The sequence below is a fragment of the Delftia tsuruhatensis NBRC 16741 genome (assembly GCF_001571325.1).
In the GTDB taxonomy this organism is placed as follows: domain Bacteria; phylum Pseudomonadota; class Gammaproteobacteria; order Burkholderiales; family Burkholderiaceae_C; genus Comamonas; species Comamonas tsuruhatensis.
This window is the reverse complement of sequence record NZ_BCTO01000040.1, coordinates 54595-101600: the sequence shown is the minus strand read 5'-3', so window position 1 is coordinate 101600 and position 47006 is coordinate 54595. Positions and strand designations below refer to the sequence as shown.

36 protein-coding genes (1 of these 36 running past the window's edge) are annotated in these 47006 nt (G+C 67.7%); 22 read left to right on the top strand and 14 right to left on the bottom strand.

The annotated features are described in order from the left end of the window. From DTS01S_RS29840 to DTS01S_RS30610, 3 genes are all read right to left on the bottom strand, one after another. Window positions 1-715 (bottom strand): response regulator (locus DTS01S_RS29840; protein WP_255247327.1); only part of this gene is annotated, 715 nt, incomplete at its 3' end. 73 nt (window positions 716-788) lie between these two features. After that, window positions 789-956: a hypothetical protein gene (locus DTS01S_RS30615; protein WP_156493777.1), complete on the bottom strand. Its 168-nt coding sequence runs from the start codon at window positions 954-956 to the stop codon at window positions 789-791. Window positions 957-1291: 335 nt separating this feature from the next. Then, on the bottom strand, window positions 1292-1513 hold the full coding sequence (locus DTS01S_RS30610; RefSeq protein WP_139223790.1) for a hypothetical protein: 222 nt from the start codon (window positions 1511-1513) through the stop codon (window positions 1292-1294). On the opposite strand from DTS01S_RS30610, the gene dusA reads away from it, so the two are divergent. The 3 genes from dusA (at window position 1512) to DTS01S_RS19765 (ending at window position 4770) form a co-directional block, all read left to right on the top strand. Continuing rightward, window positions 1512-2489, top strand: a complete 978-nt coding sequence (gene dusA, locus DTS01S_RS19775) for a tRNA dihydrouridine(20/20a) synthase DusA (RefSeq protein ID WP_016445948.1) — start codon at window positions 1512-1514, stop codon at window positions 2487-2489. The two genes, DTS01S_RS30610 and dusA, sit on opposite strands and share 2 nt — an antisense overlap. 167 nt (window positions 2490-2656) lie before the next feature. Further along, complete coding sequence (locus tag DTS01S_RS19770; protein ID WP_016445947.1) at window positions 2657-4030, top strand: polyhydroxyalkanoate depolymerase; 1374 nt, start codon at window positions 2657-2659, stop codon at window positions 4028-4030. Between the two features lie 23 nt (window positions 4031-4053). Next, window positions 4054-4770 (top strand): RnfABCDGE type electron transport complex subunit B, encoded by a 717-nt coding sequence (locus DTS01S_RS19765; RefSeq protein WP_017405044.1) that lies wholly within the window; start codon window positions 4054-4056, stop codon window positions 4768-4770. Window positions 4771-4806: 36 nt separating this feature from the next. Here the strand turns inward: DTS01S_RS19765 and DTS01S_RS19760 are convergent, their stop codons facing one another. After that, entirely contained in the window at window positions 4807-6345 is a 1539-nt protein-coding gene (locus tag DTS01S_RS19760) for a methyl-accepting chemotaxis protein (RefSeq protein WP_016445945.1), read from the bottom strand. Between the two features lie 188 nt (window positions 6346-6533). Here DTS01S_RS19760 and dapC point away from each other — a divergent pair, with 188 nt between their 5' ends. The 15 genes from dapC (at window position 6534) to DTS01S_RS19685 (ending at window position 24850) form a co-directional block, all read left to right on the top strand. Beyond that, on the top strand, window positions 6534-7739 hold the full coding sequence (gene dapC, locus DTS01S_RS19755) for a succinyldiaminopimelate transaminase (RefSeq protein WP_026062293.1): 1206 nt from the start codon (window positions 6534-6536) through the stop codon (window positions 7737-7739). A gap of 51 nt (window positions 7740-7790) precedes the next feature. After that, complete coding sequence (gene dapD / locus DTS01S_RS19750; protein ID WP_012205450.1) at window positions 7791-8615, top strand: 2,3,4,5-tetrahydropyridine-2,6-dicarboxylate N-succinyltransferase; 825 nt, start codon at window positions 7791-7793, stop codon at window positions 8613-8615. A 180-nt stretch (window positions 8616-8795) separates the two neighbouring features. After that, complete coding sequence (locus DTS01S_RS19745) at window positions 8796-9965, top strand: PilT/PilU family type 4a pilus ATPase (protein ID WP_016445943.1); 1170 nt, start codon at window positions 8796-8798, stop codon at window positions 9963-9965. Between the two features lie 86 nt (window positions 9966-10051). Continuing rightward, the gene (gene dapE / locus DTS01S_RS19740; RefSeq protein WP_016445942.1) at window positions 10052-11212 is read left to right on the top strand and encodes a succinyl-diaminopimelate desuccinylase; all 1161 of its coding nucleotides are present in this window, start codon (window positions 10052-10054) and stop codon (window positions 11210-11212) included. A gap of 22 nt (window positions 11213-11234) precedes the next feature. After that, entirely contained in the window at window positions 11235-12212 is a 978-nt protein-coding gene (prmB, locus tag DTS01S_RS19735) for a 50S ribosomal protein L3 N(5)-glutamine methyltransferase (protein ID WP_016453486.1), read from the top strand. A gap of 1 nt (window position 12213) precedes the next feature. Further along, window positions 12214-13221 carry a LysR family transcriptional regulator gene (locus tag DTS01S_RS19730; protein ID WP_017405041.1) on the top strand — a complete coding sequence of 336 codons (1008 nt, stop codon included), beginning with the start codon at window positions 12214-12216 and terminating at the stop codon, window positions 13219-13221. Between the two features lie 180 nt (window positions 13222-13401). After that, window positions 13402-14994, top strand: coding sequence for a class I adenylate-forming enzyme family protein (locus DTS01S_RS19725; protein ID WP_017405040.1), 1593 nt, complete (start codon window positions 13402-13404; stop codon window positions 14992-14994). A 1-nt stretch (window position 14995) separates the two neighbouring features. Beyond that, window positions 14996-16219, top strand: coding sequence for an acyl-CoA dehydrogenase family protein (locus tag DTS01S_RS19720; protein WP_016453489.1), 1224 nt, complete (start codon window positions 14996-14998; stop codon window positions 16217-16219). Between the two features lie 65 nt (window positions 16220-16284). Then, window positions 16285-17295: a tripartite tricarboxylate transporter substrate binding protein gene (locus DTS01S_RS19715; protein ID WP_016453490.1), complete on the top strand. Its 1011-nt coding sequence runs from the start codon at window positions 16285-16287 to the stop codon at window positions 17293-17295. Window positions 17296-17389: 94 nt separating this feature from the next. Then, the gene (locus DTS01S_RS19710) at window positions 17390-19462 is read left to right on the top strand and encodes an ABC-F family ATP-binding cassette domain-containing protein (protein ID WP_017405039.1); all 2073 of its coding nucleotides are present in this window, start codon (window positions 17390-17392) and stop codon (window positions 19460-19462) included. A 283-nt stretch (window positions 19463-19745) separates the two neighbouring features. Then, window positions 19746-20675 carry a MurR/RpiR family transcriptional regulator gene (locus DTS01S_RS19705; protein ID WP_017405038.1) on the top strand — a complete coding sequence of 310 codons (930 nt, stop codon included), beginning with the start codon at window positions 19746-19748 and terminating at the stop codon, window positions 20673-20675. Continuing rightward, a complete protein-coding gene (locus DTS01S_RS19700) occupies window positions 20672-21709 on the top strand; it encodes an amino acid ABC transporter substrate-binding protein (protein WP_061288562.1) in 1038 nt (345 codons plus the stop codon). Before DTS01S_RS19705 ends, DTS01S_RS19700 begins: the two co-directional genes overlap by 4 nt. 56 nt (window positions 21710-21765) lie before the next feature. Further along, window positions 21766-22779 carry an amino acid ABC transporter permease gene (locus DTS01S_RS19695; RefSeq protein ID WP_254787895.1) on the top strand — a complete coding sequence of 338 codons (1014 nt, stop codon included), beginning with the start codon at window positions 21766-21768 and terminating at the stop codon, window positions 22777-22779. Window positions 22780-22796: 17 nt separating this feature from the next. Continuing rightward, a complete protein-coding gene (locus DTS01S_RS19690; RefSeq protein WP_047218122.1) occupies window positions 22797-23879 on the top strand; it encodes an amino acid ABC transporter permease in 1083 nt (360 codons plus the stop codon). Further along, the gene (locus DTS01S_RS19685) at window positions 23876-24850 is read left to right on the top strand and encodes an isoaspartyl peptidase/L-asparaginase family protein (protein WP_017405034.1); all 975 of its coding nucleotides are present in this window, start codon (window positions 23876-23878) and stop codon (window positions 24848-24850) included. The genes DTS01S_RS19690 and DTS01S_RS19685 overlap by 4 nt, the downstream gene beginning before the upstream one ends. A gap of 712 nt (window positions 24851-25562) precedes the next feature. Here DTS01S_RS19685 and phbB read toward each other — a convergent pair. The 3 genes from phbB to DTS01S_RS19670 all read right to left on the bottom strand — a co-directional run bounded on the left by phbB (window position 25563) and on the right by DTS01S_RS19670 (window position 29707). Further along, complete coding sequence (phbB, locus tag DTS01S_RS19680) at window positions 25563-26300, bottom strand: acetoacetyl-CoA reductase (protein ID WP_026062290.1); 738 nt, start codon at window positions 26298-26300, stop codon at window positions 25563-25565. 212 nt (window positions 26301-26512) lie between these two features. After that, on the bottom strand, window positions 26513-27694 hold the full coding sequence (locus DTS01S_RS19675) for an acetyl-CoA C-acetyltransferase (protein WP_016445928.1): 1182 nt from the start codon (window positions 27692-27694) through the stop codon (window positions 26513-26515). Window positions 27695-27817: 123 nt separating this feature from the next. Beyond that, on the bottom strand, window positions 27818-29707 hold the full coding sequence (locus tag DTS01S_RS19670; protein WP_017405032.1) for a PHA/PHB synthase family protein: 1890 nt from the start codon (window positions 29705-29707) through the stop codon (window positions 27818-27820). 144 nt (window positions 29708-29851) lie between these two features. Here DTS01S_RS19670 and DTS01S_RS19665 point away from each other — a divergent pair, with 144 nt between their 5' ends. Then, entirely contained in the window at window positions 29852-30196 is a 345-nt protein-coding gene (locus DTS01S_RS19665; RefSeq protein WP_016445926.1) for a hypothetical protein, read from the top strand. Here the strand turns inward: DTS01S_RS19665 and DTS01S_RS19660 are convergent. Both DTS01S_RS19660 and maiA read right to left on the bottom strand, forming a co-directional pair. Further along, complete coding sequence (locus DTS01S_RS19660; protein ID WP_016445925.1) at window positions 30116-30997, bottom strand: polyphenol oxidase family protein; 882 nt, start codon at window positions 30995-30997, stop codon at window positions 30116-30118. The two genes, DTS01S_RS19665 and DTS01S_RS19660, sit on opposite strands and share 81 nt — an antisense overlap. Then, the gene (gene maiA / locus DTS01S_RS19655; RefSeq protein WP_016445924.1) at window positions 30994-31659 is read right to left on the bottom strand and encodes a maleylacetoacetate isomerase; all 666 of its coding nucleotides are present in this window, start codon (window positions 31657-31659) and stop codon (window positions 30994-30996) included. The genes DTS01S_RS19660 and maiA overlap by 4 nt, the downstream gene beginning before the upstream one ends. 87 nt (window positions 31660-31746) lie before the next feature. On the opposite strand from maiA, the gene DTS01S_RS19650 reads away from it, so the two are divergent. The 3 genes from DTS01S_RS19650 (at window position 31747) to DTS01S_RS19640 (ending at window position 36213) form a co-directional block, all read left to right on the top strand. Beyond that, window positions 31747-32442, top strand: coding sequence for a fumarylacetoacetate hydrolase family protein (locus DTS01S_RS19650; RefSeq protein WP_016445923.1), 696 nt, complete (start codon window positions 31747-31749; stop codon window positions 32440-32442). A 147-nt stretch (window positions 32443-32589) separates the two neighbouring features. Then, window positions 32590-33153 (top strand): NUDIX hydrolase, encoded by a 564-nt coding sequence (locus DTS01S_RS19645; RefSeq protein ID WP_017405029.1) that lies wholly within the window; start codon window positions 32590-32592, stop codon window positions 33151-33153. A 249-nt stretch (window positions 33154-33402) separates the two neighbouring features. Continuing rightward, window positions 33403-36213 carry a chemotaxis protein CheW gene (locus DTS01S_RS19640; RefSeq protein ID WP_017405028.1) on the top strand — a complete coding sequence of 937 codons (2811 nt, stop codon included), beginning with the start codon at window positions 33403-33405 and terminating at the stop codon, window positions 36211-36213. 19 nt (window positions 36214-36232) lie between these two features. On the opposite strand, the gene DTS01S_RS19635 is transcribed toward DTS01S_RS19640, so the two are convergent. The 5 genes from DTS01S_RS19635 to DTS01S_RS19615 form a co-directional block, all read right to left on the bottom strand. After that, window positions 36233-37240 carry a patatin-like phospholipase family protein gene (locus DTS01S_RS19635; RefSeq protein ID WP_016445920.1) on the bottom strand — a complete coding sequence of 336 codons (1008 nt, stop codon included), beginning with the start codon at window positions 37238-37240 and terminating at the stop codon, window positions 36233-36235. Next, complete coding sequence (ligA, locus tag DTS01S_RS19630; RefSeq protein WP_016453503.1) at window positions 37240-39375, bottom strand: NAD-dependent DNA ligase LigA; 2136 nt, start codon at window positions 39373-39375, stop codon at window positions 37240-37242. The genes DTS01S_RS19635 and ligA overlap by 1 nt, the downstream gene beginning before the upstream one ends. A gap of 47 nt (window positions 39376-39422) precedes the next feature. Next, a complete protein-coding gene (locus DTS01S_RS19625) occupies window positions 39423-40763 on the bottom strand; it encodes a cell division protein ZipA C-terminal FtsZ-binding domain-containing protein (RefSeq protein WP_016445918.1) in 1341 nt (446 codons plus the stop codon). 57 nt (window positions 40764-40820) lie between these two features. Beyond that, window positions 40821-44348 carry a chromosome segregation protein SMC gene (gene smc, locus DTS01S_RS19620; RefSeq protein ID WP_016453505.1) on the bottom strand — a complete coding sequence of 1176 codons (3528 nt, stop codon included), beginning with the start codon at window positions 44346-44348 and terminating at the stop codon, window positions 40821-40823. 133 nt (window positions 44349-44481) lie between these two features. Further along, on the bottom strand, window positions 44482-47006 hold the 3' portion of the coding sequence (locus tag DTS01S_RS19615; RefSeq protein WP_026062289.1) for a bifunctional diguanylate cyclase/phosphodiesterase. It continues 757 nt past the right edge of the window; 2525 of the gene's 3282 nt are visible here — the last part of the coding sequence; its start codon lies off the right edge, out of view — the gene reads right to left on this strand; the stop codon is at window positions 44482-44484.

Genomic DNA, 47006 nt, shown 5'->3' with positions numbered 1-47006 from the left:
TCCCCCCTCGCCACTCAAGCAGATTTGAAAACATTCGGATCGATGCGACGAAGCTTTTTTTAAGTTTCCTATGCGCCTCCAACAATTCGTCGTCATGCTCATGGGCAGTCAGCTCAACAGCTGCATTTAGTTCTGCCAACTCCTTCGTCAGCGCTCTATTTTTTTGCTCTAGCCGAATATTCTCATAGCGTGTAATTTTTTGATCATTCAGTTGCTCAATGACAGCCAAAAATTGCTCACTATTCCAAGGTTTGACTATATGGCGGTGCAAGCCCAGCAACCGACCAAGGCCTTTCGTAATTGCCACGGGACTGCATTCCGAAAGAAAAATCACGAACAGATCAGGGGACTGCCCAACGAGATTTTCCAGCCACTGCCCACCATCCTTGTCAATTACACGCGTATTGCATATCAACAAATCAATTCGTCCACCAGCAAACTCAGCCAACGCTTCCGGCGCACTTGCCGCCATTCGCGTATCATATCCAGCCTGACCGAGCAACAGGCCCAACCCTGAAAAATCTTCCACCTCGCAATCAACCATCAATGCTTGCAACCGCGATTGCGGCGCGAATGATTCTTGCCTCTCTTTAACATTCATTTGGCGTGCCTCCATTTGTCTTATTCGATGCATGGCCTCGCCAATATGCCATCGAAAAGCAATGTGCAGATAGAAATTCTTTAAGATCAAATTTATCCGCTTCTCGCCACTCACTTACATCTAGCTACCATTACCCCAGTTTCGCGCAATGGATGAAATTTGCTCCAGGGAGAGCTCTCACTTGGATTCAAGGCAGTCTTGTCGGCCACGCTTGAAGCCCGGCCGCGTAGGCGGGCACCCGCGTGCGCAGCAGCTTGAGCCTGGCGCGGTCCAGCACCTGCAGCGGCGCATCAATGCCGCGCGCGGCCGAAGCATGCAGGAAGACCTGGCGCAGCCACACCATGTCATTGAGCACGGCGGCGGGCCGGCCTCGTCTTCCGTGCGCCGCTTCTTGGTGTGGCCCATCAGATCCTGCACCGTGAGCTTGGCGGCCTGGAGGTCGGCCCGACCAGAGGCCTGCAGTCGCGCGATGCCGGCCTTTTTGCAACGGCCCCACTCAGTCACGTTTTTGACCGCACTGACATAATCCCGCAGTGGCTCCCCCACTGAAATTTTCTTGCGCACGGCCTGGCGCCTGGCCAGAAGCGTGCTCCTGGTCCATCTCGTGCTCGCGCCTGCGCAGCCACCCATTGGCCAGCACTTTCCGACGGTAGGCCTGGCTTTCGCGGTGGACAAACGTGCCGTTCTCCATCAGCCGGATCTGTGCGGTGCAGGCAAGCGGGCAAGCAAGCCATCCGTGCGCTTGCGTGAAGTGATGGTCCCATCTGTTTTGCGACAGGTGAAGGATGTGGCAAAGCCAGCGAGAAAATCAGCAAAAACGGGGTTGGATGGCGAAGAACCAGGCAACGACGCCAGAGCAAAAAACCCAATCAGATCAATGACAAACGTAGAAAATAAAGCATCTTCCAGCATGTGGCGCATGTCCGTGGCGCCCATGATGGACTGGACTGACAAGCACTGCCGCTACCTGCACCGACTGCTGAGCCGCCATACCCTGCTGTATACCGAGATGGTGACCACGGGCGCACTGCTGCACGGTGATGTGCCACGGCATCTGCGGTTCGAGGCCGAGGAGCATCCGGTGGCGTTGCAGCTCGGCGGCAGCGAGCCGTCGGATCTGGCGCAGGCTGCACGGTTGGGAGCGCAGTGGGGATATGACGAGATCAATCTGAACTGCGGCTGCCCCAGCGAGCGGGTGCAGCGCGGTGCATTTGGCGCCTGCCTGATGAATGAGGCGCCGCTGGTGGCCGATTGCGTGAAGGCCATGGTGGATGTGGTGGACGTGCCTGTCACGGTGAAGCACCGCATCGGCATCGACAAGGACGAGAGCTACGAATTCGTGCGCGACTTCGTGGGCACGGTGGCCGATGCGGGATGCCGCGTGTTCATCGTTCACGCACGCAATGCCTGGCTCAAAGGCTTGTCTCCCAAGGAAAACCGCGAGATCCCGCCGCTGCGCTACGAGATCGTGGCCCGGCTCAAGCAGGATTTTCCGCAGCTGACCATTGCCATCAATGGCGGCATCAAGGCCGACGCCACCGTGCAGGAGCTGCTGCAGCAGGTCGATGGCGTGATGGTGGGGCGTGAGGCCTATCACAACCCCTGGTGGCTGGCCTCGTGGGATGCGCTGTACTACGGCGATGCTGGCGTGGAGCACACGCGCGAGTCCATCGAGGAGCAGATGGTGGCCTACATGGAGCGAGAGGCGCGCACGCACGGCACGCACTGGTATTCGATAGCCCGCCATATGTTGGGGTTGCGCAACGGGCTGGCAGGTGCGCGGCGCTGGCGCCAGGTGTGGAGCAACCACCAGTTCAAGCAGTTGCCGCCTTCAGAGGTGATGCGGCTTGCGCGCACCAAACCGGCCGAAGCGGCGCTTGCCGCCTAGCGCGCCGCACTGCATTGCAGGAATGCCGGGGGCTGGGCGGCCGCCAGCTTACAACCATCAGTCAAGCTATCACTTAAGCGACAGCATTAGAGGGGTTTTACTACCAATTTTCTTAGCGTGCTGCTGATATATTGCACTGCAACAAATCCAAACAACCCCTTGTATCCATGCTCTATCAGCTCTACGAAATCCAGCGCGCCATGGTCGAGCCCTTTGCCGATTTCGCGCAGGCTGCAGCCAAGCTCTACAGCAACCCCCACTCGCTGCTGAGCCAGGGTCCGATGTCCCAGCGCATGGCCGCCGGGTTCGACCTGTTCTACCGCCTGGGCAAGGATTACGAAAAGCCCGAGTTCAACCTGCGCAGCGTCGATGTCGGCGGCGTGGACGTGACGATCCGCGAGCGGGTCGAAGTGGACAAGCCGTTTTGCGAGCTGCGCCGCTTCAAGCGCTTCTCCGACGACACCGAGACACTGCAGACCATGCTGAGCCAGCCCGTGGTGCTGATCGTCGCGCCGCTGTCGGGCCACTACGCCACGCTGCTGCGCGATACGGTGCAAAGCATGCTGGGCGACCACAAGGTCTACATCACCGACTGGAAGAACGCCCGCCTGGTGCCGCTGGCCGATGGCGAGTTCCACCTCGACGACTACGTGAACTATGTGCAGGAGTTCATCCGCTACCTGCAGGGCAAGTACGGCCAGTGCCATGTGGTCAGCGTCTGCCAGCCCACGGTGCCGGTGCTGGCGGCCGTGTCGCTGATGGCCAGCCGTGGCGAGACGCCTCCGCTGTCCATGACCATGATGGGCGGCCCCATCGATGCGCGCCGCTCGCCGACCTCGGTGAACAACCTGGCGCAGAACCGCAGCTTCGAGTGGTTCGAGAACAATGTGATCTACCGCGTGCCCGAAGGCTATCCGGGCGTGGGTCGCCGCGTCTACCCCGGCTTCCTGCAGTACTCGGGCTTCGTGGCCATGAACCCGGATCGCCACGCCAAGAGCCACTACGACTACTTCAAGGACCTGATCAAGGGTGACGACGCCAGCGCCGAGCACCACCGCAAGTTCTATGACGAGTACAACGCCGTGCTCGACATGGATGCCGACTACTACCTCGAGACCATCGCCACGGTGTTCCAGGACTACAAGCTGGTCCATGGCACCTGGGAAGTGCGTTCGCCCGAGGACAAGGTTGAACTGGTGCGCCCGCAGGACATCAAGGGCAGCGCCCTGCTGACCATCGAAGGCGAGCTGGACGACATCTCCGGCTCCGGCCAGACGCGGGCTGCGCACGATCTGTGCACGGGCATTGCCGCGGATCAGCGCAGGCACCTTGAAGTGCCGGGCGCGGGACACTATGGGATTTTCAGCGGCCGCCGCTGGCGAGAGATCGTCTATCCGCAGGTGCGCGAATTCATCAGCACCCACCAGCCCGAGAGCGCCACCGCCGCCAGCGCTGCAGGCCATGCCAGCAGCCTGAGCGATGACGCGCCAACGGCCGCCGAGCAGCCACGCAAGCGTGGCGCCAAGGTGCAGGCAGGCTGATTCCCGAGCAAGCCCGCCACGCCATGTCCTCCACCGCCATGCTCGCCCGCGACGATCTGGCAGCGCGCATAGACGCCGCGCTGCCGCAGACGCAGTGCACGCGTTGCGGCTTCCCTGACTGCGCCAGCTACGCCCAGGCCGTGGCCTCGGGCGAGGCTGGCATCAACCAGTGCCCACCGGGCGGCGCTGCGGGCGTGGAGCGGCTGGCCGCATTGACGGGTCGGCCCGTTGTTGCGCTGAGCGCCGAGCACGGCATGGAAGCCCCGCGCACCGTGGCGGTGATCGACGAGGCCTGGTGCATCGGTTGCACCCTGTGCATCAAGGCCTGCCCCACGGATGCCATCCTGGGGGCCAACAAGTTCATGCACACGGTGATCGCAGCCCACTGCACGGGATGCGAACTGTGCATTCCCGTGTGTCCGGTCGATTGCATCGAACTGCACAACGCCAGCGGCCCGGCCACAGGCTGGTCTGCCTGGAGCCCCCAGCAGGCCGAGCATGCGCGCCAGCGCTATGTGCTGCACCGCGAGCGTGAAGTGGAGCGTGAGCGTTTGAGTGCAAGCCGGGCACCGACGCCTCTTGCGCAGGCAGAGCAGGCAGCAGCCGACGACGCCAGCCCTCAAGCACCCTGCCCCGCACCTCCCGTGGCCGAGAGCAAGCAGGCCACCATCGCCGCCATCCTGGCCCGCGCACGTGCCCAGCGCGCGGGCGGCGGTCCATCGCCGAACGCGTGCCAGTGAAGCCCGCCAGGCGGCAGTCTGCCTTCCAGGCCAAGGCTAGGCCGCCAGCGCCAGACTCTTGTAGACGCCGCATCCCCAGTACAGCCCGCCATGCTTGCAGACGAAGGACATCTTGGTCTGTACCTGTTGCGTGGCAGGGTTTCTGAAGTCGTACTCCACCCAGCCTGGGCCGCGCTCGGCCTGGGCAATGATGTCGGCCAGCAGCTGCTCACCCCGCACGCCTGGCAGCTCCTGCACGCGCACGCCCACACGCGCAGGGTTGCCGCCAAAGGCGCGGTAGCTGCCGTCGGCGGCCAGGGCGAAAACGTACATATCGCGGTCATGGAAGGGCTGGCCGGGGTCGTTCACGGCGGCCAGCAGTGCCTCGGTGGCCACTCCGCGCCGCGCCAGGCCCAGGGCCGACTCGACCAGGGCCACGGCCTCCTCCGCCGTGCCCTGCTGCAGCCGAAAGCGCGACACCGCCCCTGACAGCATCTGCGCGCGCTGCTGCAGCGCGCGTGCCTGGTCCAGCGCGTGGCCCACCATCTGCGCGTTGTGCTGGGTGATCTCGTCGATCTGGTGCACGGCGCGGCTGATCTCGGCCAGGCCCGTGCTTTGGCTGCCGGTGGACTGCGACAGCTCTCCCATGTGCTCGGCCACCTGGCGAATGCCTTCGGTCACGCGCTCCATGCCACGTCCGGCCGTGCGGATCAGTTCGGTGCTGTGCTCCACCTGGGCCAGCGCATCGCCGATCAGGTGGCGGATCTCGCGCGCCGCCTCGGCCGAGCGGCCGGCCAGGGAGCGCACCTCGCTGGCCACCACGGCAAAGCCGCGGCCCTGCTCGCCCGCACGCGCCGCCTCCACGGCAGCGTTCAGCGCCAGGATGTTGGTCTGAAACGCTATGCCGTCGATCACGCCGATGATCTCGCGCATGCGGCCGGCGCTGCTTTCAATGGTCTCCACCGACTCCACGGCGCGGCCCATGGCCACCACGCCTTCATCGGCCGCGCCGCGCACCGCGCTGGCCTGGTGGTGGACCACGCCCACCACGTCGGCGTTGTGCTGCACGGCGCTGCTGAGCTGCTCCACGCTGACCACGGTCTGGGCCAGGTTGGTGGCCTGCAGTTCGGTGCGATCGGACAGTGCCTGGTGCTCGTTCACCAGTTGTTGCCCGGCCTGCGCCACCAGGGCCGCATTGCTGCGCACATCGGCCACCATGCCCGACAGCGAGGTCACCATGCCGCCCAGCAAGGCCTTGGGCGTCTGGACGGCGCCTGCGCCCTCCTGGGAGGCCGCAGCCTCCACGGCCACGCGCTGGCTCAGGTCTCCCTGGGCGATGCCCTGCATGGCCTGCTGCAGCAATTCGCGCTCGCCGATCACCCGCGACCAGAGCCTGTGCATGCCGCCCAGCAGCAACCCGGCCCACAGCAGCAAGGCTGCCCAAACCCAGGGCCCCAGGCCCAGCGAATCGGCCACCAACGCCAGCGCCGGTCCCGCCAATGCCCACACCGTGCATACGAGGAAGCCGGCACCTGGGCCGGATGTATGCTTACGATGCCTGCTTCCATCTTTTTCCATGCCAGCGCCTGCCTGCATAGCTGTCTGCCTCTCTTGTCATTGGTATCTGGAATTCACCGTTTGCGAGGCCCCGCCACACGAGTTGGCATGGCCCCAGTCGAGACCATGCCAGAATAGGTAACAGAATGCAAAAAAGCCAGCGTGCAGACCCGCAGTCCCCTGTGACAACGGCATGCCGAAAGCGCATCAATCCATAATGCGAGCCCATGAATCCCCTGCTCTCCCGACTCCAGCCCTACCCGTTTGAGCGTCTTCGCAAACTGTTCGCCGGGGTCCAGCCACCGGCGGGCGTGCGCCCCATCAGCCTTGGCATCGGAGAGCCCCGCCATGCCACGCCGCCCTTCATCGAACAGGCGCTGAGCGCCGACCTGGGCGGCCTGGCCAAGTACCCGGCCACCGCCGGCGAGCCCGCGCTGCGCGAAGCCTGCGCCCAGTGGGCGCGCCAGCGCTACGGCATTGCGCTGGACGCCGCCGCCCAGGTGCTGCCGGTCAACGGCTCGCGCGAGGCCCTGTTCTCCTTCACCCAGGTCGTGGTGGATGCCAGCCAGGACGGCGCGCGCGTGATCTGCCCCAACCCGTTCTATCAAATCTACGAAGGCGCCACCCTGCTGGCCGGCGCCCAGCCGTACTACGCCCCCAGCGATGCCGCGCGCAATTTCGCGGTGGACTGGGACAGCGTTCCCGCCGACGTGTGGGAAAAGACCCAGCTGATCTTCGTGTGCTCTCCCGGCAACCCCACAGGCGCGGTGATGCCGCTGGCCGAATGGGAAAAGCTGTTTGCGCTGTCCGACCGCCATGGCTTCGTGATTGCCAGCGACGAGTGCTATAGCGAGATCTACTTCGACGGCACGCCTCCACTGGGCGGACTGGAAGCCGCGCAGCGCCTGGGCCGCACGGACTACAAGAACCTGCTGATGTTCACCAGCCTGTCCAAGCGCAGCAATGTGCCTGGCCTGCGCAGCGGTTTCGTGGCGGGCGATGCGGCCCTGATCAAGGCCTTTTTGCTGTACCGCACCTACCACGGCGGCGCCATGAGCCCCGTGGTGCAGACGGCCAGCATCGCGGCCTGGGCCGACGAGGCCCATGTCGAGGAAAACCGCCGCCTGTACCGCGAAAAGTTCAACCAGGTCACCCCCGTGCTGGCGCGCGTGATGGATGTGCGCCTGCCCGACGCAAGCTTCTACCTGTGGGCCGGCATTCCCGAATCGCTGGGCCTTGACGACGCCGACTTTGCCCGCGAGCTGTATGCCGCCACCGGCGTGACCGTGCTGCCCGGCAGCTACCTGGCGCGCGAGGCCAATGGCCGCAATCCGGGCGCCGGGCGCGTGCGCATGGCCCTGGTGGCCGAGACCGCCGAATGCCTGGAGGCGGCCCAGCGCATTGCACAATTCATAGAATCACGCCAGCGCTGAGCCACGCCTGGCCACCCCTTTCCTCACAAACCCTTTGATCACCAAAGCCATATGACGCAACAGCTGCAATCCATCATCGACACCGCCTGGGACAACCGTGCCAGCCTCTCCCCCGCTGCCGCCCCCAAGGAAGTGACCGAGGCCGTGGACCACGTGATCGAAGCCCTGAACAACGGCCAGCTGCGCGTGGCCACGCGCGAAGGCGTGGGCCAGTGGACCGTGCACCAGTGGATCAAGAAGGCCGTGCTGCTGTCCTTCCGCCTCAAGGACAACGTGCTGATGCAGTCCGGCGACCTGAACTTCTTCGACAAGGTGCCCACCAAGTTCGCCGGCATGACCGAGGCCGAGATCGCCGCCACCGGCGTGCGCGTCGTGCCTCCGGCCGTGGCCCGCCGTGGCAGCTTCGTGGCCAAGGGCGCCATCCTGATGCCCTCCTACGTGAACATCGGCGCCTACGTGGACGAAGGCACCATGGTCGACACCTGGGCCACCGTGGGCTCCTGCGCCCAGGTCGGCAAGAACGTGCACCTGTCCGGCGGCGTGGGCCTGGGCGGCGTGCTGGAGCCGCTGCAGGCCAACCCGACCATCATCGAGGACAACTGCTTCATCGGCGCGCGTTCCGAAATCGTTGAAGGCGTGATCGTGGAAGAGAACTCGGTGATCTCCATGGGCGTGTACATCGGCCAGTCCACTCCCATCTATGACCGTGCGACCGGCGAGACCAGCTACGGCCGCGTGCCCGCCGGCTCGGTGGTGGTGTCGGGCAACCTGCCCAAGGACAACGGCCGCTACAGCATGTACGCCGCCATCATCGTCAAGAAGGTCGATGCCAAGACACGCTCCACCACGAGCCTGAACGACCTGCTGCGCGATTGACCTGCATCCGGACCGCGCCAAAGGCGTGGTTGCGGCGCCAAAACATCCCCTGTTCAGGGGATGGACCAAGGCATACTCTCGAGGGCGTCCCCGGCCACCAGGCAGCGGACGCCCGTTTCACGTCAAAAGCGCGTGACAACGATCCAAGAACAGCGACAGCACACGAATTTGGGGGAACACATGGGCACGATGGAGAGGATTTTGCGCCTGATGGGCGAGAAGCAGGCGTCCGACGTCTACCTGGCGGTCAACGCGCCGGCGCTGATCAAGATCAACGGCGAATGCGTCCCCATCAACAACCAGCTGCTGCCGCCCGATGCGCCGCGCAGCCTGCTGGCCGAGATCGTGCCGGCCGAGCGCCTGCAGGAGCTGGACGAGACGGGCGAGCTCAACATGGGCGTGCCGCTGCGCGGCGTGGGGCGTTTCCGCGTCAGCGCCATGCACCAGCGCGGCAGCTGCGCCGTGGTGATCCGCTTCATCGCCCAGCACATCCCGCCCATGGACACGCTGAACCTGCCGCCCGTGCTGGGCGAGCTGATCATGCAAAAGCGCGGCCTGCTGCTGGTCGTGGGCTCCACGGGCTCGGGCAAGAGCACGACGCTGGCCTCAATGATCGACGCGCGCAACGAAAAGCTCACGGGCCACATCCTCACCATCGAGGACCCCATCGAATACCAGTTCCGCAACAAGCGCTCCATCGTCAACCAGCGCGAAGTGGGATCCGACACGGCATCGCTGCAGGTTGCGCTCAAGAATGCGCTGCGCCAGGCGCCCGACGTGATCCTGATCGGCGAGATCCGCGACCGCGAGACCATGTCCTCGGCCATGGGCTTTGCGCAGTCGGGCCATTTGTGCCTGGCCACGCTGCACGCCAACAACAGCTACCACGCGCTCAACCGCATCCTGTCCTTCTTCCCCGAGGAAATCCGGCCGACCATGCTGGGCGAGCTGTCGGCAGCGCTCAAGGGCGTGATCTCCCAGCGCCTGGTGCGCACCGTGGATGGCGGCCGCATGCCGGCCGTCGAGGTGATGCTCAACACCAAGCTGATCGCCGACCTCATCGAGCGCGGCAACTTCTCGGGCGTCAAGGAGGCCATGGAGAAATCCATGGCCGAAGGCTCGCAGACCTTTGAAGAGGCGCTGGCCCAGCTGATCCGCTCGGGCCGCATCGACCGCGCCGAGGGACTGGCCTTTGCCGACTCGCCCACCAACCTGATGTGGCGCCTGGAAAACGACGTGGTCAAGGCCGGCCATGCCGCGCCGTCCAGCCAGTTCGCCGAACTGGCCACGCCCGGCGAGGACGACATGCCCTCGTTCACCGAAATCATGCTGGAAGTCAAGCCGAACTGAACGGCCGGGCCTGCAGCGTTCACAATGTCGGAGCACGCTGGCGCCAGCCAGCCCTCCGACTTTTTTGTTTTTTTGACCTTCCCACCATGTCCCGCACCTTGCAACTGACCGAGCAGCTGATCAGCCTGCCATCCGTGACCCCGGAAGACGCCGGCTGCCTTGAACTCCTGGCCGATGCCCTGCTGCCCATGGGCTTTGCCTGCGAGCGCATCGACAGCGGCCCCGACAGCTTTCGCGTGCGCAATCTCTGGGCCAGGCGCTCCGGCGCAGGCACCGACCGGCCCGTGCTGGTCTTTGCCGGTCATACCGACGTGGTGCCCACCGGCCCCCTGGAGCAGTGGAGCAGCCCTCCCTTCGTGCCCACGCACCGCGACGGCAAGCTCTACGGCCGCGGCGCCAGCGACATGAAGACCTCCATCGCCGCCTTTGTCGTGGCACTGGAGGAGTTCCTGGCCGAGACGCCAACTCCCTCCTTCGACATTGCCCTGCTGCTGACCAGCGACGAGGAAGGCCCTTCGGTGGACGGCACCAAGGTCGTGGTCGAGTTGCTGCGCGAGCGCGGCGAGCGCCTGGACTGGTGCATCGTGGGCGAGCCCACCTCCGTGGACCGCACGGGCGACATGATCAAGAACGGCCGCCGGGGCACCATGAGCGGACGCCTCACCGTCAAGGGCATCCAGGGCCACATCGCCTACCCGCAGCTGGCGCGCAACCCCATCCACCAGGCCCTGCCGGCCCTGGCCGAACTGGCCGCCACGCGATGGGACGAGGGCAACGCCTTCTTCCCGCCCACCAGCTGGCAGATCAGCAACATGCATGGCGGCACGGGCGCATCCAACGTCATCCCCGGCCATGTGACCATCGACTTCAACTTCCGCTTCTGCACCGAGTCCACGGCCGAATCGCTGCAGCAGCGCGTGCACGCCGTGCTGGACCGCCACGGGCTGGAGTACGAGCTGGCCTGGACCATCGGCGGCCAGCCCTTCCTGACCACGCCAGGCACGCTGGTGAACGCCGTGCAGGCGGCCATCCGCGCCGAGACCGGCCTGGAGACCGAGCTGTCCACCACGGGCGGCACCAGCGACGGCCGCTTCATCGCCCAGATCTGCAGCCAGGTCGTGGAAGTGGGCCCGCCCAACGCCAGCATCCACAAGATCGACGAGCACATCGTGGTGGCCGACATCGAGCCCCTCAAGAACATTTACCGCCGCACGCTCCAGGAGCTGCAGCGCCAGCAGGCCGCCTGAACGCGCGCCCAAGGAGCCGACGATGACATCCGCCCCCACCCCTGCCAATATTCCCGCCATCTCGGGCAGCACCATCGCCGACCTCGTGGCCTCGGGCGCCGCGGCGCTCACGGCGGCCGGCGTGGCCTTTGGCCACGGCACGGCCACGGCCGAAGACGAATCGGCGTGGCTCACGCTCTGGAAGCTGGGCCTGCCACTGGACAGCGAACTGGCGCCGGGCGCGCCCGAGTCCCTGGCCAGCCAGCCGGTGAGCGCCGAGCAGCAGGCCGAAGTGGCCGAGCTGTTCGCAGAGCGTATCCGCACACGCAAGCCCGCCGCCTACCTCACGCGCGAGGCCTGGCTGCAGGGCGTGCCCTTCTACGTGGACGAGCGCGCCATCGTGCCGCGCAGCTTCATTGCCGAACTGCTGGCCGACGGCAGCATCGACGGCTGGCTGTCCGACCGCACGCGCCGCGTGCTGGACCTGTGCACCGGCAACGGCAGCCTGGCCTGCCTGGCGGCCATGGCCTGGCCCGAGGTCGAGGTCACGGGCGCCGACATCTCGGCCGACGCGCTGGCCGTGGCCCGCATCAACGTGGACCGCCATGAGCTCGCCGAGCGCGTGCAACTGCTGGAGAGCGACGGCCTGGCCGCCCTGCCCGGCCCCTGGGACCTGGTGCTGTGCAACCCGCCCTATGTGAATGCCGACAGCATGTCGCGTCTGCCTGCCGAATACCAGGCCGAGCCCGAGCTGGCGCTGGCCGGTGGTGCCGACGGCATGGACTTCATCCGCCGCCTGCTGCAGGACCTGCCCTCGCGCCTGGCCAAGGAAGGCGTGGTCGTGCTGGAAATCGGCAATGAAAAGGACTTCTTCGAAGCCGCCTTCCCCGACCTGCCCGTGTTCTGGCTGGACACCAGCTCGGGCGACGAGCAGGTGCTGCTGATCACCCAGGAGGCACTGCGCGCCTGGACCGAAGGCGATATCGAGGCCCTGCGCCCCACCTACCGCCCCCTGGGCTGAGATGGACCTGCGGGCGCTGCGCTACTTCATCGCCGTGCTGGAGGCTGGCAGCCTCTCGCGCGCCGCGCACTCGCTGTACGTGGCCCAGCCCGCGCTCACGGCGCAGATCAAGAAGCTGGAAGGCGAGCTGGGTGCGCAACTGCTGGAGCGCAGCCACGCCGGCGTGACCCCCACCCCGGCCGGCGCGCAGCTGTACGAGGACGCCCGCCGCCTGCTGTCCGACGCCGATGCCATGCGCGAGCGCATACAGCGCCTGCCCCAGGGCCCCGAAGGCTCGGTCACCATCGCCCTGCCCTTTTTGCTGACCAGCCTGCTGGCAGGCCCCCTGATTGCCAGCCTGCGCCACAGCCACCCGCGCATACGCATCTTCGTGCTCGACGACCTCAGCCTGATGGTGCAAAAGGCCATGCTGGACCGGCGCGCCGACCTGGCCATTCTTGTGGACACGGCCAGCCTGCATGACCTGCAGGTGCAGCCCATGGCAGAGGAATCCATCTACGTCTGCGGCCAGGATGTCGATGGCAGCGTCGCCCCGCTGCTGCGCCCGGCGCCGGACGGCGGCCTGCCGCACATGGACTTTGCCCATGCCTGCCAGCTGCCGCTGGTGCTGCAGTCGCGCCGCTTTTCCATCCGCCAGACCGTGGAGGCCGCCGCCGATGCGCGGGAGCTGCGGTTGAACATCGTCCACGAACACGATTCCGCGCGCGTCATCCGCTCGCTCTACCACTGCGGCGCGGGCTTCACCTTCACGCCCGCCTGCTCGCTGAGCGATGCGCCCGCCTGGCTGCGCGAGGGCGCCAAGGCGGCGCCCACGGGCCTCCAGCCCGGCTGGATCGTGGCCCAGGTCGCGGCGCCCGCGCTGCTGCGCCGCTACTTCCTGGCCGTGCAGGCCAACCGCGGCGGTGACCCGGCACTGAAGGTGGTCCGGCAGGCACTGCTGGACCAGGCCCGGCAACTGATCACGGCGGGCCTCTGGCAGGCGCGCTGGCAGCATCCGCAGCAGATGTGATGCAGCAGCCCAGCGTAGTGCGGCAGTCCGATGGTCATCAGCAAAAACGGCAAGGGTTGGTCTGGACATCAATTTTTCTGATGCAACTGAATCACTAATCGGTATTTCCCCGGCCCGGTCCTCTTCTGCAACAGTGCATGGCACGCCGCGCAAAACGCGCGGCTTCAGCCAAGGAATGCCATGCACGAGACATCCCGGCCCACCGCAGGCCACCCCCATTCCCTCCCCATACCCAATGTCGGCGAACTCGTCGCACGCAGCTGCAGGGCCCATGCCGAGCAGCCTGCGGTGACCAGCGCCGCGCGCAGCATCAGCTACGCAGAGCTTGAGCAGCGCTCCAACCGCGTGGCGAACGCCCTGCTTGCCCAGGGGCTGGCCCGCGGCGACCGCGTGGGCATCTACCTGCCCAATTGCGTGGAAATCGTGGAGATCGAGATCGCCTGCTACAAGGCCGGGCTCATCAAGGCGCCCTTCAACGCACGCCTGTCTCCACGCGAAGTAGGCGATATCGCGGCCAACAGCGATGCTTCCATCATCGTGACCACGGCCGCGCGCGCCGAGGCCTTCAAGCCGCACCTGCAGTCTGCCGACGTGCGCCTGCTGCTGCTGGACGGCCCTGCCGACAGCAACTACGAAGCGCTGCTCGCCCGCGCCAGCGACCGCTTCCAGCCCGTGGACGTGCACGAGCACGAGGTGGCCGTGCTGCACTACACCTCGGGCTCGTCGGGCGTGCTCAAGGCCGCCATGCAGACCTTCGGCAACCGCCTGGCCCAGCTGCGCAAGTTCCTGATGCGCGGCGAGGGCATGCAGGCCGGCCATGTGCTGGGACTGGTGGGGCCGGTCACCCACGCCTCGGGCATGCAGATGGTGCCGGCGCTGTGCACGGGCGCCACCATCCACCTGTTCTCGGGCTTCGAGCCGGGCGCCTTCATGGCCGAGATGCAGGCGCGGCGCGTCACCCATACCTTCATGGTGCCCACCATGATCAACATGCTGCTGGCCGAGATCGGCGGCCGCTACCGCCCGCTGCCCGACCTGCAACGCCTGGGCTACGGCGCAGCGCCCATGGCGCCCGCGCGCATCCTGCAGGCCATGGACGTGTTCGGCCCCATCCTGTCCCAGGGCTACGGCGCGGGCGAGACCACCTCCGGCGTCTGCGGCCTGACGGTGCAGGACCACCTGCAGGCACGCGCGTCGCGGCCCGAGCGGCTGGCATCCTGCGGCCGGCCCTTTCTGGAATCCCTGGTGGAGGTGGTGGACGACGAAGGCCGCCGCGTGCCCGAGGGCGAGATCGGCGAGATCGTGGTCAGCGGCGCCGATGTCTTCGCAGGCTACTGGCGCGCGCCCGAGCTGACGGCCGAGGTGCTCAAAAACGGCCGCTACCACACGGGCGACCTGGCCCGCATGGACGAGCAGGGCTTTGTCTACATCGTGGACCGCAAGAAGGACATGGTCATCAGCGGCGGCTTCAACGTCTATCCGTCCGAGGTGGAGTCCGTGCTCTACGAACACGCCTCGGTGGCCGATGCCTGCGTGTTCGCCATCCCCGACGACAAATGGGGCGAGGCCGTGGCCGCCCACATCGTGCTCAAGCCCGGCCTGGCCGGCGACAGTGCCGCGCTGGACCGCTTCTGCGCCGAGCGCCTGGGCGGCTTCAAGCGCCCGCGCCACATCGAATTCGTGCAGCAACTGCCCAAGAACCCCAACGGCAAGGTCATGCGCCGCGCCGTGCAGGCGCCCTACTGGGCCAACCACGCCCGCAAGGTGAACTGAGATGAACGCCAAAGACACACTCCCCACCGCCAACGCTGCCCTGCTGGAAATGCCCTTTGAAGGCTCCGAGCGCGCAGCCGGCCTGATCGACGCGCTCAACGCCTTCATCCACGGCGAACTGGCCGACCTCGCCCGCGCGCATGGTGTGGACCATGAAAACAGCGCCTCCACCGATTTGCTGCGCCAGGTCTGGAAGCTGTCGCATGCGCGCGGCTTCTACGGCATGACCCTGCCCGAGGCCATGGGCGGCGCCGGCCTGTCCGTGCTCGACCAGGTGCTGGTCAAGGAGGCCATCTACGCCACGGGATCGCCCTTCGCGCCCCATGTGCTGGGCGAACTCAGCGGCCCGCCGCGCATAGGCGCGCTGATCCGCAAGGCCACGCCCTTGCAGATGGAGCAGTTCATCCTGCCCGTGGCACGCGCCGAAAAGTCCATCTGCTTTGCGCTGACCGAGGCGGCGGCCGGCTCGGACGCGGGCGCGCTGGAGACGCGCGCCGTGCTGGAAGGCGACCATTACGTGCTCCACGGCCGCAAGCGCTTCATCTCGGGCTCGCCGTTTGCCGACTTCGCCGTGCTCATGGCCTCGACCGCGCCCGAGGGCAGCCCGCAGCGCGAGATCAGCGCCTTCTTCGTGGACCTGCATGCACCGGGCGTGCAGGTGGTCAGCGGCTACAAGACCATGGCCGGTCAATCGAGCACGGGAGACATCGTGCTCGACGGCTGCCGCGTGCCCGCGGCCCAGTTGATCGGCGAGCCGGGCCGGGGCCTGGCCCTGGCGCTGGGCCGCATCACCGTCAACCGCCTGCTGCACTGCCCGGCCATGCTGGGGCTGGCGCAGGTGGCGCTGCGCGATGCGCGCGACTATGCGCTGGGGCGCCAGCAATTCGGCCGCAGCATTGCCCAGTTCCAGTCCATACAGCACATGCTGGCCGACATGGCCACCGAATGGATGGCCGCGCGCGCGCTGATGGTGCAGACGGCCCGCGCCATCGACGCCGGCATCGACGCGCGCGCCCAGGCCTCGATGAGCAAGCTGTTCTGCTCGGAGACGGCGTTTCGCATCGCCGACCGCGCCGTGCAGATCCATGGCGGCGAAGGCATCGTCCAGGGCCGGCGCGTGGAATTCCTGTTCCGCATGCTGCGCATGTACCGCGTGCTCACGGGCACCAGCGAGATACAGCGCAACACCATCGCCAAGGAACTGCTGGAGCGGGCCGGCGCCTGAGGCTGACCGCCAGCCCCAGCACTCCCCCAGCAAACAGAAAAGACAAAAGACCAGGAGACAAAGCCATGCCACACATCACCAGCAGCGGCCAGGACCGCCGCCAATTCCTGCGGGCTGCAGGCGCCGCATCGCTTGCGGCAGGCCTGCCCTGGGCCGCCACAGCCTCAGCGCACGACAGCGCCTGGCCCACGCGCCCCATCAAATGGGTGGTGCCCTACCTGGCCGGCACCAGCCCCGACACGGCCGCGCGCATCGTGGCCGAGGCGCTGTCGGCCCAGCTGGGCCAGCCCGTGGTGATAGACAACCGCGCCGGCGCGGGCGGCAACATCGGCGCCCGCCAGGTGGCCAAGGCACCGGCGGACGGCTACACCCTGCTGTACTCGGGCTCGCCCATGGCCGCCGCCATGCGCATGTACAAAAGCCCGGGCTACGACGTGTTCAAGGACTTCCGCCATGTGCTGGGCATGTCGCGCTCGGACATCCTGGTCGTCGTGCATGCCGACTCGGGCATGCGCACGCTGGATGACCTGGCCGCCCGCGCCAAGGCCAGGCCGGGCGCGCTGGACTATGCCTCGGGCGGCGTGGGCACGCCATCGCACCTGGGCGTGGAGATGCTGGCCTCCAGCATGGGCCTGCAGGTCAACCATGTGCCCTACAAGGGCGCGTCCGAGCTGGTCAATGCCGTGCTGGGCCAGCAGGTGGCCTTCGGCGCCCCGCTGTTTTCCGTGGCCTATCCCCAGGTGCTGGCGGGCAGGCTGGTGCCGCTGGCCATTGCCGGCCCCCAGCGCAACGCCAAGCTGCCCCAGGTGCAGACCCTGGCCGAGCTGGGCGTGCCCGACGTCAACCTCACGTCCTGGGGCGGCGTGTCCGTGCCGGCCGCCACGCCCGATGCCATCGTCCAGCGGCTGCGCACGGCGCTGGAGGAGGTGCTCAGGCAGCCCAAGGTCATCGCCTTGCTGGAGCAGGAAGGCGGCAAGGTCGCCATCACCAGCGCCGAAGCCTATGCCAAGGGCTTCGAGCGCGAGATCCAGTTCACCCAGTCCATGATGCAGCGCGTGGGCATACAGCCGATCTAGGGCCTGGTACCAGGGCTTTGCACCGTGGCCGGGCACGGGCATGGCGGGCGGCAATCCTGCCCTGGCGCAATCGCTGGGATAATCCTGCCCATTCATGATCAGCCTTCGCAACATTACCCTGCGCCGCGGCACCCGCGTGCTGCTGGACAGCACCTCCGTCTCCATCAACCCCGGTGAAAAAGTCGGCCTTGTCGGACGCAATGGCGCCGGCAAGTCCAGCCTGTTCGCCCTGCTCAACGGCAGCCTGGCCGAGGACGGCGGAGAGTTCTCCATCCCTTCGCAATGGCGCCTGGGCCAGGTCGCGCAGAACATGCCCGAGACCTCGGAGACGGCCACCCAGTTCGTGCTGGACGGCGACACCCGCTTGAGCGAGCTCAACGCCCAGCTCGCGGCCGCCGAGGCCAGCGAGGACGGCATGGCCATTGCCCACGCCCACGTGGACCTGGCCGATGCCGGCGCGCACGACGCCGTGCCGCGCGCACAGGCCCTGATCCTGGGCCTGGGCTTCAAGGTCTCCGAGCTGGAGCACCCCGTCAACAGCTTCTCGGGCGGCTGGCGCATGCGCCTGCAGCTGGCGCGCGCGCTGATGTGCCCCTCCGACCTGCTGCTGCTGGACGAGCCCACCAACCACTTGGACCTGGACGCCCTGGTCTGGCTGGAAGCCTGGCTCAAGCGCTACCCCGGCACCCTGGTCGTGATCAGCCATGACCGCGAATTCCTGGACGCCATCACCAACACCACGCTGCACATCGAAAACGCGCAGGTCACGCGCTATGGCGGCAACTACAGCAAGTTCGAGGAACTGCGCGCCCAGCAGATGCTGCTGCAGCAGGCTTCGTTCGAGCGCCAGCAGGAAAAGATCGCCCACCTGCAAAAATTCATCGACCGCTTCAAGGCCAAGGCCTCCAAGGCCAAGCAGGCGCAAAGCCGCGTCAAGCAGATCGAGCGCATGGAAAAGGTCGCGCCCATGCTGGCCAGCGCCGATTTCACCTTCGAGTTCAAGCCGCCCGCCAACCTGCCCAACCCCATGCTGGCGATCACGGACGCCGCATTCGGCTACCTGGACGACGAAGGCCAGGCGACCACCATCCTGCGCGGCGTCAACCGCTCGGTGCTGGCGGGCCAGCGCATCGGCATCCTGGGTGCCAACGGCCAGGGCAAGTCCACCCTGGTCAAGACCATCGCGCGCGAGATGAAGGCCCTGGCCGGCACCGTGACCGAAGGCAAGGGCCTGAACATCGGCTACTTCGCCCAGCAGGAACTGGACGTGCTGCGCCCCGGCGAAAACCCGATGGAGCACATGATCCGCCTGGCACGGGACACCGGCGCCACCGGCCCGCAGGCGCGCGAGCAGGACCTGCGCAGCTACCTGGGTACGTTCAATTTCAGCGGCGACATGGTCAAGCAGGCCGTGGGCAGCATGAGCGGCGGCGAGAAGGCGCGCCTGGTGCTGGCCATGATCGTCTGGCAGCGCCCCAACCTGCTGCTGCTGGACGAGCCCACCAACCACCTGGACCTGGCCACGCGCGAGGCCCTGGCCATGGCCATCAACGACTTCGACGGCACCGTCATGCTGGTCAGCCACGACCGCGCCCTGCTGCGCTCGGTCTGCGAGGACTTCTGGCTGGTCGGCCGTGGGGTGGTCGGCCCCTTCGACGGCGACCTGGACGACTACCAGCGCTACCTGCTGGAAGAATCCCGCCGCCTGCGCGAGGAAGCCCGCAAGGCCGAACAGGCGGCTGCGGCCACCAGCAAGGCGGCAGCGCAGGTGGAGCCCGCAGCAGGTGCAGCAGCTGCAGCACCTGCAGTGCAGGCCCCCGTGGCTGCTGCGCTGGCGCCGGCCCCCGCTGCCCCGCCCACGCCACCGGCCGCCAGCGCCGGAGACCAGCGCGAGCAACGGCGCCTGGCCGCCCTGGCCCGCCAGCAGATGGCCGAGAAGACCCGGCCGTTCAAGAAGGAACTGGAACAGCTGGACAAGCGCCTGCCCCAGCTGCAGGCCGAACGCACGCGGCTGGAGGGCCTGCTGAGCCAGCCCATCTCGCCCGCCGAGATGGCCGAAGCAGGCCGCAGCCTCAAGGCCTGCAACGACGAGATCGACAGCCTGGAAGAACGCTGGCTGGAACTGAGCGAGCAGATCGAGCAGTTGTCGGCCGCGATGTCCGACTGATTCCAGTCGTTCTCGAAAATCAGGCGGCCCCATGGGTGCGAGGCCCTTGCTCGCACCCATGACCGTCTGCCACCAGCGTCGTCCCGCGTGAAGACGGCGCTCCACTTCGGCTCCGCCCAAGTGCGCCCCTGAGGCCTCGCCCTCCCCCCCACTCCCCTCACGCCCTCGCACTCCCCCGTAGCCAGCGGAACGCATGGATCGTTCGGTTCAGGGTTTCCCCTGAATGAAAGATTTCATTCCTAAAAAATAATGAATGAAAGATACCATTCACTTTCATTCATTCATGGAACTCCATCCCCATCCCGCCGTACAGGAACTGCTGCGCGCCAGCGTCGATGGCTCGCCCGCCGTCGCCCGGGTAGGCCGCTGGATGGCCGCGCATCCGGTCCTGGCCGTCACGCTGAGCGCCGAGGAAGTGGCCAATGCCTGCGGAGGCTCCCTGGCAGCCGTCAACCGCTTCGCCAAGCACGCCGGCTACGAAGGCTTTGCCGATCTGCGCCTGCACCTGGGCCGCCAGCTGCAACAGGCCCTGGAGCCCGTGAACAAGCTGCGCGCGGCGCACGAGCCTGCCGCAAGCGCCGTGGGAGCGCAGGCCTTCGAGCACACGCAGCGCAATCTGCAGGCGGCCGCACAGGCCTGCGACCCCGGCCTGCTCGATCAACTGGCCCAGCGCATCTGCCGCGCGCGCCGCGTCCTGTTCATGGGCTTTGGCAGCTCCCACCATGTGGCAGCCTTTGGCGCCGACGCGCTGCAGCCCTATCTGCCCCAGGTGCTGGAAGTGGCCTGCGCAGGCGGCACGGAGCAAGCCGTCAGGCGCATGACGGGGCTGACGGAGCAGGACGTGCTGATCGCGATCTCGCTGCCGCGCTACTCACGCGAAGCGGTGGAGCTGACGGCGCATGCGCGCCAGCGGGGCGCCCTGACCATCGCCATCACCGACGAGGCCACCAGCCCGCTGGCCGGCCAGGCCGACTACGTGCTGCTGGCACCCGCCGCCCACCCTCTGCTGCCATCGTCGGTGCTGGCGGCCATGGCCATGGTCGAAGCGCTGGCCACCCAGGTCATCCGCGCCACGCCCCAGGCCGTGCGCAGCCTGGTCGAACTGTCCGATTCGGTGCTTCCCTACCTGACACCGGACAGCAGCCCCGCTTCACCTGCGGCGAGCAAGCCGCAACCCCAGGCCCCCCATCCCGCCGCAAAGGACTCCGCATGAATGCCCCTGCCCGTTTCCGCTTTCTTTTCGCCTCGATGGCCGCCGCGGCCACGCTCGCTGCCGCGCCGGCCCACGCAGGCAAGACGCTGGATGGCATCAAGCAGCGCGGCGCCGTGGCCTGCGGCGTGCACACGGGGCGCGCAGGCTTTGCGCTCGCCGACGGCAGCGGCAACTGGTCCGGGCTGGACGTGGATCTGTGCCGCGCCGTGGCGGCCGCCACCCTGGGCGACGCCGGCAAGGTCAAGTTCATTCCCACCAGCGGCCAGACACGCATCACGGCGCTGCAGTCCGGCGAGATCGATCTGCTGGCACGCAACACCACCTGGACCTTCACGCGCGACAACGGCCTGGGCCTGATGTGGGCGGGCGTCAATTTCCACGACGGCCAGGGCTTCATGGCCAGGAAAAAGCCCGGCCTGAACAGCGTCAAGCAGCTCTCTGGCGCCACCATCTGCGTGATCAGCGGATCCACCACGGAAAAGACCCTGTCGGAGTACTTTCGCGCCCACAAGCTCAACTACAAGGCGGTGGTATTTGACAACCCCGAAGCCGCCCTGCAGGCCTTCAGCAGCGGACGCTGCCAGGCCTATACAGGCGACCTCGGCGCCCTGGCCGTGCTGCGCGGCAAGGAGCTGGCCAACCCCGACGACTACGTGATCCTGCCCGAAGTCATCTCCAAGGAGCCGGCCGGCCCGGCCGTGCGCCGCGGTGACGACGAATGGTTCGCTGTCGTGCGCTGGACACTCAACGCCATGATCGAGGCCGAGGAACTGGGCATCACCCAGGCCAATGCCGACGAGCTCAAGACCCGCTCCGACAGCATCCAGGTCAAGCGTTTCCTGGGCCAGAGCGACGACCTGGGCAAGCAGCTGGGGCTGGACAAGGAATGGGCGCTGCGCATCGTCAAGGCCGTGGGCAACTATGGCGAGAGCTATGAGCGCAACCTGGGCGCCAGGTCGGGCCTGAACGTGCCGCGCGGCAAGAACGCGCTGTTCACCAAGGGCGGCCTGATGATGTCGCCGCCGATGAACTGACGCGCCGAGGGCACCCTGCCATGAACGCCGCGAACGCTGTAGATGCTGTGAAAGCCGTGAATGCCATCGACGCCGGGGCACGGCAGCCACCGGCCCCCACCCGGCCACGCTGGGGCCGGCTGGCCTTGCAGCTCGCCATCGGCTGGCTGCTGATATTGCTGCTGGGCTGGCTGGCGCACAACGCCAGCCGCAACATGGCCGCGCGCGGCATTGCCGGGGGCTTCGGCTTTCTGGAGCAGACGGCCGGCTTTTCCATCTCCGAAGGGCTGCTGCCCTACGAGCCCGGCGACAGCTACCTGCGTGCGGTCGCGGCCGGCGTGGCCAACACGGTTCGCGCCGCCGTGCCCGCGCTCGTGCTGGCCACCGTGCTGGGCCTGCTGCTGGGCGTGGCCGCAGTGGCAAGGCATCCGCTGCTGCGCGGCGCCGTGCGCTTCTATGTCGATGTGGCACGAAATATCCCGCTGCTGGTGCAGGTGCTGCTGTGGTATTTCGCGCTGACTTCGTTGCTGCCCGACGTGGACCGGCCTCTGGCCATCGGCCCCCTGGGCTTTCTGAGCAAGGCGGGGCTGGCCCTGCCCGGCCCGGTGTACGACAGCGCGGCGGGCTGGCACTGGAGTTCCCCGCAACCGGGCATGTTCGGCATCGACGGAGGACTGGCGCTGACGCCTGAATTCCTGGCCCTGGTGGGCGCCCTGGGCCTGTATGCCGCCGCCTATTGCGCGGAGATCGTGCGCGCCGGTCTGCAGGCCGTGCCGCGCGGGCAATGGAATGCTGCCTCGGCCCTGGGCATGCGCCGCGGCCAGCAGCTGCGCCTGGTCGTGCTGCCGCAGGCCCTGCGGGTGATCATTCCGCCCTATACCAACCTGGCGCTCAGCACCATCAAGAACTCCTCGCTGGCCGTGGCCATCGGCTACCCCGACGTGGTGATGGTCGCCAACACCGCCATGAGCCAGACCGGCCAGGCCATCGAATGCGTGACCATCATCGCGGTGGTCTACCTGGCCATCAACCTGCTGACCTCGCTGGCATTGAATGCCTTCAACCAGCGCAGTGCCTTCATCACACGCTAGCCGGGAAAGACCTGCCCATGAGTGCCGTACTCCGCGCACCGGCCCTGCCGGTGGCCCCGCCCCGGGTTCCGCTGGCGCAGCGCCTGCGCGCCAGCCTGTTTCCGGATGCGCTCTCCGGGCTCATCACCGCCACGCTGCTGCTGGCCGCGCTGTGGGCGGGCTGGAAACTGCTGGCCTGGGGCCTGCTCGACGCCGAAACCGCAGCCAACCCCGACACATGCCGCGCTGCGGCCGGCGCCTGCTGGGGCGTGGTGCGCGAGAAATACCGCCTGGTATTCCTGGGCCGCTATCCCGTGGCAGAGCAATGGCGCCCCGTCGCCGCCAGCCTTTGGCTGCTGGGCAGCGTGGGCGTGGCGGCGCTACCGCGCTTCTTCGGCCGCGCCGGCATGGCGATGCTGCTGGCCGGGTTGACCGGCTTCGGCGTGCTGATGGCCGGCGGTGTGGCCGGCCTGGCACCCGTGCCCAGCGATCTGTGGGGCGGCCTGCCGCTGACCCTGTTCCTTGCCGTGATCGCCTGCCTGGCCGGCGTTCCGCTGGGCATCCTGCTGGCACTGGGCCGGCGCTCCAGCCTGCCTTTGCTGCGCGTGCTCTGCACGTTGTTCATCGAAGCGGTGCGCGGCGTGCCCCTGATCACGCTGCTGTTCTTCGGGGCCTTCGTGCTGCCCATGCTGGTGCCCGCGCAATGGAGGGTGGACCCCATGGTCCGCATCGCCGTCTGCCTGGCGGCCTTCAGCGCGGCCTATCTTGCCGAGGTGTTTCGCGGCGGGCTGCAGGCCGTGCCCCAAGGCCAGGTCATGGCGGCCCAGGCCATGGGCTTCACCAGGGTGCAGGTGCTGCGCCACGTGGTCCTGCCGCAGGCGCTGCGCGTGACCATCGCGCCCACGGTGAGCAACTTCATCGGCGCGGTGAAGGACACCTCCCTGGTGGCGATCGTGAACATCTACGACATCACTGGCTCCCTGAAGATGGCCATGAGCGACCCCCACTGGATTGCGTACTTCGTGGAGATGTACATGGTGGTCTGTGCCGTCTACCTGCTCATCGGCCTGGGCATCGCCCGCTATGGCCGCTTCCTGGAATCGCGCTACGCACTCCAATGAACATGTCCCAGAACTCCCGAAAATTTTCCATTGCCGTGCACGGCGGCGCAGGCACCGTCATCCAGGGCCAGGCCGACGAGGCCCCCTACCACGCCGCGCTGGCCCAGGCGCTGGAGGCGGGCGCCGCCCTGCTGCGGCGCGGCGCCAGCGCGCTGGACGCCGTCCAGGCCGCGTGCCAGTCCCTGGAAGACTGCCCGCTGTTCAATGCCGGGCGCGGCTCCGTCTACACGCGCGACGCGCGCCACGAGATGGACGCCGGCCTGATGGACGGCAGCAACCTGCGGGCCGGCGCAGTCGCTTCCGTCAGCCAGGTGCGCAATCCGATTGCGCTGGCACGGCATGTTCTTGACGACGGCCAGTGCGTGCTCCTGGTCGGCGAAGGGGCGCAGCGGTTTGCCGATGAACGCGGGCTGGCGCGGATGGATGCAGGCTACTTCGACTCTGCCGAGCGCCTGGCACAGCTGCGCCGGGTGCAGGCGCAATCCGGCCAGACCGCGCTGCTGGACCACGACGCCAGCGGACTGGCGGCGCACCCTGCTCCGCTGAACGAGAACGGCAAGATGGGCACGGTCGGCGCCGTGGCGCGCGATGTGCATGGCAACCTGGCCGCCGCGGCATCCACCGGCGGGCTGACCAACAAGCGCCCCGGGCGCGTGGGCGACACGCCCGTGGTGGGCGCAGGTTTCTACGCCGACAGCACCACCTGCGCCGTGGCGGCCACCGGAACCGGCGAGCATTTCCTGCGCGCAGCCATCGCGCACGACATCCATGCGCGCATGCGCTACCTGGGGCAAAGCCTGGAACTCGCAGCCGACGCCGCAGTGCGGGGCACGCTGACACACATCGGTGGCCAGGGCGGCGTGGTGGCCGTGGACAGCGACGGACGCGTGCACTGCCCCTTCAACAGCGCCGGCATGTACCGCGGCTACATCGTGGACGACGCGCCTGCCGTGACCCTGATTTTTGCCTGATGGACGTTTTCACCCCGGGTTGACCTGTGCCCACGCATTGCGGGCAACGAGACGTAACAGCATCGACATCGGCCCGCCACGCCCGTAAGCCTCTGTCAGGAAACGGATTTTTTCTCACCTCGCCAGAAATCTGTCTTCAAACTGACAGATCCCCACCTCCAGGCTTGCAATTGCTTGCGTCCTGGGGCAATCCCTGAGTCAACCTGCCGCCACTGCCCCGCGTTGAACACGCAAAGGAGTGACTGCAATGACCGACATCTTTTCCCACACCGCCCTGCAGACCCGCTTTGCAGCCGCTGCGCTGGCCCAAGCTGTCTGGCCATGGGATGACCGTGACCGCAAGCGCGGCCCCCGCAGCGCTTGAAAACCGGGTCACGAAAAAGTTTCGACTTCCTTCGAAAATTTTTTAAAAACCTGTCAACCAGCTGAATCCAGCCCGCGTTAAGAGAGCAATACAGGAGAAGTTTCCATGCAAACGAACGCCATCATGTCCATCTGGCCCGAAGACGAACGCGATCGCAAGCGCTGAGGCGCTGGCTGGCGCACACGGTGCCCCAGTCTCTGACACCACCGGTCTGACGGCCTTCCGTGCAGACCCCCTCTTCCACAGAACCCGCTTCAGCGGGTTTTGTCATTTCTGGGACATTTGCCGCGGGGCTGCCCAACAAAAAAGGAGCCCGGAGGCTCCTTTGCAGCGCGAACCCTTGCAGGTTCAATGCATGTGCAGGCCACCGTTGACCGAAAAATCGGCGCCGGTGGAATAGCCGCCTTCCTCCGAAGCCAGCCAGGCGATGATCGATGCGATCTCGCTGGGCTCGCCCAGGCGCTTGACGGGGATGGTGCCCACGATCTTCTCCAGCACGTCGGGACGGATGGCCTTGACCATGTCGGTGCCGATGTAGCCGGGGCTCACGGTGTTCACGGTCACGCCCTTGGTGGCCAGCTCCTGCGCCAGCGCCATGGTGAAGCCGTGCATGCCGGCCTTGGCGGCCGAGTAGTTGGTCTGGCCGGCCTGGCCCTTGGCGCCATTGACCGAGCTGATGTTGATGATGCGGCCCCAGCCCTTTTCCACCATGTCGCCCACGACCTGCTTGGTCACGTTGAACATGGAGTTGAGGTTGGTCTCGATCACGGCCTGCCAGTCTTCGGGCGTCATCTTGATGAACATGCGGTCACGCGTGATGCCGGCGTTGTTGACCAGCACATCGATGTTGCCGTGCTCGGCCTTGGTCTTGCTGAAGGCTTCGACGGTGGAAGCCCAGTCGCCCACATTGCCCACCGATGCATGGAAGGTGAAACCCAGCGCCTTTTGCTCGTCAAGCCACTTCTGGAAGTCGCGCGACGGACCACAACCTGCGATGACCTTGAAGCCTTCCTTGTGCAGACGCTGGCAGATGGCCGTTCCGATGCCTCCCATTCCCCCTGTGACATACGCTACTTTTTGAGCCATTCTTCTCTCCTGTCAATCAATGGTTGCTTCAGATCAATCTATCCATGACAACCGGAACATTGACGCCGGTTATCGCCAAGGGTGCCTGAGCCTCTGGGCCCGGCCCCCTCGCATGGCTAGTATGCAGCGCGTGCGCTGCGCCCCTCTTCGGGCAGGCCCTAGTCAAGCCTAGGATCTACCCTGAAAGCTTGCTAACGTTTTCCCGGAGCCTTTCAGACGCGCTCCACGGTCATGGCCACGCCCATGCCGCCGCCGATGCACAGGCCGGCCAGACCCTTCCTGGCGCCGCTGCGCTGCATCTCGTGCAGCAGGGTCACCAGGATGCGGGCGCCCGATGCGCCGATGGGGTGACCGATGGCAATGGCCCCGCCGTTGACGTTGACCTTGGCCGGATCGATGCCCAGCTCCTGGTTCACCGCACAGGCCTGTGCCGCGAAGGCTTCGTTCAGCTCGAACAGGTCCACGTCCTGCGCAGACCAGCCGGCGCGCTGCAGCGCCTTGCGCGAGGCGAACACCGGGCCCAGGCCCATGGTGGCGGGGTCCAGACCGCTGGTGGCATAGGAGACGATGCGCGCCAGCGGCGTCAGGCCCAGGGCCTTGGCCTTGGAGGCGCTCATCACCACCACGGCGGCGGCGCCGTCGTTCAGGCCCGAAGCATTGCCGGCCGTCACCGAGCCAGCCTTGTCGAAAGCCGGACGCAGGCCTGCCAGCGCCTCGGCGTTGGTCTTGCGGTTGATGTACTCGTCGGCCGCAAAGACCACGGGATCGCCCTTGCGCTGGGGAATGCTGACGGGAACGATCTCATCCACGAACTTGCCGGCGTCCTGCGCGGCCGTGGCCTTTTGCTGGCTGGCCAGGGCCAGGGCGTCCTGCTGTTCGCGGCTGACGCTCTTTTCCTTGGCCACGTTCTCGGCCGTGATGCCCATGTGGTACTGGTTGTAGACGTCCCACAGGCCGTCCACGATCATGGTGTCGGCCATCTTCCACTCGCCCATGCGCTGGCCGTCGCGCGAGCCCGGCAGCACGTGGGGGGACAGGCTCATGTTCTCCTGGCCGCCGGCCACGACGATCTCGCTGTCGCCCGTGGCCACGGCCTGGGCCGCCAGCATCACGGCCTTCAGGCCCGAGCCGCAGACCGCGTTGATGGTCAGGGCCGGGGTTTCCTTGGCGATGCCGGCCTTCATCATGGCCTGGCGTGCAGGGTTCTGGCCTGCGCCAGCGGCCAGCACCTGGCCCATGATGACTTCACCGACCTGGTCGGTGCCGACCTTGGCGCGGCTCAGAGCCTCGCGGATCACGATGGAGCCCAGTTCGGTGGCGGGGATCTTGGCAAGGGTGCCGCCGAACTTGCCAACGGCAGTGCGGACAGCGGAAACGATGACGATGTCTTCCATGATGACGGACCTTTCTTTGGACTCTTGAAGGGATGCCCGGGCGCGCACTGCCGAAGCTGCGGCAGCGGCACCCTGCATTCAAGCCGCGGCGTTATTGCGCTGCAGCATCGAAACGATTGTGCCTCAGGCCTTGGCCAGCACGTAGCGGCCCGGGGCCGGCTCGATGGCCGTGTATTCCCTGCCCTTGCCGTACTGCTTTGGCGCCGCGACCAGCTTGCCGCCGTGCTCGGCCAGCCAGGGGCTCCAGTCGGCCCACCAGCTGCCCGGGTACTCGTCGGCGCCGGCCTGCCACTCCTTGAGCGTGGGCGGCAGCTGGCCGTCCTCACGCAGCCAGTAGCTGCGCTTTTTCTTGGCCGGCGGATTGATCACGCCCGCGATGTGGCCGGATGCGCCCATGACGAAACGCTTGTCGCCACCCAGCACCTGGGTCGATGCATAGGAGCCGCCCACGGGCACGATGTGGTCCTCGCGCGAGCCGTAGATATAGGCCGGCAGGCGCAGCTGGTGCATGTCGATGCGCTCGCCGCAGACGGTCAGCGCACCGGGCTGGACCAGCTTGTTTTCCAGGTAAAGGTTGCGCAGGTACCAGGCGTAGTACGGGCCGGGCAGGTTGGTGCAGTCGCTGTTCCAGTACAGCAGGTCGAACGGCGGCGGTGTTTCGCCCTTGAGGTAGTTGCCCACCACGTAGTTCCAGACCAGATCGTTGGGACGCAGAAAGCTGAAGGTCGATGCCAGGTCCTGGCCCTTCATGAGGCCGCCCTCGCCCATCTGCATTTCGCGGAAGCGCACCACGGACTCGTCGATGAAGACATCGAGGATGCCGGTGTCGCTGAAGTCGATGAAAGTGGTCAGCAGCGTGACGCTGGCCACGGGAAACGGCACGCCGGCCGGCGCCGTGGCGCGGGCTGTGGATGTCCGGGCGGCGCTGCGGCTGCCAGCCGCGCGCTTGGCTGGAGCCGCCTTGGCCGCCGGAGCAGCAGCTGCGCCATGCTCGCGGTCGTGGCGTGCCTGCAGCACGGCCAGCGCGGTGGACAGCATGGTGCCGCCCACGCAAAAGCCCAGCACGTTGATCTGCTCGGCTCCTGCGATCTCGCGTGCCACGCGGATGCCGGTGAGCACGCCGTCTTCGATGTAGTTGTCCCAGGTCTTGTGCGCCAGGCTGTCGTCGGGATTGCGCCAGCTCATCACGAAGGTGCGGTGGCCCTGGCTGACGGCATAGCGGATCAGCGAGTTGTCGGGCTGCAGGTCCAGGATGTAGAACTTGTTGATGCACGGCGGCACCATGAGGAAGGGCCGCTCATGCACCTTGTCCGTCAGCGGCTTGTACTCGATGAGCTGGAACAGCTCGTTCTCGAACACCACGGCGCCTTCGGTGGTGGCAACGTTCTTGCCCACGGTGAACAGGCTCTCGTCGGTCATGGACACATGGCCCTGGCGCATGTCGGCCAGCAGGTTGGCCACGCCCTGGGCCAGGCTCTCGCCCTGGGTTTCGATGGCCTTCTTCTGCGCCTCTGCATTGAGTGCCAGGAAGTTGCTGGGCGACATGGCAGCCAGCCACTGTTCCACAGCGAAGCGCACGCGGTTGCGGGTCTTCTCGTCGGCCTGCACGGCCTCGGCCAGGCCCATGAGCATGCGGCTGTTGAGCAGATAGGTGGCTGCGGTGGCCGCCGTCAGCGGGTTGTCGGCCCAGGATTGGGTGTTGAAGCGCTTGTCCTTGGCCAGCAGCGCCTGGGCGCCGCCCTGCTCGCACATGGCCTTGGCGCCGTCCAGGTACTGGCGCTGCAGCTCCAGCAGCTTTTCGGGGTCCAGCGATAGCGCGTTCTCGGGCAAGGCGCCGGGTTCGGGGACTGCAGCCTTCCAGGCCTGGGCCATGTCCGGCATGCCCGCGCCCTGTGCCCCCGGCATTCCCGGTGATCCCATCTGCTGCAGTATCTGCAGCGTCCGGCTCCATTGCTCGTTCCAGAATTGCTGGATGGGTTGGCCTGGCAGGCCTGCGAGTGGGTCAAAATTCATGCTGCATCCTTGTTCGCGGATGCCGTTCGCAATAGCCTGGGGCTTGCGGGGCATCCGTTTTGATTGTGACCCAGGCGAGCCCCCCGTTGCCCGGCACAGCCCTCCACAAAAACCCGTGCCCGGTGCGCCTTTTTCGAATCGACCATGTATCTCGTTGTTATCGCCTGGTTGTATGTCACGCTGATGATGGCCGTGGCCGAAGCCGCCAGCCCCACGGGCAGCATACTCGGCGCCCTGGTCACTTTCGCACTGTATGGACTGCTGCCGCTGTCCATCGTGATCTACATCATGGGTACGCCCGCGCGCAACCGAAAGCGCCATGCGCGCGAACTGGCCGAGCGCCAGGCCTGGCTGGCGCAGCAGCAGGCCTCGCAGGGCACGGCGGACGCACCGGACGCGCCCGCGCCCTCAGTCCTTCCAGATGCAGGCGGCGAATCGGCCGCTGCTGCCCAGGCGGGCAGCGTCGCGCCGGTGCGAAAAGAACCGTGAGTCGTTGAGCACCGTGCACCATGCGTCGCTGCCGTCATTGCCATGGATGGCCGTGATGCCCAGCGCCGCCAGGCGCTGTCGCGCAAGCCCGGCCAGGCTGGCCAGGTACTTGGGGGTGCCCTCGCCCGCCTGAGGTATGGCGGTGAAATGCGCGGCGGCGGCGGCGTCATGCGCGATGAAGGCAGCTCGCACCTCGGCACCGACCTCAAAGGAACGCGGACCGATGCAAGGGCCCAGCCATGCCAGGGTCTGCGGCGCCACCTGCTCGGGCGCGGTCCGGAGCTGATCGGCAAAGCGCTTGAACAGAGACTCCAGCACACCGCCTGCCAACGGCTGACCCGCATGGCCAGGCGGCATTCCGGCCAGACCGCGCCAGCCCGCATGGGCCGCGCCCACCACGGCGCCGCTGCGATGGGCCAGCAGCACGGGCAGGCAATCGGCCACCATGATGGTGCAGACCACGCCCGAGGCGCTGGTCACGCAGGCATCGAAGGCCTGGCCCTGCGCGCTGCCTGCATCCAGTGCGATGACATCCACGCCATGCACCTGCTGCAGGAACACCGCGCAGGCATCCGGCGTATCCGCACGCACGATCTCCTGCAGGCGCTGGCGGTTGGCGCGCACGGCCTGGGGGTCGTCGCCCACATGGTCGCCCAGGTTCAGGCTGCCCCAGGGCGCCGTGCTGACGCCGCCTTCGCGCGAGGTGCACAGCGCGTGCACGCCGGGCGGCGCGGGCCAGTCGGGCACCAGCCAGGATGCGGGGATGGTGCCGGGGATGGAGTCAGGCCGGGCCGCGCTCATTCCGCGTCGGGGCAGGCCGAGGGATGGGCCTTCTGGAAGGCCGGCAGCGCCTCGCAGCGATCGACGATGGCCGCCAGGCGCGGCAGGCCGTCCAGGCTCACGTTGAAGCGGCGGCCGTTGAAGATCTGCGGCACCAGGCAGCAATCGGCCAGCGTGGGCGTGTCGCCCCAGCAAAACAGCGAAGGCGGCAGGCCGGCCGCCTCGCGCTCGGCGGCCAGCAGGTCCAGCTGGCGCTCGAAGGCCTCCAGGCCCGATCGCACCCAATGCACGTACCAGCCGCTCTTGGCCTCGTCAGAGACACCCAGGTTGCGCACCAGGTACTTGAGCACGCGCAGGTTGTTGAGCGGATGGATCTCGCAGGCCACCATCTGGGCCAGTGCGCGCACATGGGCACGGCCCAGGGCGTCACGCGGCAGCAGCGGTATTTCGGCATGGGTCTCATCGAGATATTCGATGATGGCCATGGACTGGGTCAGCCAGTGGCCGTCCTCGGTCTCCAACGCCGGCACCAGCGCATCGCCGACATGCTGGGCATAGGCCGGCGCCTTGTGGTCGCCGCGCAGCAGGTGCACGGGTACGGATTCATAGTCCAGGCCCTTGATCTGCAGCGCAATGCGCACGCGGTAGGAGGCCGACGAGCGGAAGTAGGTGTGGAGCTTCATAGACCGCAAAGCATACCGTGCAGCAGCGCCGATGCATGGCACACTTGCGGCGGCGCCCAAGAGACAAGGCGCCAGAGGAACACCGACATGAGCTACGTTTTCAACCCGCCCGCCGTGGCCAGCGTACCCGTCCTGGGCCGCCCCGAGCGCTTCCCCGTGCACCGCATCTACTGCGTGGGCCGCAACTACGAAGAACACGCCAAGGAGATGGGCTTCACCGGCCGCGAGCCACCCTTCTTCTTCCTCAAGCCTGCCGACGCCATCGTGCCCGTCGAGGCCGGCACCACGGGCACCATGCCCTACCCCACGCTGACCTCCAACCTGCACCACGAGATCGAGCTCGTCGTGGCCATCGGCAAGGCGGGCAAGAACATCCTGGCCGCCGACGCGCTGGACTACATCTGGGGCTACGCCGTGGGCCTGGACATGACGCGCCGCGACCTGCAAAACGACATGAAGAAGCAGGGCCGACCCTGGTGCATCGGCAAGGCCTTCGAGCATGCCGCACCCATCGGCCCCATCACCCCGGCAGCCGAGGCCGGCGACATCGCCAAGGCCGCGATCTCGCTGCAGGTCAATGGCGCCGACCGCCAGCGCAGCGACATCGGCAAGCTGATCTGGAACATTGCCGAGACCATCGAGCACCTGTCGGCGGCCTGGGAACTGCAGCCCGGCGACCTGATCATGACGGGCACGCCCGAAGGCGTGGCCGCCGTGGTGCGCGGTGACCTGCTGGAAGGCCGCATCGACGGTCTGAGCCCCTTGAGCGTCAAGATCGCCTGAGTTTTCTCTGAGCCTGGCGACAGGCCGGCAAGGCAGCAGGGAGCACGCTCCCCGGCCTGCCGGCCTTTGTGTTTGAACCCACGGTCCGCCGCACGGAATGCCTTACTGCCTTCCGTCTGGCGGCGCTTTCACTTTCATGGTGTCGGCATGATTTTTCGCAGCCCCATCAAGTTCTGCCGAGCCTGCGGCACGGCGGTGGTCTACCGCCTTCCTGACGATGGCGACACGCGCGAGCGCGCCGTGTGCCCGCACTGCCACACCATCCACTACGAGAACCCGCTGAACGTGGTGGGCACCATCCCCGTGACCGACGACGGCCGCGTGCTGCTGTGCAAGCGCAACATCGAGCCGCGCCGGGGCCTGTGGACCCTGCCCGCAGGCTTCATGGAACTGGCCGAGACCACAGCACGCGGCGCCCAGCGCGAGACCGACGAGGAAGCCGGCGCCGACATCGAGATGGGGCCGCTGTTTTCCATCGTGGACGTGCCCAAGGTCAGCCAGGTCCATCTGTTCTACCGCGCCCGTCTGCGCAGCGAGCAGTTCTACCCCGGCCCCGAGACCATGGAGGCCCGCCTGTTTGCGCAGGCCGATGTTCCCTGGGAAGAACTGGCCTTCCGCACCGTGCGCGTGACGCTGGAGCGCTACTTCGCCGACCGGGCTGCCGGCCTGCTGGACGCGCACCGGGTGCACACCATCGACCTGAGCCTGTAGGCCTGCACGGCCGCCAGGCACCACCGTGCTGCACGGGGCGCCGGCCTACGCACTGCGGTGATGCCGGGCCATGCCCCGGTATGGCACCGGACGGGCTGCGTGCGGGGAGCAGGCGGCGGTCCGTCATCCCTATGTCACCTTGCAGACACATTTAGTCACAAACTGGCCTCCTTCTTGCTCTTTGCATAGGGCTTTTCCCTGAGCGGAAAAGTTGGTTTACCGAACCTGAACCTGACTGCGGAGCGCCCCATGGCCACATCCCTGCCCACCGACCTGATTCTTCCCCACCTGCGGGAACTCAACCGCAACGCCGCCGACCTGCGCGAGATCCGGCTCATGTGGCGTCTCATCGAGGCTTCGGCCCGCATGCAGGCCTCGCAGCAGGGACAGGCCCTGGTGTCCATGCTGACCGACACGCGCCAGGGGTTGGAGCAGCTGGAGCAAGGCCTGCTGCAGTCGCAGCTGGCCCAGTCCGCGCAGGAAGCCATGGCCCAGCTGGGCATGCAGTCCAGCCATGCCATCGACCTGCTGGTGCGCAGCCTCTACGAGCGCACGGCCGATGTCGGCTTCCTGGCCGCCGATTCCGTGCTGTGCGAGGCCATGGCCCAGCTCGGCGATGGCGACATCCTGCTGGACATGGCCGCGGGCGGCCTGCACGCCTGGCAGGCTCCGCTGCAGCTGCACCTGCAGGCCTACCGTGCCAAGTACACGGTCTACGACGACATCCTGCTGCTGGACACCCAGGGCCAGGTCTGTGCACGCGCCCAGGCAGGCGACAAGCCGCTGCCGCCCTGCGCCGAGGGCTGGTTCCAGCAGTGCCTGCAGCAGGCCGGCCATGTCAGCCATTTCGGCGCCAGCTGCGTGCTGCCCGGCGCAGACCGCCTGATCTACGCGCAGCGCCTGCTGCATCCACGCACCATGGCGGTGCTCGGCGTGCTGTGCCTGAGCTTCGACTTCGCGGCCGAGATGCAGGCCATCTTTGCCTCGGGCGGGCCGCGCGCCCAGGTGGGACTGCTGCTGGATGCGGCTGGACTGGTCATTGCCAGCAGCGATGACCACTGGATCGCCCCCGGCAGCCGCGTACCCATGCACCACGGCGATGCCGTGCAGCCGCTGATCCACGCCGGCCGCACCTATCTGGTGCGTACGGCCCGCGCCTTGCCCTACCAGGGCTATGCGGGCCCCGAGGGCTGGCAGACCCAGGTCATGGCGCCGCTGGACCTGGCCTTCGCCACCCAGCAAAGGCCGCAGGTACTGCAGGCACTGGAGCCTGTCATCGCCGAAGGACTGATGGCCCAGTCCCGGGGCTTTTGCCCGCCCCTGCACGCCATGGCACGCGCGGCCGACGACATACGCCGCGTGGTCTGGAACGGCCAGGTGCTGGCTGCCAGCCAGGCGCCGGAGTCCCCCGTGCAGGGCACGGCCCACCCGGACCCGCTGCAGGCCGTGCTGGAGCAGATGAGCGAGACCGGCGACCTGACCCATGCCGTGTTCACGCGCGCCATCCACGGCCTGCACGAGACGGCGCTGTCCACGCGGCTGCAGGAGCACACCACGCTGAACCGGCTGCTGATGGACCTGCTGGAGCGCAATCTCTACGAACGCGCCAACGATTGCCGCTGGTGGGCCCTGACGCCAGGCCTGCAGAAAGTGCTGCAAGACAACAGCGGCTGCCTGGCCCTGTCGGTACAGGCACACGACGCCGCGCAGCGTCTGCTGGAGCAGCTCAATGCGCTGTACACCGTCTATGCGCGCATTGCGCTGTATGACGCCCAGGGCCTGGTGCTGGCCTGCAGCCATGAGGACGAACCCGGTCTGCCGCTGTCACCCGGCGTGCGCGTGCAGGCCTCGGCACTGCAGGCCACCATGGCGCTGCGCGATGCCCAGGCCTATCACGTGCAGGAGCTGGACGATGGGGGCCTGCCCGTCCACGTCTACCACGCCGCATTGCGCGCCCCCTCAACCACCAATGGACATGGGCATGGGCAGGGCGCAGATCAGGGCCCCGCCATCGGCGGCATTGCCCTGCTGTTCCACACGCGCCGAGAACTGCAGGCCATGCTGCAGGCCGCTGCACCGGAGCAGTCCGAAGACGCCGGCCCCGAAGACCACGGCCTGCCCCGTTTGCCGATGGAGGCTTTCTACGTGGCACGCGACGGCCGCATCATCGCCGCCAGCCACGGCGGTCGGCCGCTGGGCAGTTGCATAGAAGGCGTGGCCGGGCTGGCAACGCTGGCCGATGGAGAGGTACGCAGCAGCATCGAGGAAATCGAAGGCCACTACTGCATCGTCGGCATGGCCGCCGGGCGAGGCTACCGCGAGTTCCGGCTGGACCAGGGCGCGGCACGCGATGCAAAGGAAAGCGCAACGGAGGACACACTGGCCGGCCTCGTCAGCCTGAGCCTGCAGCGGCTGGGGCCTGTGCATGCCGATGCGCGCAACCGCGCCCTGCGCCTGGCGCCGGCCACGCGGCTGGATGGCTCGCGTCCTGTCGCGCGTGCGCTCGCCGCGCACGGCGGTGGCGATGCGCCGGTGGAACTGGCCAGCTTCTACGTGGGCGCCAGCCTGCTGGCCCTGCGCGCGGCCGATGTCTGTGAGGCCCTGCCCGCCAGCGCCATCTCGCCCGTGGCGGCAGGGCGGCTGCCGTTTTGCGTGGGTGCGCTGGCGCGGCGCAGCCAGGGCAGCGTCAGCGGCTATGTCTGGGTGTTCGACCTGGCCGCGCTGCTGCAGGGCCGGCCCGGCGTGGTCACCGAGCAGTCGCAGGTCATCGTGGTCCAGCACGGCGGCCTGCGCGTGGGGCTGCTGGTCAGCGCGCTGCAAGGCGTGCACCGGCTGCCGGCCAGCGCGCTGGTGGAATCGCCCATGCTCAGCGTGGCCTCCACGACGCCGGCCCTGGTGCGGGAGCTGGTGCATGCCGGCGCGGGCCTGCCGCTGATCCAGTGCCTGGATCCGGCTGCATTGATGCAACGGCTGCAGCCTTCGCGCGGCGCGGCGGCCAACGCAGACCGCAGCGCGGCAGCAGTGGAGCGCGAGGCGGCCTGGGATGCCCAGGCGGCATAGGGCGCGTTCCCCCGGGGCCTCACAGACCCCAGTGGCGCAGGCCCGGAAGCGCGGCCTGCGCCGCCTCGTAGCCTTCGTCGATGGCCTCGCGGGCGCGGTGGAAGTCCAGCAGGCCCAGGTGGGACAGGCGCGGGGCGATCACCAGCTCGGGCGGGTCACCCGCCATGCGGCTGCGCGTGATGCGCATCTGCATGATGTTGACGCTGGTCATCACCACGTCCAGCAGCGAGGGCGGCCGGGGCGGGGGCTCGGTCTCGCGGCCTGCCTCATCGCGGTGGTGGCCGGGCATCCACCCCATCACGCCACGCTGCAGCCGGCGCATCCAGGCCGAGCCGGCCACGGCGCTGGCCTGGCCCGACAGGTCCTCGGGCGCCACGCCCTGCTCCACGGCGGGCGGGGCCTCCTCCAGCGGCGGCGCAGCGGCCATGGCGGCAGCGGGCGCCAGCGGCCGCATGTGGCGCCGCATGATGTCGGCATTGAGATCGACCGCGATCACGATGTCCGCGCCCATGGCGCGCGCCAGCGAGGCGGGCACGGGGTTGACGATGCCGCCATCGACCAGCAGCCGCCCTTCGCGCTGCACGGGCGTGAACAGGCCGGGCAGCGCGATGGAGGCGCGCACGGCATCGGCGATGGAGCCCTTGCGCAGCCAGACCTCGGCACCCGAATGCAGGTCGGTGGCCACGGCGCCGAAGGGAATCTTCAGATCCTCGATGGCCGAGTCCACGAAATGCTCGCGCCAGAACGAGATCAGCTTCTCGCCCTTGAGCATGCCGCCCGCGATGTTGAAGTCCATGAAGCCGAAGACCTTGCGCATGCCCAGGCCCAGCACCCATTCCTCGAAGCGCTGCATTTCACCGGCCGCATAGGAGGCGCCCACCAGGGCGCCGATGGACGAGCCGCAGATGATGTCGGGCCGCAGGCCCGCATCCTCCAGCGCGCGCAGCACGCCGAAATGCGCCCAGCCGCGCGCCGACCCGCTGCCCAGCGCCAGGCCGACCACGGGTTTGCGCGGACTCAGCGCCATCAGCCCTGCTCCGCTGCGGCTGCAGCAGGGGGGTCACCCGCCAGCAGGGCCAGCATGCCGGCCTCGTCCAGCACGGGCACACCCAGTTCCTCGGCCTTGGCCAGCTTGCTGCCGGCCTCGGCGCCCGCAACCACGTAGCTGGTCTTCTTGCTGACCGATCCGGAGACCTTGGCGCCAGCGGCCTCCAGCATCTCCTTGGCCTGGTCGCGGCCCAGCGTGGGCAGCGTGCCGGTGAGCACCACGGTCATGCCGGCCAGGGGCTGGGCGGTCTGCTCGCGCGCCGCGCCCTCTTCCCAGTGCACGCCGCAGGCACGCAACTGCTCGACCACCTCGCGGTTGTGGGGCTGGGCGAAGAAGGTGTGGATGCTCTCGGCCACGATGGGCCCGACGTCGCGCACCTGCAGCAGTTGCTCGACGCTGGCGTCCATGATGGCGTCCAGCTGGCCGAAATGGCGGGCCAGGTCCTTGGCCGTGGACTCGCCGACCTGGCGGATGCCCAGGCCGAAGAGGAATCGCGCCAGCGTGGTCTTCTTGGATTTCTCCAGCGCATCCAGCACGTTCTGTGCCGACTTCTCGGCCATGCGGTCCAGCGATGCCAGGGCCACCAGGCCCAGGCGGTAGAGGTCGGGCAGCGTGCGCACCACATGGCCGTCCACCAACTGGTCCACCAGCTTGTCGCCCAGGCCCTCGATGTCCATGGCGCGCCGCGCGGCGAAGTGCAGGATGGCCTCCTTGCGCTGCGCCGGGCAGAACAGGCCGCCCGTGCAGCGGTGGTTGGCCTCGCCCTTGGGGCGCGACACCGCGCTGCCGCAGATGGGGCATGCAGCGGGCATGCGGAAGTTGGGCACATAGGCCGGCCGGTCGCCGGGCACGCGGCCCACGACTTCGGGAATCACATCGCCGGCGCGGCGCACGACCACGGTGTCGCCGGTGCGCACGCGCTTCTTGCGGATCTCGAACAGGTTGTGCAGCGTGGCATTGGTGACGATGACGCCGCCCACGGCCACGGGCGCCAGGCGCGCCACGGGGGTGAGCTTGCCCGTGCGGCCGACCTGTATGTCGATGCCTTCCATGCGCGTGGGCATTTCCTCGGCCGGGTACTTGTGGGCCACGGCCCAGCGCGGCTCGCGCGAGACAAAGCCCAGCTGGCGCTGCTGGGCCAGGCTGTTGACCTTGTAGACCACGCCGTCGATCTCGTAGGGCAGCGTGGCGCGCTCGGCGCCCATGCGCTGGTGGAAGGCCACCAGCTCGGCCGCGCCCTTGGCAATGCAGACCTGGGGCGCCACCGGGAAGCCCCAGTCGCGCAGCGTCTGCAGCATGGCGTAGTGGGTGCCGAAGTCGGGGCCGCCCTGCGCGGCCGGCGTAATCTCTCCCAGGCCATAGGCGAAGAAGGACAGCGGGCGCTGGGCCGCAATGCCCGAGTCCAGCTGGCGCACCGAGCCCGCCGCCGCATTGCGCGGATTGGCAAAGCTCTTGCCGCCGGCGGCCTGCTGGCGTTCGTTGAGCCGGACGAAGTCGGCGCGGCCCATGTAGACCTCGCCGCGCACCTCGACCACGGGCGGCACGCCCTTGCCTTCGGGAAGGGACAGCGGAATCTTGCGGATGGTGCGGATGTTGTGTGTGACGTCCTCGCCCACCTCGCCGTCGCCGCGCGTGGTGGCCTGCACCAGGCGGCCATTCTCGTAGCGCAGGTTCATGGCCAGGCCGTCGAACTTGGGCTCGGCCACGTATTCCACGGGCGGTGCGCCTTCGGCCAGTTCCAGCTCCTTGCGAATGCGTGCGTCGAAGGCCTCGGCACCCGTGGCCTCGTTGTCGGTCTCGGTGCGGATGCTGAGCATGGGCACGGCATGGCGCACGGGCATCAGGCCGTCGAGCACGGCGCCGATCACGCGCTGCGTGGGCGAGTCCGGGGTGACCAGTTCGGGGTAGGCACCTTCCAATGCCTGCAATTGCTGGAAGACGCGGTCGTACTCGCCGTCGGGCACGGTGGGCGTGTCCAGCACGTAGTACTCATGTGCCCATTGGTTGAGCTGGGCGCGCAGCGCCTGCACCTTGGCCAGCACCTTGTCGGGGGCGGCCCCGGACTCCGGCGCCGCGGGGGCTGCGCCGGAGAAGAGATCCAGATTGTCGTTCATGGGGTTGAGGCCAGGAGCCTGTTGTGCACCAGGGGCACCGCGCCGCGTCAGCTGAACAGTCGCCGCGCCAGCATGGAGCCCGCCGACAGCTCGCGGCTGTCGAGCTTGTCATAGAGTTGTTCCAGGTCGTGCTGGATGGGGTCCAGCGCCATGGCCGGAAGCAGGTAGCCGTTCTGGTCGCAGAGCACTCCATCCATGGTCTGGCACAGGCGCTCGGCCACCTGGCGCAGCTGCACGAAGGCCTGCTCGCCGCGCGGCACCTGGGGCACGTCCAGGCTCAGCAGGAACTCGCGCACCACCGAGGTGTCCAGGTCGTCGGCCATGGCCGCCTGCGGGTCGTAGTTGAGCACCAGCACCGGCGGCATGCCGGGCGTGGGCGAAGGCAGGGCCATGCGCCCGGGCATGGAGCCAGGCAGAAAGCCCTGGCGCGATGCGTTCTGCTGCACATAGCCCGCGCTCCAGGAGGCCTGGCGTGCGCGCAGCATGAAGGTGAGCTGGGCATCGTGCTCGCTGGCGAACTGGTCGAGCTCGCGCGCACGCGCCACTTCCTGCAGCATGTCGGGCACGTCGGGCGTGGCGCCCAGCGCGTCGGCAAAGCGCTGCACCTTGGCAACGAACTCGGAGAACTCGATCTCGTTGAGCGCACCCGTGCGGTTGGCCAGCTGCACGCCGGCCTGGAAACCCAGGTAGCGCTGGCCGGGCTGCAGCGGCTCCCACTGGTGGGTGGACTGGTTCATGCCTTCGATGGCAAACGGCTTGTTGCCCGCGCGCCGCGTGGCCGGCTGGGCCTGCAGCGCCAGCTCGCCAGGCACGGCCTGGCCGACCTGCACGGGGGCAATGGCATCGATCAGCGCATCCAGGCCTGGCCGGCTGGCCGCAGCGCTGGTCAGGGCCGCGTCGTTGAGGGAAGGCTCGATGGACTGCGGTGCCAACGGGGATGGCGCAGGCACTGACGCAGATGCGGGTGCCGATGCGCTGGCGTCTTCAGCCGCCTGCAGGGCATGGGCAGCCTGCGCGGTCTGCACCGCCTGGGCTGCCTTGGCCGCCAAAGCGGCCTGGGCCTCGGCCTGGCGCTGCTGCTCTTCGAGCTGGACCAGATGGGCCAGTTCGGCATCGGTTTCGGCAAAGCGGTCCACGGCGGCAGGGCTCTGGCCCGGGGCTGCGGTGCCGAAGTCGCCCAGCACGGGCTCGCGCAGGCTGTGCGTCAGGTCCGGGCCGTGGCCCACGGTGTCCATGCCGGGTTCATGGCGCGAGGGATCGCGCTGCGCCTCTTCGACGGGGTCAGCGCGCTTGGGTGCGTTGCGGCGTGCGGACCAGCTGTTGTAGGCAATGATCAGGGCCAGCACCACAAAGCCCAGGACGGCCAGACTGATTTGCAGGTTACTCATGGAATGAAGGAATGAAACGTCGTTCCAGCAAATGGGTTCGGAAGGTTGCGGACATGCTCAGGATAGCTCAGCCATGGACAGCGCGGACTCCATGTCCACGGCCACGATGCGGGACACGCCCTGCTCCTGCATGGTCACGCCGATGAGCTGCTGCGCCATTTCCATGGCGATCTTGTTGTGGCTGATGAACAGGAACTGCGTGCCCTTGCTCATGCTGGCCACCAGCTTGGCATAGCGCTCGGTGTTGGCGTCGTCCAGCGGCGCGTCCACCTCGTCCAGCAGACAGAACGGCGCCGGGTTGAGCTGGAAGATGGCGAAGACCAGGGCAATCGCCGTCAGCGCCTTTTCGCCACCGGACAGCAGGTGGATGGTCTGGTTCTTCTTGCCGGGCGGCTGCGCGATCACCTGCACGCCCGAGTCGAGGATTTCATCGCCGGTGATCACCAGCTTGGCCTGGCCACCGCCGAACAGCTCGGGGAACATGCGCCCGAAGTGCCCGTTCACGGTCTCGAAGGTGCCCGACAGCAGCTCGCGCGTCTCGGCGTCGATCTTGCGGATGGCATCTTCCAGCGTGTTCATGGCCTGGGTCAGGTCCTCGGTCTGCGCGTCGAGGAAGGTCTTGCGCTCGCGCGCCAGCTTCAGCTCGTCCAGCGCCGCCAGGTTGACCGCGCCCAGGGCGGCGATCTCGCGGTGCAGCCGGTCGATTTCGCCCTGCAGGCCGTGCATGCGCACATTGGCCTCGGCAATGGACTGGGAGACGGCTGCCAGGTCGGCACCGGCCTCCTCCAGCAAGGTGGAGTACTGCTCCAGGCCCAGGCGCGCGGCCTGCTCCTTGAGCTGGAATTCGGTGATGCGCTGGCGCAGCGGGTCCAGCGCCTTCTCCAACTGCTGGCGGCGTTCGTCGCTGGCGCGCAGCTTGTTGGTCAGGTCGTCATATTCGCTGCGGCGCGCGGCCACGGCCTGCTCGCGCTGCATCTTCAGATCCAGCGCGTCCTGCAGGCCGCCCTGGGCGGCGGCATCGGTCAGGCGCGTGAGTTCGTCCTGCGCGCGCTGCTGCTCGTCGGCCAGCGAGCGGGCCTGCTGGCTGGCCGTCTCTATGGTGCGGCTGAGTTCGCCCCGGCGCGCCTCCAGGCTGCGCCGCGAGAAAGTGGCCTCCTGGGCCTGGCGCTCCAGCGTGCGCAGCTGCTCGCGCGATTCGTTCAGGCGCCGCTCGGACTCCAGCACCTTGTCGCCCAGCTGGGCATGGCGCTCCTGGCTGTCGGCCAGCTGCATGTCCAGTTCCTCGAAGCGGGCTTCGGCCGCCACGCGGCGCTCCTCGATGTCGGACAGTTGGGCCTCGACCTCGGCCAGGTCGGCACTGATCTGGGCATTGCGCGCGCGGGCCTGCTCGGCCAGCTGCGACAGGCGCAGGGTCTCGACCTGCAGCTCATGGGCGCGGCCTTGCGATTCGCTGGCCTCGCGCCGGGCGCTGACCAGGCGCTGCGAGGCCTCGGCATAGGCGCTTTCGGCACGCACCAGGGCCGTGCGCGATTCGTCGGAGATCAGCGCCTGGGCGCGCACTTCCTTTTCGAGGTGCTCGATTTCCTGGGCGCGTGCCAGCAGGCCGGATTGCTCCGAGTCCTGCGCATAGAAGCTCACGCTGTGGCTGCTGACGGCATGGCCCGTGGGCACATAGACCGTCTCGCCGGGCCGCAGCTCGCCGCGGCGCGACAGCGCCTCTTCCAGCGTGGGCGCCGTGTAGCAGTCCTGCAGCCAGTCGCCGAGCACGGCGCGCAGGCCGGCATCGTTCACGCGCAGCAGATCGGACAGGTGCTGCCAGCGCCCCGGCGCGGGCGCGGGGGCGCCCTGCGGCGGGCTGAAGAAGGCCAGGCGCGCGGGCGGCGCATCGTGCCCGCCTGCGCCCAGGAAGCCGCGCACCATGTCGAGCCGGCCCACTTCCAGCGCGCCCAGGCGTTCGCGCAGCGCGGCCTCCAGCGCGTTTTCCCAGCCGGGTTCGATGGCAATGCGGCTCCACAGGCCCTGCATGCCGTCCAGGCCGTGCTTGGCCAGCCAGGGCTGGAGCTTGCCGTCGGTCTTGACCTTTTCCTGCAGGGCCTTGAGGGCTTCCAGACGCGCCGACAGGTCGGCATGGCGCGCGGCCTCGGCATTGACGGCCTGCTGGCGCGTGCGACGGTCCTCATCGAGCTGGGGCACGGAGTCCTGCAGCTCGTTGAGCACGGCATCGGCCATTTCAGCCAGTTCGCGGGCCTCGTCCAGCTGGGACTGCAGATTGTTGAGGCGGGCCTCGTCGGGTGTCTCCAGCGCATTGCGGTCGGCGCGCAGTCGCTCGAAGCGGGTCTCGAACTGGCGGCGCTGCTCGTCCAGGCTGCGCTGCTCGGCGGCCAGCACCTGGATCTGCTGCTGCACCTGCACCACGCTGGCGCGCTGGTCGGCATCGGCCTTCTGGGCATTGCGCAGCGCCTCTTCCAGGTCGGGCAGGCGCATGCTCTGCTCCTCGACCTGGGCGGCCAGCATCTCGGCCTGTTCCTCGGCGTCCATGCCGGCGCCGTCGAGATTTTCGATTTCGGCTTCGGCCTCCTCGCGGCGGCTGTTCCACAGCAGCACCTGCTCGGACAGCTGCTGCAGCCGCTGCTGCACGCGCTGGCGGCCTTCGAGCACGTAGCGGATCTCGGCCTCCAGCTTGCCGACCTCGGCCGTGGATTCGTAGAGCTTGGCCTGGGCCTGGTTGACCTGGTCGCTGGCGTCGTAGTGGGCCTGGCGCAGGGTTTCGAGTCCGCTTTCGTTGTTGCGGATGTCGGCCATGCGCTCTTCCAGCTCGTTGACGGCCTTCAGGCCCTCCACGCGCACGCGGTCCTGCTCGGCCTCGGCCTCGGCGCGCTTGAGAAACCACAGCTGCTGCTGCTTGAGCGTGACCTGGGACTGCAGCGCGTTGTACTGCGCCGCCACCTCGGCCTGCTTCTCCAGCCGGTCGAGGTTGTTGTTGAGCTCGCGCAGGATGTCCTCCACGCGCGTGAGGTTCTCGGTGGTGGCCGAGAGTCGGTTCTCGGTCTCGCGCCGGCGCTCCTTGTACTTGGACACGCCTGCGGCCTCTTCCAGGAACAGGCGCAGCTCTTCGGGGCGCGACTCGATGATGCGGCTGATCGTGCCCTGGCCGATGATGGCGTAGGCGCGCGGGCCCAGGCCCGTGCCCAGGAACACGTCCTGCACGTCACGGCGGCGCACGGCCTGGTTGTTGATGAAGTAGCTGCTGTTGCCCTCGCGCGTGAGCACGCGCTTGACGGCGATCTCACCGAACTGGCCCCACTGGCCGCCCGCACGGTGGTCGCTGTTGTCGAAAACCAGTTCCACGCTGGAGCGGCTGGCCGGCTTGCGGTGCGTGGTGCCGTTGAAGATCACGTCCTGCATGGACTCGCCGCGCAGCTCGCTGGCCTTGCTCTCGCCCAGCACCCAGCGCACCGCATCCATGATGTTGGACTTGCCGCAGCCGTTGGGGCCCACCACGCCCACCAGTTGACCCGGCAGCATGAAGTTGGTGGGCTCGGCGAAGGACTTGAAGCCGGACAGCTTGATGGAATTCAGGCGCACGATGCAGGCACAAAGCGGTCCGCGGCGAACGGACAAACAAGGAGGTGGGGAAAGAACAAGGCAGCTCGGGATGATACCGCGCGCCACCCCCTCTCAAGAATGGAAAGCGGCCCGGGCGGGGCCGCTGCGAATGTCAAGAATGGTTTGAAGGGACCTCTGGCCCCGTGCTGGCGTCCGTGCATTCCGCCACTTCGGGCCGGTGTTGCGCCGGCGGGGTCAGGCATGCGGGGCTCAAGGCCGGGGGGCGCTGCAAGGGGGCGGCCTCGCGCACCAGGGCCTCGAAGCTGCGCACGGGCACGGGCGGGCTGAGCAGGTAGCCCTGCCAGACGTGGCAGCTCTGGTCTTCGAGGAATTGGCGCTGCGCCTCGGTTTCCACGCCTTCGGCGATGACCTGCAGTCCCAGGCTGGTGCCCAGGGCGACGATGGTGCGCGCAATGGCCGCGTCGTTGGGGTCGCTGAGCACGTCGCGCACGAAGCTGCGGTCGATCTTGAGCTGGTCCAGCGGCAGGCGCTTGAGATAGGCCAGCGAGGAATAGCCTGTGCCGAAGTCATCCAGCGAGAAGCCGACACCGTGGGCCTTGAGCGTGGCCATCTTGGCGGCCGTGTCGTCCACGTCGGCCAGCAGCAGGCTTTCGGTCAGCTCCAGCTTGAGCAGGCGCGGGTTGGCGCCATGCTCCTTGAGCGCCTGCAGCACCTGCTCCACGAAGCGCGCCTGGTGGAACTGGCGCGGGCTGACGTTGACGGCCAGCACCATGCAGGCCATTTCGGGGTCCGCCGCCCATTGCGCCAGCTGCCTGCAGGCCTCGCCCAGCACCCATTCGCCCAGTTGCTGGATCAGGCCGGTCTCCTCGGCCAGCGAGACGAAGAGCGAGGGCGGCACCAGCCCTTCGCGCGGGTGGTTCCAGCGCAGCAGGCCTTCGGCGCCCACGATGCGTCCGTGCGCCATCTGCGGCTGGTAGTACAGGACGAACTGGCTGCGCACCAGGCCCTCGCGCATTTCCTGCTCCATGGCCGTGCGCGAGCGCAGCACGGCCTGCAACTGCGGATCGAAGAATTGCAGCGTGTTGCGCCCCATGCCCTTGGCCTGGTACATGGCCATTTCGGCGCGGCGCAGCACCTCGTCGGCGCTCAGTTCCTGCTCGCCGAACAGGCTGGCGCCAATGCTCATCGTGATGTGGCAGGACTGGCCTGCCAACTGCAGCGGCTGCTGCAGCAGCGAACGCATGCGCTGGACCTCGCCTTCCAGCTGCGAGGCCGCATGCATGGAGTCCTTGCCCAGGTCCTCCAGCAGCACGACGAAGTCATCGCCGCTGTGGCGGGCCAGCGTGGCCTCGGGCCCCAGGGACTGCGCCAGGCGCTCGGCAATCATGCGCAGCAGCACATCGCCAAGCTCCAGCCCCAGGCTGTCGTTGAAGGCCTTGAAGTTGTCCACATCCAGCAGCATGACGGCGCCGCAGCGCCCGCGCCGGCGGCTGGAGGCCAGCGCCTGCTGCAACCGGTCCACCAGCAGGCGGCGGTTGGGCAGGCCGGTGAGCGCGTCGTGGAAGGCCAGGCGGCGGATTTCCTCTTCGGCGGTCTTGCGCTGGCTCTGGTCCTGCAGGATCAGCAGGCAGCCTTCGTCCAGCAGCATGCCGCCTATCGATACGGAACGCGTGCGGCCATCGCTGCCCATGAGCTGGTATTCCTCGCAGTTGAGGGTGCCGCAGCTGTCGGACTCGCCGCTGTGCAGGCTCTGTGCCACGCGCGCCCTCGCCTGCGCGGCCTCGAAGCGGCGCTGCATGCGCAGGCGGCGGGCTTCATCGGGACACATGTTGCACCACCAGCCATCACCATCCATGCCGGCCGTGGCACCGTGGCCCGCCAGGCGCATGAATTCCTCGTTCCAGTAGGCGAAGCGGCCGTCGTCCTGAAGCATGGCCAGGCCCAGAGGCAGGCGCTGGATGACCATGCGCAGATGGCGCGATCCATCGCGCTGCATCTGCTGCAGGTGGCGCCGCGCGCTGATGTCCTGCACCAGCGCCATCAGCCGCCGGGACGGGCCATGGCCCAGCGCGGAGATATGCAGCTCCACCCAGACCAGGGTGCCGTCGCGGCGCCGCAGCTGCCGCTCGATCTGCAGGGCCCCGCGCTGGCCCGCCGTCAGCTCCTGCAGCAGCACCCGGTCGCCCTCCAGGGTTTCGGCCGCCAACAGGGCCAGCAGGGGCCGCTGGCACAGCTGCTGCGCCTCATGGCCCGTAATGTCGCAGTACCTGCGGTTCACATGCAGGACGTTGCCGCTGGCCGCATCGACCTGCACCACGCCCACGGCAGCCTGCTCGAACAGGGCCTGAAAGCGGGCATCGCTCTCGCGCATGCTGCGGGAGGAGGCGCGCAGCTGGGCCCAGCTGGAAGGATGGCGCCGCCACCAGGCCGCCGCCAGCGACGCCAGCAGGGCCGACACGAGCATGCCCAGCGCGAAAAGAACCAGGGGCTGGACACGCTCGGTCCAGGACAGGGCCGTCCCCATGGGAATGAAGTTCAACCGCCACAGCCGGTCCTGGGCCTGCAGCGTCTGCTCCAGCACCACTTGGCCGGTGTCGCCCATGCCGGCCGCCTCCTGCCCGCGCTCCGGCCAGGCCGCGCCCAGGTACAGCGGCAGCGGCGATATGCCGGCCGGCG

Coding starts and splice junctions, on each gene's coding strand:
- DTS01S_RS19765 (WP_017405044.1), top strand. CDS start 4,054: ATGTCCTCCACCGCCATGCTCGCCCGCGACGATCTGGCAGCGCGCATA.
- DTS01S_RS19670 (WP_017405032.1), bottom strand. CDS start 29,707: ATGAATTTTGACCCACTCGCAGGCCTGCCAGGCCAACCCATCCAGCAA.
- dapE (WP_016445942.1), top strand. CDS start 10,052: ATGTCCCGCACCTTGCAACTGACCGAGCAGCTGATCAGCCTGCCATCC.
- DTS01S_RS19705 (WP_017405038.1), top strand. CDS start 19,746: ATGGAACTCCATCCCCATCCCGCCGTACAGGAACTGCTGCGCGCCAGC.
- DTS01S_RS19650 (WP_016445923.1), top strand. CDS start 31,747: ATGAGCTACGTTTTCAACCCGCCCGCCGTGGCCAGCGTACCCGTCCTG.
- DTS01S_RS19665 (WP_016445926.1), top strand. CDS start 29,852: ATGTATCTCGTTGTTATCGCCTGGTTGTATGTCACGCTGATGATGGCC.
- dapC (WP_026062293.1), top strand. CDS start 6,534: ATGAATCCCCTGCTCTCCCGACTCCAGCCCTACCCGTTTGAGCGTCTT.
- DTS01S_RS19730 (WP_017405041.1), top strand. CDS start 12,214: ATGGACCTGCGGGCGCTGCGCTACTTCATCGCCGTGCTGGAGGCTGGC.
- DTS01S_RS30610 (WP_139223790.1), bottom strand. CDS start 1,513: ATGCTGGAAGATGCTTTATTTTCTACGTTTGTCATTGATCTGATTGGG.
- DTS01S_RS19625 (WP_016445918.1), bottom strand. CDS start 40,763: ATGAGTAACCTGCAAATCAGTCTGGCCGTCCTGGGCTTTGTGGTGCTG.
- DTS01S_RS19640 (WP_017405028.1), top strand. CDS start 33,403: ATGGCCACATCCCTGCCCACCGACCTGATTCTTCCCCACCTGCGGGAA.
- phbB (WP_026062290.1), bottom strand. CDS start 26,300: ATGGCTCAAAAAGTAGCGTATGTCACAGGGGGAATGGGAGGCATCGGA.
- DTS01S_RS19685 (WP_017405034.1), top strand. CDS start 23,876: ATGAACATGTCCCAGAACTCCCGAAAATTTTCCATTGCCGTGCACGGC.
- DTS01S_RS19725 (WP_017405040.1), top strand. CDS start 13,402: ATGCACGAGACATCCCGGCCCACCGCAGGCCACCCCCATTCCCTCCCC.
- DTS01S_RS19660 (WP_016445925.1), bottom strand. CDS start 30,997: ATGAGCGCGGCCCGGCCTGACTCCATCCCCGGCACCATCCCCGCATCC.
- DTS01S_RS19710 (WP_017405039.1), top strand. CDS start 17,390: ATGATCAGCCTTCGCAACATTACCCTGCGCCGCGGCACCCGCGTGCTG.
- DTS01S_RS19745 (WP_016445943.1), top strand. CDS start 8,796: ATGGGCACGATGGAGAGGATTTTGCGCCTGATGGGCGAGAAGCAGGCG.
- dapD (WP_012205450.1), top strand. CDS start 7,791: ATGACGCAACAGCTGCAATCCATCATCGACACCGCCTGGGACAACCGT.
- DTS01S_RS19690 (WP_047218122.1), top strand. CDS start 22,797: ATGAGTGCCGTACTCCGCGCACCGGCCCTGCCGGTGGCCCCGCCCCGG.
- ligA (WP_016453503.1), bottom strand. CDS start 39,375: ATGAACGACAATCTGGATCTCTTCTCCGGCGCAGCCCCCGCGGCGCCG.
- DTS01S_RS19645 (WP_017405029.1), top strand. CDS start 32,590: ATGATTTTTCGCAGCCCCATCAAGTTCTGCCGAGCCTGCGGCACGGCG.
- DTS01S_RS19635 (WP_016445920.1), bottom strand. CDS start 37,240: ATGGCGCTGAGTCCGCGCAAACCCGTGGTCGGCCTGGCGCTGGGCAGC.
- DTS01S_RS19700 (WP_061288562.1), top strand. CDS start 20,672: ATGAATGCCCCTGCCCGTTTCCGCTTTCTTTTCGCCTCGATGGCCGCC.
- dusA (WP_016445948.1), top strand. CDS start 1,512: ATGTGGCGCATGTCCGTGGCGCCCATGATGGACTGGACTGACAAGCAC.
- DTS01S_RS19770 (WP_016445947.1), top strand. CDS start 2,657: ATGCTCTATCAGCTCTACGAAATCCAGCGCGCCATGGTCGAGCCCTTT.
- DTS01S_RS19715 (WP_016453490.1), top strand. CDS start 16,285: ATGCCACACATCACCAGCAGCGGCCAGGACCGCCGCCAATTCCTGCGG.
- DTS01S_RS19675 (WP_016445928.1), bottom strand. CDS start 27,694: ATGGAAGACATCGTCATCGTTTCCGCTGTCCGCACTGCCGTTGGCAAG.
- maiA (WP_016445924.1), bottom strand. CDS start 31,659: ATGAAGCTCCACACCTACTTCCGCTCGTCGGCCTCCTACCGCGTGCGC.
- DTS01S_RS19760 (WP_016445945.1), bottom strand. CDS start 6,345: ATGCAGGCAGGCGCTGGCATGGAAAAAGATGGAAGCAGGCATCGTAAG.
- prmB (WP_016453486.1), top strand. CDS start 11,235: ATGACATCCGCCCCCACCCCTGCCAATATTCCCGCCATCTCGGGCAGC.
- DTS01S_RS19720 (WP_016453489.1), top strand. CDS start 14,996: ATGAACGCCAAAGACACACTCCCCACCGCCAACGCTGCCCTGCTGGAA.